Source organism: Ruegeria sp. AG1, from assembly GCF_056541705.1.
The window spans coordinates 278,280-320,980 of record NZ_JBQFYU010000007.1; the positions used below are offsets into that span (position 1 = coordinate 278,280).

39 protein-coding genes (1 of these 39 only partly in view) are annotated in these 42,701 nt (G+C 59.0%); 23 read left to right on the forward strand and 16 right to left on the reverse strand.

Annotated elements, in window-relative coordinates; all coding sequences use genetic code 11:
• From queA to ACR0B5_RS13135, 3 genes are all read left to right on the forward strand, one after another.
• Window positions 1–175, forward strand: partial view of a tRNA preQ1(34) S-adenosylmethionine ribosyltransferase-isomerase QueA gene (queA, locus tag ACR0B5_RS13125; protein ID WP_480540967.1) — the final stretch only. The gene continues 872 nt to the left of window position 1, outside the view; only the last 175 of its 1,047 coding nucleotides appear in the window; its start codon lies off the left edge, out of view; its stop codon occupies window positions 173–175.
• A 112-nt stretch (window positions 176–287) separates the two neighbouring features.
• Window positions 288–1,568, forward strand: coding sequence for an MFS transporter (locus ACR0B5_RS13130; protein ID WP_170466251.1), 1,281 nt, complete (start codon window positions 288–290; stop codon window positions 1,566–1,568).
• 100 nt (window positions 1,569–1,668) lie between these two features.
• Window positions 1,669–2,247, forward strand: coding sequence for a DUF924 family protein (locus ACR0B5_RS13135; protein ID WP_480540970.1), 579 nt, complete (start codon window positions 1,669–1,671; stop codon window positions 2,245–2,247).
• Here ACR0B5_RS13135 and ACR0B5_RS13140 read toward each other — a convergent pair.
• On the reverse strand, window positions 2,244–2,678 hold the full coding sequence (locus ACR0B5_RS13140; RefSeq protein ID WP_480540972.1) for a hypothetical protein: 435 nt from the start codon (window positions 2,676–2,678) through the stop codon (window positions 2,244–2,246). The genes ACR0B5_RS13135 and ACR0B5_RS13140 overlap by 4 nt on opposite strands.
• A gap of 216 nt (window positions 2,679–2,894) precedes the next feature.
• Between ACR0B5_RS13140 and lpdA the strand changes: the two genes are divergently transcribed.
• On the forward strand, window positions 2,895–4,289 hold the full coding sequence (gene lpdA, locus ACR0B5_RS13145; protein WP_480540974.1) for a dihydrolipoyl dehydrogenase: 1,395 nt from the start codon (window positions 2,895–2,897) through the stop codon (window positions 4,287–4,289).
• Between the two features lie 136 nt (window positions 4,290–4,425).
• Here lpdA and ACR0B5_RS13150 read toward each other — a convergent pair whose 3' ends face one another.
• Window positions 4,426–5,811 (reverse strand): dipeptidase, encoded by a 1,386-nt coding sequence (locus ACR0B5_RS13150; RefSeq protein ID WP_480540976.1) that lies wholly within the window; start codon window positions 5,809–5,811, stop codon window positions 4,426–4,428.
• 329 nt (window positions 5,812–6,140) lie between these two features.
• Between ACR0B5_RS13150 and hemA the strand changes: the two genes are divergently transcribed.
• The 3 genes from hemA to ispG all read left to right on the forward strand — a co-directional run bounded on the left by hemA (window position 6,141) and on the right by ispG (window position 9,870).
• Entirely contained in the window at window positions 6,141–7,364 is a 1,224-nt protein-coding gene (hemA, locus tag ACR0B5_RS13155) for a 5-aminolevulinate synthase (protein WP_480540978.1), read from the forward strand.
• 129 nt (window positions 7,365–7,493) lie between these two features.
• Window positions 7,494–8,690 (forward strand): helix-turn-helix domain-containing protein, encoded by a 1,197-nt coding sequence (locus tag ACR0B5_RS13160; protein ID WP_480540980.1) that lies wholly within the window; start codon window positions 7,494–7,496, stop codon window positions 8,688–8,690.
• A 70-nt stretch (window positions 8,691–8,760) separates the two neighbouring features.
• Window positions 8,761–9,870, forward strand: coding sequence for a flavodoxin-dependent (E)-4-hydroxy-3-methylbut-2-enyl-diphosphate synthase (gene ispG / locus ACR0B5_RS13165; protein ID WP_425082989.1), 1,110 nt, complete (start codon window positions 8,761–8,763; stop codon window positions 9,868–9,870).
• A 123-nt stretch (window positions 9,871–9,993) separates the two neighbouring features.
• Here ispG and ACR0B5_RS13170 read toward each other — a convergent pair whose 3' ends face one another.
• From ACR0B5_RS13170 to ACR0B5_RS13180, 3 genes are all read right to left on the reverse strand, one after another.
• Window positions 9,994–10,434 (reverse strand): DUF2846 domain-containing protein, encoded by a 441-nt coding sequence (locus ACR0B5_RS13170; RefSeq protein WP_480540982.1) that lies wholly within the window; start codon window positions 10,432–10,434, stop codon window positions 9,994–9,996.
• Window positions 10,435–10,754: 320 nt separating this feature from the next.
• On the reverse strand, window positions 10,755–11,513 hold the full coding sequence (locus ACR0B5_RS13175; RefSeq protein WP_170373987.1) for a DsbA family protein: 759 nt from the start codon (window positions 11,511–11,513) through the stop codon (window positions 10,755–10,757).
• Complete coding sequence (locus ACR0B5_RS13180; protein WP_480540984.1) at window positions 11,510–12,892, reverse strand: M48 family metalloprotease; 1,383 nt, start codon at window positions 12,890–12,892, stop codon at window positions 11,510–11,512. Before ACR0B5_RS13180 ends, ACR0B5_RS13175 begins: the two co-directional genes overlap by 4 nt.
• Between ACR0B5_RS13180 and ACR0B5_RS13185 the strand changes: the two genes are divergently transcribed.
• The 6 genes from ACR0B5_RS13185 (at window position 12,891) to ACR0B5_RS13210 (ending at window position 21,546) form a co-directional block, all read left to right on the forward strand.
• Entirely contained in the window at window positions 12,891–14,051 is a 1,161-nt protein-coding gene (locus tag ACR0B5_RS13185; protein ID WP_480540986.1) for a pyridoxal phosphate-dependent aminotransferase, read from the forward strand. The genes ACR0B5_RS13180 and ACR0B5_RS13185 overlap by 2 nt on opposite strands.
• A gap of 66 nt (window positions 14,052–14,117) precedes the next feature.
• Window positions 14,118–15,338, forward strand: a complete 1,221-nt coding sequence (locus ACR0B5_RS13190) for an N-acetylmuramoyl-L-alanine amidase (RefSeq protein WP_480540988.1) — start codon at window positions 14,118–14,120, stop codon at window positions 15,336–15,338.
• A 94-nt stretch (window positions 15,339–15,432) separates the two neighbouring features.
• Window positions 15,433–17,922: a penicillin-binding protein 1A gene (locus ACR0B5_RS13195; protein WP_480540990.1), complete on the forward strand. Its 2,490-nt coding sequence runs from the start codon at window positions 15,433–15,435 to the stop codon at window positions 17,920–17,922.
• A 111-nt stretch (window positions 17,923–18,033) separates the two neighbouring features.
• On the forward strand, window positions 18,034–19,158 hold the full coding sequence (gene prfB / locus ACR0B5_RS13200; RefSeq protein ID WP_170373982.1) for a peptide chain release factor 2: 1,125 nt from the start codon (window positions 18,034–18,036) through the stop codon (window positions 19,156–19,158).
• 190 nt (window positions 19,159–19,348) lie between these two features.
• A complete protein-coding gene (locus ACR0B5_RS13205; protein ID WP_480540992.1) occupies window positions 19,349–20,749 on the forward strand; it encodes an amidase in 1,401 nt (466 codons plus the stop codon).
• Window positions 20,750–20,772: 23 nt separating this feature from the next.
• Window positions 20,773–21,546 carry a DUF2189 domain-containing protein gene (locus tag ACR0B5_RS13210; RefSeq protein WP_480540994.1) on the forward strand — a complete coding sequence of 258 codons (774 nt, stop codon included), beginning with the start codon at window positions 20,773–20,775 and terminating at the stop codon, window positions 21,544–21,546.
• Here ACR0B5_RS13210 and ACR0B5_RS13215 read toward each other — a convergent pair.
• The 3 genes from ACR0B5_RS13215 to ACR0B5_RS13225 form a co-directional block, all read right to left on the reverse strand.
• The gene (locus ACR0B5_RS13215; RefSeq protein WP_480540996.1) at window positions 21,543–22,244 is read right to left on the reverse strand and encodes a helix-turn-helix domain-containing protein; all 702 of its coding nucleotides are present in this window, start codon (window positions 22,242–22,244) and stop codon (window positions 21,543–21,545) included. The genes ACR0B5_RS13210 and ACR0B5_RS13215 overlap by 4 nt on opposite strands.
• 280 nt (window positions 22,245–22,524) lie before the next feature.
• Entirely contained in the window at window positions 22,525–23,085 is a 561-nt protein-coding gene (ilvN, locus tag ACR0B5_RS13220) for an acetolactate synthase small subunit (RefSeq protein WP_170373979.1), read from the reverse strand.
• A 66-nt stretch (window positions 23,086–23,151) separates the two neighbouring features.
• Entirely contained in the window at window positions 23,152–24,903 is a 1,752-nt protein-coding gene (locus ACR0B5_RS13225; RefSeq protein WP_480540998.1) for an acetolactate synthase 3 large subunit, read from the reverse strand.
• 425 nt (window positions 24,904–25,328) lie between these two features.
• Between ACR0B5_RS13225 and ACR0B5_RS13230 the strand changes: the two genes are divergently transcribed.
• Together ACR0B5_RS13230 and ACR0B5_RS13235 are read left to right on the forward strand one after the other, a co-directional pair.
• Entirely contained in the window at window positions 25,329–26,174 is an 846-nt protein-coding gene (locus ACR0B5_RS13230) for a HalD/BesD family halogenase (RefSeq protein WP_480541000.1), read from the forward strand.
• A 46-nt stretch (window positions 26,175–26,220) separates the two neighbouring features.
• The gene (locus ACR0B5_RS13235) at window positions 26,221–26,604 is read left to right on the forward strand and encodes a bleomycin resistance protein (protein WP_480541002.1); all 384 of its coding nucleotides are present in this window, start codon (window positions 26,221–26,223) and stop codon (window positions 26,602–26,604) included.
• A gap of 79 nt (window positions 26,605–26,683) precedes the next feature.
• On the opposite strand, the gene ACR0B5_RS13240 is transcribed toward ACR0B5_RS13235, so the two are convergent.
• Together ACR0B5_RS13240 and ACR0B5_RS13245 are read right to left on the reverse strand one after the other, a co-directional pair.
• Window positions 26,684–27,322, reverse strand: coding sequence for a response regulator transcription factor (locus ACR0B5_RS13240; protein WP_480541004.1), 639 nt, complete (start codon window positions 27,320–27,322; stop codon window positions 26,684–26,686).
• Entirely contained in the window at window positions 27,319–28,752 is a 1,434-nt protein-coding gene (locus ACR0B5_RS13245) for a cache domain-containing protein (protein ID WP_170466340.1), read from the reverse strand. The genes ACR0B5_RS13240 and ACR0B5_RS13245 overlap by 4 nt, the downstream gene beginning before the upstream one ends.
• A 248-nt stretch (window positions 28,753–29,000) precedes the next feature.
• Here ACR0B5_RS13245 and ACR0B5_RS13250 point away from each other — a divergent pair, with 248 nt between their 5' ends.
• The 3 genes from ACR0B5_RS13250 (at window position 29,001) to ACR0B5_RS13260 (ending at window position 33,502) form a co-directional block, all read left to right on the forward strand.
• On the forward strand, window positions 29,001–30,083 hold the full coding sequence (locus tag ACR0B5_RS13250; RefSeq protein ID WP_170373973.1) for a TRAP transporter substrate-binding protein: 1,083 nt from the start codon (window positions 29,001–29,003) through the stop codon (window positions 30,081–30,083).
• Between the two features lie 120 nt (window positions 30,084–30,203).
• Window positions 30,204–31,130 carry a TRAP transporter small permease subunit gene (locus ACR0B5_RS13255; protein ID WP_480541006.1) on the forward strand — a complete coding sequence of 309 codons (927 nt, stop codon included), beginning with the start codon at window positions 30,204–30,206 and terminating at the stop codon, window positions 31,128–31,130.
• Window positions 31,131–31,147: 17 nt separating this feature from the next.
• Window positions 31,148–33,502, forward strand: coding sequence for a TRAP transporter large permease (locus tag ACR0B5_RS13260; RefSeq protein ID WP_480541008.1), 2,355 nt, complete (start codon window positions 31,148–31,150; stop codon window positions 33,500–33,502).
• A gap of 124 nt (window positions 33,503–33,626) precedes the next feature.
• On the opposite strand, the gene ACR0B5_RS13265 is transcribed toward ACR0B5_RS13260, so the two are convergent.
• The 4 genes from ACR0B5_RS13265 to ACR0B5_RS13280 form a co-directional block, all read right to left on the reverse strand.
• Window positions 33,627–34,016 (reverse strand): VOC family protein, encoded by a 390-nt coding sequence (locus ACR0B5_RS13265; RefSeq protein ID WP_480541010.1) that lies wholly within the window; start codon window positions 34,014–34,016, stop codon window positions 33,627–33,629.
• A 7-nt stretch (window positions 34,017–34,023) separates the two neighbouring features.
• Window positions 34,024–34,848, reverse strand: a complete 825-nt coding sequence (locus ACR0B5_RS13270) for an arginyltransferase (protein WP_170373969.1) — start codon at window positions 34,846–34,848, stop codon at window positions 34,024–34,026.
• Window positions 34,849–34,923: 75 nt separating this feature from the next.
• Window positions 34,924–35,355: an RDD family protein gene (locus ACR0B5_RS13275; protein WP_170489069.1), complete on the reverse strand. Its 432-nt coding sequence runs from the start codon at window positions 35,353–35,355 to the stop codon at window positions 34,924–34,926.
• A gap of 66 nt (window positions 35,356–35,421) precedes the next feature.
• Window positions 35,422–35,844, reverse strand: coding sequence for a DUF2852 domain-containing protein (locus ACR0B5_RS13280; protein WP_480523354.1), 423 nt, complete (start codon window positions 35,842–35,844; stop codon window positions 35,422–35,424).
• 143 nt (window positions 35,845–35,987) lie between these two features.
• Here ACR0B5_RS13280 and ACR0B5_RS13285 point away from each other — a divergent pair, with 143 nt between their 5' ends.
• From ACR0B5_RS13285 to ACR0B5_RS13305, 5 genes are read left to right on the forward strand one after another with little or no spacing between them, the layout of a single operon-like run.
• Window positions 35,988–36,374 (forward strand): DUF4440 domain-containing protein, encoded by a 387-nt coding sequence (locus ACR0B5_RS13285; RefSeq protein WP_480523356.1) that lies wholly within the window; start codon window positions 35,988–35,990, stop codon window positions 36,372–36,374.
• Between the two features lie 49 nt (window positions 36,375–36,423).
• Window positions 36,424–39,219, forward strand: coding sequence for a [protein-PII] uridylyltransferase family protein (locus tag ACR0B5_RS13290; RefSeq protein ID WP_480541012.1), 2,796 nt, complete (start codon window positions 36,424–36,426; stop codon window positions 39,217–39,219).
• Complete coding sequence (locus ACR0B5_RS13295) at window positions 39,203–39,475, forward strand: hypothetical protein (RefSeq protein ID WP_480541014.1); 273 nt, start codon at window positions 39,203–39,205, stop codon at window positions 39,473–39,475. Before ACR0B5_RS13290 ends, ACR0B5_RS13295 begins: the two co-directional genes overlap by 17 nt.
• A 39-nt stretch (window positions 39,476–39,514) precedes the next feature.
• Window positions 39,515–40,717 (forward strand): RSP_2647 family RNA methyltransferase, encoded by a 1,203-nt coding sequence (locus ACR0B5_RS13300; protein WP_480541016.1) that lies wholly within the window; start codon window positions 39,515–39,517, stop codon window positions 40,715–40,717.
• Window positions 40,714–41,256: an RSP_2648 family PIN domain-containing protein gene (locus tag ACR0B5_RS13305; protein WP_480541018.1), complete on the forward strand. Its 543-nt coding sequence runs from the start codon at window positions 40,714–40,716 to the stop codon at window positions 41,254–41,256. The genes ACR0B5_RS13300 and ACR0B5_RS13305 overlap by 4 nt, the downstream gene beginning before the upstream one ends.
• 70 nt (window positions 41,257–41,326) lie before the next feature.
• Here the strand turns inward: ACR0B5_RS13305 and ACR0B5_RS13310 are convergent, their stop codons facing one another.
• Both ACR0B5_RS13310 and ACR0B5_RS13315 read right to left on the reverse strand, forming a co-directional pair.
• Window positions 41,327–42,013 (reverse strand): M48 family metallopeptidase, encoded by a 687-nt coding sequence (locus tag ACR0B5_RS13310; protein ID WP_170482987.1) that lies wholly within the window; start codon window positions 42,011–42,013, stop codon window positions 41,327–41,329.
• Between the two features lie 85 nt (window positions 42,014–42,098).
• A partial coding sequence (locus tag ACR0B5_RS13315; protein ID WP_480541020.1) for a hypothetical protein occupies window positions 42,099–42,701 on the reverse strand: 603 nt, incomplete at its 5' end.

Here is a 42,701-nt window from a genome sequence, read left to right on the forward strand (position 1 = left end):
TCAGTTCCACGTGACGGACGCACTGATGACCAATTTCCACCTGCCCAAGTCGACCCTGCTGATGCTGGTTTCGGCTCTGATGGGGCAGGAGCGTATGCGGTCCGTCTATGCCCATGCGATTGAACAGAAATATCGCTTCTTCTCATATGGGGATTCATCCCTTCTGATCCCCTAAAACCCTCAGCCGCGACACTGTCAGACAGGGAATGTCGTAGACAGGCGCGATCTGCATTTGTTTTGATCACATAACGACTCGCAATTCAGCTTGGCACATCCCGGAGGCCCAAATGATTCAGGTTCTGTCCACCGCTTGGGCGCTTCTTCTCGGCATGGGTCTGCTGATGGTCGGCAACGGCCTGCAAGGCACGATTCTGGGTGTTCGCGGTGAAATCGAAGGTTTCTCGACCCTCGAGATGTCCTTTGTGATGTCGGCCTATTTCATGGGGTTTCTAGGCGGATCGCGCCTCGCGCCCGAGATGATCCGTAGGGTCGGCCATGTGCGTGTCTTCGCAGCCCTGGCCTCGTTCATTTCCGCGGTCATGATCATGTATCCGATGCTGACCGACCCGATCGCGTGGTTCCTGGGGCGTGCCGTGATCGGCTTCTGTTTCTCGGGCGTGTACGTGACCGCTGAAAGCTGGCTCAACAACGCGGCCAGTAATGAGAACCGGGGGCAGGCACTGTCGCTCTATATGATTGTGCAGATGCTGGGGATCATTTCGGCTCAGGGGTTGGTTCTGCTGGGCGATCCGGCAGGGTATGAGACTTTTGTGATCGCGTCGATCCTCGTTTCCGTCTCGTTCGCGCCGATCCTTTTATCGATTTCTCCAACCCCTGCATTCGACACCACCAAACCCATGACCCTGCGCGAGTTGATGGGCAAATCCCCCTTGGGCTGTGTCGGTATGTTCCTGTTGGGTGGCGTGTTTTCGGCACAGTTCGGTATGGCGGCGGTCTATGGCGCGCGCGCCGGGCTGAGCCTGATCGAGATTTCGACCTTCGTGGCCGCCTTCTACATCGGCGCTATCGTGCTGCAATACCCGCTGGGATGGTTCTCGGACCGAATGGATCGGCGTTTCCTGATCCTACTGGCGGCAGCCATAGGCGGTGCCAGTGCCGTAGCTGGCATGCTTTTCGGGGTGAATTTCCCGATCCTTCTGGTTACCGCTTTCTTTATTGGTGGTATGTCAAACCCGCTCTATTCCCTGCTAATCGCCCATACGAACGATTTTCTGGATCGTGAGGACATGGCCGCTGCATCTGGTGGTTTGCTTTTCATCAACGGTTTGGGCGCGATTGCTGGCCCGCTGATTACAGGTTGGTTGATGGGGGACGGGATCTTTGGACCTCCGGGCTTTTTCCTGTTCATCGCGGCGTTGCTGTTCGCGATGGCTGGCTACGCAATGTATCGCATGACGCAGCGCGCGGCGATCCCAGTCGACGAGACCGGCACCATGTCGCCCCTGTACCCGTCCGCATCCCCTGTTGCGCTTGAGGTGGCCCAGGAAGTGGCTATCGAAGCCGCCGAGGCCGAGGAGGACGCACAAGATGTTTCCGCTAACGCCTAAATATGTCCGAAATGTAGTAATATTTTACTGTCACAAATCTGTAAAACAGCCTTAAATGACCTTACGTCCCTGGGGAGGGCAACACACGGAGTTAAGGGCAATGGTTGGTCCTGAAGACGTATTGAGTTTTTGGTTGGATGAGGTCGGCCCCAAGGGGTGGTACATGCAGGACGACACGCTGGATCAGCAGATCCGCGACCGTTTCCTGACCACTTGGGAAGCCGCGACAGAGGGCAAGTTTTCGCTCTGGCTCACATATCCCAGCGGGTCGCTGGCCTATATCATCTTAACAGACCAATTCCCGCGCAACATGTTCCGCGGCGAGGCACGGGCTTTTTCGTCGGATCGGGCGGCTCTGGCCGCTGCGAAATGCGCGGTGGACAAGGGCTGGGATCTGAAAATCGACGAACCCGCGCGGCAGTTCTTTTATCTGCCGATGATGCATTCCGAGAACCTGTGTGATCAGGAGCGCTGTGTGCGTTTGATTTGCCAGAACCTCAGCAGCGAGGATTCCAGCAACCTGCTGCACGCGCGCGCGCATCGTGAAGTAATCCGGAAATTCGGACGATTCCCCTATCGGAATGAGGCCCTTTCACGCACACCAACCGTGCATGAGACCGCCTATGTCGACATGGGCGGCTATGGCTCTACCGTGCGTGAGTTGCAAGCAGCTGGTTAACTTTCGGGCCCGCATCCACGGATAGCAATGATCCGGTCGGCTGCCACGTCGGCCGAGGTCTCAATTGCATGGTCAATTAATTGGTCAGGTGATTCCGCCAACTCTGCAAACCGGGTCTGAACGGTCTGCAGCTTGGTTTCTATCGTTTCCAGCTTGTCTAGCGTATTGGACATTCGCAGAGAAACGACGGTGTTACTCACCAGACCGTCCTCTTGAATGCGGGCCAAATCGCTGCGCAGTCCGGAAAGTTGTTCGCGAATACCCTGCGCCTCGTCCCGCAACGGGGCGACAACTTGCAGCTTTTCCGACAGCCCCGAGGTGACGTCCTCCACCGTCGAAGCCAGTTTCCAACCCAAAAACAGGCAAAGCGCGATAAGGATCAGCGTCGCATTCAGAAGTGCAAGGAGAAGGTCTTTGAGGGTCTTGGCCATGATAAGTCTTTCGAATGCTTTGTGAATATATGGCGGGCGGAGGCCCTGGCTGTTCTTTTCTAGCCTTTGAAAAAGCTTGGGTATAGGCTGAAAACTGCACGTATCGACCATAACATACCGACGTCGCTTTTGTCGCGGTATGTCTATATTGATGCGCTGTGAAAAATAGTTTAATGCTAAACTAAATTTCAAACCGACCTTGGCCGAGAGGGACACATGGCTGAAAAATCTTTTGATCTGATCGTAATCGGTGCTGGTCCGGGCGGCTATGTGGCCGCAATCCGCGCGGCACAGCTGGGCCTCAAGACCGTCGTGGTCGAGCGAGAGCATCTGGGCGGCATCTGCCTGAATTGGGGCTGCATTCCCACCAAGGCTATGCTGCGGTCTTCGGAGGTCTTCCACCTGATGGAGCGCGCAAAGGACTTTGGTCTGACGGCGGACAAGTTCGGTTACGATCTGGACGCGGTGGTCAAACGCTCACGTGGGGTTGCTGGCCAGTTGTCGGGTGGGATCGGCCACTTGCTCAAGAAGAACAAAGTCAGTGTCGTGATGGGCGAGGCGACGATTACCGCAAAGGGTAAAGTTTCGGTGAAAACCGAGAAGGGCACCGAAGAGCTGACCGCCAAAAACATCGTCCTCGCCACCGGCGCACGTGCGCGTGAGCTTCCAGGGCTGGAAGCGGATGGCGATCTGGTCTGGACCTATAAACACGCACTGCAGCCACCGCGGATGCCGAAGAAACTGCTCGTCATCGGCTCGGGCGCCATCGGGATCGAATTCGCCAGCTTCTACAACACGCTGGGCGCGGATACGACCGTGGTCGAAGTGATGGACCGCGTGCTGCCCGTCGAAGACGCGGAAATCAGCGCCTTCGCCAAAAAGGCCTTCACCAAACAAGGCATGACCATCATGGAAAAAGCGATGGTCAAGCAACTTGATCGCGGCAAGGGCAAGGTCACCGCGCATATCGAGGTCAAAGGTAAGGTCGAGAAGCACGAGTTCGACACGGTAATCTCGGCCGTTGGCATTGTCGGCAATGTCGAGAATCTGGGACTGGAAGCACTCGGCGTGAAAATCGACCGTACTCATGTTGTGACGGATGAGTTCTGCCGCACCGGCGTTGATGGTCTCTATGCGATTGGCGATATCGCCGGCGCGCCCTGGTTGGCTCACAAAGCCAGCCACGAAGGCGTCATGGTGGCCGACCTGATCGCAGGCAAACACGCGCATCCGATCAAACCCGAAAGCATTGCAGGTTGCACCTATTGTCACCCACAGGTGGCCTCGGTTGGCTATACCGAAGCCAAGGCTAAAGAGCTTGGCTACGACATCAAGGTGGGCCGCTTCCCGTTCATAGGGAACGGTAAGGCGATTGCGCTTGGAGAGCCTGAGGGCATGATCAAGACGATCTTCGACGCCAAGACCGGTGAGCTGCTGGGCGCGCATATGATCGGCGCGGAAGTGACCGAGATGATTCAGGGCTACGTTGTAGGTCGTCAGTTGGAGACGACGGAAGAAGACCTGATGAACACCGTCTTCCCGCATCCGACACTGTCAGAAATGATGCATGAAAGCGTTCTGGATGCGTATGATCGCGTGATCCATATGTAAGGGGTTAGTGGGCGCTGCCCCCGCCGCGGCAAGCCGCGACTCCCCCGGGATATTTATAGCCAGATGAAGCATGGGATCCGTCCTTCATCTGGCCGAAAATATCCCGGAGCGCGAGGCAGAGCCTCGCAATAGACTCCTATGAATTCAAAGCATCCAGAATGCGGGCCCAGGAGCGGATGCCCTTGTGGAAGCTTTTGACATCGTATTTCTCGTTCGGAGAGTGGATGGCATCGTCGTCATTGGCGTAGCCGACCAGCATCGAATCCAGTCCCAGAACGGTGTCGAAATACCCAACGACCGGGATCGAGCCGCCCATTCCGGTGAACACGGCCTCGCGGCCCCATTCGTTAGACAGCGCAGCGCGGGCCGCTTCGAATTCAGGGCGATCCAGATTCATGACCGAGGCTGGGGACCCTTCGAGGTCATTGTCCCAGACAACTTTGGCATCCGGGGACAGGTGCTCTTCTACATGTTTGCGGATTTTGTCGCGCAAGGTGTCGGGGTCCATGTCGCCGACAAGGCGGCAGGTGATTTTGCAGTGAGCTTCCGAAGGGATCACCGTTTTTGATCCGGCGCCGTTGTAGCCTCCCCAAAGCCCGTTGACCTCAAGCGTGGGGCGTGCCCATTGCTGTTCCAGCGTGGAATAGCCTTTTTCGCCATGCGGTTGGCTATATCCCACCGAGTTCAAGTATTCGGCTTCGTCGAAGCCGCAGTTCTCCCACTGGCGCAGCTGATCTGCCGGGACCTCGTGAACACCTTCGTAGAAACCTTCGACAGCGACCCGTCCGGTCTCGTCGTCATAGAAAGAGGCTACGATCTTGGACAATTCGCGCAGCGGGTTCAGACCGGGGCCGCCGTAGTGGCCGGAATGCAGGTCGATGCGGGGGCCGACGATGGTGAACTCATCCTTCAGCATGCCGCGCAATTGCGAGGCAATCGAAGGCACTCCGCGTGACACCATTGAGGTGTCGCAAACCAGGGCCAGATCGGCCTGCAATTCGTCTTTGTTTGCTTCGAGGAACGGCACCAGCGACGGCGAGCCTGATTCCTCTTCGCCTTCGAAGAAAAAGGTGATGTGGCAGGGCAGAGTGCCGTGGATAGCTTTCCAGGCACGGCAGGCCTCGACAAAGGTCATAAGCTGGCCCTTGTCGTCGGATGATCCGCGGCCACGGATGACGGGTCCATTTTCAGTGTCTTCAATCGCGGGGTCGAACGGATCGCGGTTCCACAGGTTCAGAGGGTCGACGGGTTGCACATCGTAGTGCCCATAGAACAGCACATGCGGGCCTTCGTTACCCTCACCTACATGACCCACGACCATCGGGTGACCGGGTGTTTCGCGCTTTTCTGCTGCAATCCCAATGCTCTGCAGGTCTGAGACCAGCCAGTCGGCAGCCTTGTCGACATCCGCTTTGTAGGCAGGATCGGTTGAGATCGATTGGATGCGCAACAGCTCCATCAGGCGTTCGATCGAGGTTTGCAGATCAGAGTCGATCCGGCTCAGCACGGCGTCTAGCGACATAACAGGGCTCCTGCTTGGGAATGATTTGCGCGAACCCTATCAGTGTTGGCGCTGCCGTCCAGAGCAGAGTGCGCAGCACGAGCCCCGTAGTGAGTGGCCGAAGTTAAGCTTCTATACCTGCGTCGTTTCCCCGCGTCTTTTAGACGTAAGTTTACTTGCTGCGCGGCTGTGAAGCTTATATTTGATGCAAATCAAAGTTGGGTTCTGACGAACGGCTTTAGACTGGCCGAACGTGCGAACACAAAGCTGCTTTAGGGGCAATGTCCTGTAAGGTGGCGGAATACAGGCTTTGGGTGAGGGGTTTACCCGAGGCGATCAAGGAGGGTCCGTTGGACTATACTGCTCAGCTCGATTCAGCGATTGCCAGGCTGCATGACGAAGGACGTTACCGGACCTTTATCGATATCGAACGCCGCAACGGGCACTTCCCGCATGCCGTTCGGACCCGTCCCGATGGAACGCAACAGAACATTACTGTGTGGTGCGGCAATGACTACCTTGGCATGGGCCAGCACCCAGTTGTCCTGAACGCAATGCATGAAGCCGTCGATGCGGCCGGTGCCGGCTCGGGCGGGACGCGCAACATCTCGGGCACGACTGTTTATCACAAGCGTCTTGAGGCTGAGTTGGCCGATCTGCACGGCAAAGAGTCCGCCCTGCTGTTCACCAGCGCCTATATCGCCAATGACGCGACGCTTTCGACCTTGCCGAAACTGTTCCCCGGTCTGATCATATATTCGGACGCGCTGAACCATGCCTCGATGATCGAAGGCGTGCGGCGCAATGGCGGCGCCAAGCGCATCTTCCGCCACAATGACGTCGCCCACCTGCGCGAACTGCTTGAGGCAGACGACCCCAACGCCCCCAAGCTGATCGCCTTTGAGTCGGTCTACTCCATGGACGGTGACTTTGGCCCGATCGAAGAGATTTGCGATTTGGCCGATGAATTCGGTGCTTTGACCTATATCGACGAGGTCCATGCTGTTGGCATGTACGGCCCGCGCGGCGGTGGTGTGACCGAGCGTGACCGTCTGGCGCATCGCATTGACATCATCAATGGCACTCTGGCCAAAGCCTATGGCGTGATGGGGGGCTATATCGCCGCCAGCGAAAAGATGTGCGACGCCGTGCGTTCCTACGCGCCGGGGTTCATCTTTACCACCTCTCTGCCGCCAGCTGTTTCGGCTGGTGCGGCGGCCTCGGTCGCGCATCTGAAAGTGACACCGGAACTGCGCGAGCAGCATCAGACACAGGCCAAAATCCTGAAGCTACGCCTGAAAGGCTTGGGCCTGCCGCTGATCGACCATGGCAGCCATATCGTACCTGTTATTGTCGGAAACCCGGTCCATACCAAAATCCTGAGCGACCGGTTGCTGGACGATCACGGTATCTATGTGCAACCGATCAATTTCCCGACGGTTCCACGTGGTACAGAGCGCCTGCGCTTCACCCCATCTCCGGTCCATGGACCAGGTGAGATGAACCGTCTGGTTCAGGCGATGGACGAACTTTGGTCACATTGTGCGCTAAATCGCGCCGAACTTGCCGGTTAACCTCACGCTAAAGTGTGCAACGTGTTTGCCGCGTGTTAAGCTTACGCTAACAAAATAAGTGGACGAATCGTTATGGGGACGATTCGCCATTAGCGTGAAACACGCGACGGGCAAAATGGGGCGGCAGGAATGATTGGGCGCAGATCACAGCGCGATTCCGAAGAAGGTTTAGAAGTCAGACCAAAGGGGTTTGACGACTACGAAGTACGGCTTGGTGATCAGATGCGCGGCGAGCGCGCCACCATGGGCAAATCCCTTCTGGATGTTCAGCGCGAGCTGCGGATCAAAGCCAACTACATCGCTGCCATAGAAAACGCCGATCCTGACGCGTTTGATACACCCGGCTTCATCGCCGGATATGTGCGTTCTTACGCCCGGTATCTGGGCATGAACCCGGATGAGACCTTCGCCGCCTTCTGCAAGGAAAGCGGCTTTGAGGTCGCGCATGGCATGTCCGCCGAGGCATCGGTCGTGCGCAAACCGACCGGAGATCTTCCGGCCCGTGGCCCGATGGGGCGGGATCCGTTTGTGTCTCCGAACACGCCTTATATCCCCGGCAAAGAATCCTTCGTCAGTCAGGTTGAACCGCGCGCGATTGGCTCGTCCCTAGTGTTGCTGGCCGTCATCGGCGGTATTGGCTATGGCGGCTGGGCCGTGCTGAACAAGATCCAGCAGGTGCAGGTCAGCCCGGTTGAGCAAGCACCTGTTGTTCTGTCGGACCTCGACCCCCTTGATGCGGCGCGTAGCACTGAAACCGTCGAGACCGCTTCGACCGAAGCACTGGATCGCCTCTATCGCCCGCAAGCGCTGGATGTTCCGGTGATGGTCGCGCGGGATGCTCCGATTTCCACGCTTGACCCACGGACCGTCGGCACTTTCCGTCCGCCGGAACTGCCCGAGGTTCAGGTGGCCGAACTGCACACAGTTGAACGCCCGGCCTTGCCGCAGGTGGTCGAGCAGCTGGATACGACGTTGAAGATTGTCGCCGTGAACCCTGCGTGGATGCGCGTCACGGCCGCCGATGGCAGCGTGATCTTCGAAGGTACGCTCGGCACGGTAGAACAGGGCAGCGTGTTCGAAGTGCCGCTGACCGAAGAACCTCCTCTGTTGCGGGCCGGGGCGTCGGGTTCGGTGTTCTTTTCGATGAATGGTGAGCATTTCGGTCCGGTTGGTGCACCGGGTACCGTTGCGAAAGGCGTCGTCCTGTCCAAGGACGCAGTAGCTGAGACCTATGCCGTCGCCGATCTCGAGGCTGAACAGAACAGTGCCCTCAAGCAATTGGTTGCCGAGCTTCAGACGCAAGTAACCGACGAGCCTGCCGAATAGTCTTGCCATTGCTCTAGTCCGGTTGCCGAACTATCTATGAGGCAACCTAAGCAGATGCGGACCACTCTTCATGTCGCTCAACCACGTACGTCCCTGGCGCGATATCTACCGCCGTAAATCCCGCCAGATCATGGTCGGCAACGTGCCGGTCGGCGGCGATGCTCCAATTGCTGTTCAGACCATGACCAACACCCTGACCACTGATGTGGCGGCAACGGTCGCGCAGGTTCAGGCCGCGGCTGAGGCCGGAGCTGATATCGTGCGGGTTTCCGTTCCGGATGAGGACTCGGCCAAGGCGCTGAAAGAGATCGTGCGCGAAAGCCCGGTGCCCATCGTGGCTGACATTCATTTTCACTATCGTCGTGGAATCGAAGCGGCAGAGGCCGGCGCGGCCTGTCTGCGGATCAATCCGGGCAATATCGGCAACGAACAACGCGTGAAAGAGGTCATCAAGGCCGCAAGGGACCACAATTGCTCGATTCGGATCGGTGTGAATGCAGGCTCGTTAGAGCGGCACCTGCTTGAGAAATACGGCGAACCCTGTCCCGAGGCGATGGTTGAGAGCGGGTTGGAACATATCCGCATTCTGCAGGACAATGATTTCCACGAATTCAAGATCAGCGTGAAGGCCAGCGACGTCTTCCTATCGGCGGCGGCCTACCAAGGCATTGCCGAGGCCACCGATGCCCCGATACACCTTGGGATCACCGAGGCCGGAGGGTTGGTCAGCGGCACCATCAAATCCGCCATCGGTCTAGGCAACCTGCTGTGGATGGGGATCGGAGATACGATCCGCGTCAGCCTGTCTGCCGACCCGGTCGAAGAGGTCAAGGTTGGCTTTGAAATCCTGAAATCCCTGGGCCTACGCCATCGCGGCGTCAACATCATCTCATGCCCGTCCTGCGCGCGTCAGGGATTTGACGTGATCAAAACCGTCGAGGCGCTGGAGCACCGCCTGGAACACATCAAGACGCCGATGTCTCTGTCGATCATCGGTTGCGTAGTCAACGGACCGGGAGAGGCGCTGATGACCGATGTCGGCTTCACTGGCGGCGGAGCAGGGTCGGGCATGGTCTATCTGGCGGGCAAGGCCAGCCACAAGATGTCGAACGATCAGATGATCGATCATATCGTGGAAGAGGTCGAGAAAAAGGCCTCTGAACTGGATGCGGCGGAGTAGCGTCACCAGAATACAAACGTAACGCGCTGAGTTCGATTGGACCGCTCTGCGGACAAAGCAAATGATACAGAGCGTTACCCCGGAAAACCTGACAATGCGGGCAAACGCCTTGGGCTAAGCGATCTACATTCTTGCAATTTCGCGTCTTGCTTGCTCCTCACCAACGATTGCCACGCTTGCGCGTCCAGCGGGCCAGCCCCAAAGGGTTTCACCCTTAATGAACACGGTTTGCCCTGCAGCCACGTTTGTGTTGATTTGAGAAGTGCCTGATACGGAAGGCGCCGTGGCCACGATTGTGTATTGCCCAGGGGATACGTTCTGCGTGATCACCGATCCATTCGCTAGGTTTCCAACAGAATTCCCGTTCAATGTGAGTGGCAGCCTGAGCGCACTACCTGCCGCACTACTCGGTCGGAAAAAGACGATCAGACCTTGACCCGCTTGCGGTTGCGGAATGGTTCGTCCGGGCGCGCCTGCGGCAGTATTCGTGGACGGCGGTGTAGTTCCGCAAGCCGAGACTAGCAAAACCGAGGCAAGCGTCGTTAGTACGTTTCTGCGTAGCATTGTGTTCCCCTTCACACGCCCAATTTAACAAACTGTTCAGCATTTCGAAGCTGTTGAGACTATTAATTCACGAGTCTGTTCGAAACGTCCAGCGAAATACATCTTTAATTTTGAATGTATGAAGGCTTAGGGAAAAATGCTCCAGCTGCCGAAGCAGATGTACTGTTGGACACGAACGGGACACACCGTTCTGACGCCAAGTGACGTTTTTTGTGCTTTGGGCTCAAAGCCGACTTTTGCGGCAGTAATGCTTTGAGATCTTTTGTGTTTCCCGGGACATCGCGCCCGTGCGTATGGGGCGGCAGGGCCGCCCCAAAGACTTACCCTTGTTCAGCTCGCACGCCGTCTGCGATCTGCTGCATCTGATCCGCTGGTAGGAAGCCGCGCAGCATTTCGGTGCCTAGAACGAAAGAGGGCGTGCCGGTGATCTGCATGCGTTGTGCCAGCTCTCGGGTGCGGGTGATCTCTTCGGTGACCTGGTTGCTGTCCATCGCGGCGATGATGGCGTCGCTATCCAGCCCAAGCCCGTCTGAGATACGGCGCAAGGTCACTTCGCTGGGTTCTCCGCTGAATTCCATAAGGGCGTCGTGGACCTGTTTATAGGCGTCATCCCCGGCGACATGTTTGGTCGCCACGGCAAAACGCGAGGACAGAACCGAGGCATCGCCCAGAATCGGGAACTCTTTGATCACAAGACGGATATTGCCGTCTTCGGCCAACAGGCTGGCCACCTCGGGCACGGCGCGGCGGCAATAGCCGCAACGGTAGTCCATGAACTCGACCAGGGTGATGTCGCCATCCGGATTGCCACCCACCCAGCTATAGCCGTCATTGAACAGCTCATCCGCGTTCGAGGCGACCAGATCGCGGTCGGCCTGCTCCTGGGTCGCTGCGTTGCGCTCCTCCAGAATGGTGATCGCTTCGATGATCACTTCGGGGTTTTCCAGCAGATACTCGCGCACCTGCGCTCCGAACTCGGCCTTTTCGGCGTCGCTGAGCGCGTTGAGGTCCAGCGCCTGCGCCGAAGTCGATATCAGGGAAAGCCCCAAAAGGGCGGGGGCTGCATGTTTCAGGATCATTTGCGTTTCCTTTTCGCTTTCTCTGCGCGTTTCGAGGCAATCAACACATCTTGTGCCCTTTGCCAACCCGGTGAGCCTTCGGGAAGTTGCCCGATGGCCCGTCTTGCGTGAATGCCTGCATCAGCCAATCGGCCCTGCAAGGCGTATCGTTCTGCGGTGACGGTCGAGGCCATCCCGTTATTGCCCACTTTGGAATAGGCCACTCCCAAATCTCGCATCAGCCGCGCGTTGCGATAGTCGCGGGCGCGGGCTTTCTCCAGCGCCTCCAACGCCGTGTTGGTCTGGCCTTGTAGCAGCAGCGCTCGTCCGTACCCGGCAAGGATCAACGCATCGTGAGGTGCCATTTCAACCGCTTGGGCATAAGCATTAACAGCCTCGGATAATTGCCTGTTTTCCAGAAGGATTTGCCCTTTCAGTTCATAGTAGAAGGGATCCTCGGGCCGAATTTTCAAGGCTTCATCTATCGCTGCACGCGCGCGGGCCAGATCGCGGTTCTGGTGATGGGCCGACGCCTCGCGCATCATTCTGATATCGTACGCCGTTTCCTCTTTCGCGCGGCGCATTGTCCAACTCGGAGAGCGCAGAAAGGCCGAGAGCTTGCCCTTCACCCGTGCAAACCAATAGTCGGCGGTTTCATTGGGTTGGGTCTGATCGCCGAACTCGTCCAGAAACGCCTCAGCCGCGCGCAAGCGGTCCCGGCTGGAGGGGTGCGAGCGCATATAGGGGTCTTGATTGGCCGTGCTCAGCAACTCCTGACCTGCGAATTTGCGGTGGATCGCGACCATCCCCTTGGGTGAGATGCCAGCCCACCGCAGATAGCTGGCCGCGCTGCGATCGGCCGAGGCTTCCTCGGCCCGTGTGTGCCCCAGAAAGCCGCGAAGGGCCGCGCCTTGCGTGCCGGCTGCAATCCCGGCAGCGGCTTCCCCTCCGCCCGCAGCGGCTGCGATCAGAGCAAGCGCCGTGCCTAGGCTGGCCTTGCGCTGCGCGTCCTGCAGGTTTTGATGACGGCGTGCCAGATGACCGTTGGCGATATGGGCGGCCTCGTGGGCGATGACGGCTTGCAGCATCTCGGGGCTGTCGACCGACAGGATCAGGCCGTAATTCAGGTAGATCGCGTTGTAGTCGATCACGAAGGCGTTGAAGGTGTTGTCGTTGACCACCAGAATACGCACCTGATTGGTACTTAGCCCGGCGGCACGCAGCACTGGAAAGGCCAGTTCGCGCAGGCCGAACTCGATATCGGGATCGCGGATCAGGCTTTGGGCGTGGCTCTGCGCTGCCGCCGTCAGCCAAAGGACGGCCGCAAGTATCAGGGCCGGGATTGACGCCAGCCGGGATACGCGTTCAAAAGCCATGGCTGCAACATGGGAGATGGGCATGAGAAACTCAACCCGGTCCGGGGTCGATCCGTTTATTGTGATGGACGTGATGGAGGCCGCGCGCAAAGCCGAAGAGGCCGGACGCCACATCATTCATATGGAGGTCGGCCAGCCCGGAACCGGCGCCCCGAAAGGCGCGACCGAAGCCCTCGCCAAGGCAATGGAGCAAGGCCCGTTGGGTTATACCGTCGCGCTTGGCCTGCCCGCTCTGCGCCAGCGGATCGCGCAGATGTATGGCGAGTGGTACAATGTCGATCTGAACCCCGAACGGGTGGTGGTGACACCGGGGTCTTCCGGCGGGTTCTTGCTGGCCTTTACTGCGCTGTTCGACAGCGGGGATCGCGTGGGGATCGGCGCGCCGGGCTATCCGTCCTACCGTCAGATCCTCAAGGCGCTTGGGCTGGTGCCCATCGACCTGCCGACCTTGCCCGAGAATCGGCTGCAACCGGTGCCTTCGGATTTTGCCGGACTTGATCTTCAGGGCCTGATGGTCGCGTCCCCCGCCAACCCGACCGGCACTATGTTGGATCATGCCTCAATGGGCGCGTTGATCGACGCCGCGCAGGGGCAGGGTGCCTCTTTCATCAGCGACGAGATCTACCACGGGCTGGAATATGAGGCCAAAGCCGTCACTGCGCTGGAGCTGACGGATGAGTGCTATGTGATCAACTCGTTCTCGAAATATTTCTCGATGACCGGTTGGCGCGTCGGTTGGATGGTCGTTCCCGAGGATCAGGTCCGAGTGGTTGAGCGGATCGCCCAGAACATGTTCATTTGCGCGCCCCATGCCAGCCAAGTCGCCGCCTTGGCCGCGATGGATTGCGATGAGGAGCTGCAGGCCAATCTCGATGTTTACCGCCGCAACCGCGAGCTGATGCTCGTAGGGCTGCCAAAAGCCGGTTTCACGAATATCGCGCCACCTGACGGGGCATTCTACGTCTATGCCGATGTCTCTGACCTGACAGATGACAGCCGCGCCTTTGCAGCCGAGATTCTGGAAAAGGCCGGTGTCGCCGTCACGCCCGGTTTGGACTTCGATCCTGAGCGCGGACATACGACCCTGCGATTCTCCTACGCAAGGGCCACTGCCGATATTCAGGACGGGTTAGAGCGTCTGCGCAGCTTCATGGCCGAACGCGGCGCGTTGCAGCCGGTGTAAAGCGTTCACAAGAGGGGGCGGATGCGCTAGGGTCACGCTCAAACGATCTCGGGAAAACTTGAGGCCATGAGCAGGATTTTCTATTGCATCGCGCTGATCTGGGCGCTGTCCGGTGCCGCATTGGCGCAGGACTTCACTGCGTTGGCGCGCGTGCAGCCGGACCAAAGCCGCATCATCGATTCCGGTCGCACGGCGGTTCAGGTCGACCTTGGCGTCAGTCAGGGGGTGCCTTACCGCATTTTCACGCTGCGCGATCCCTACCGCATGGTTCTCGACTTTCAGGAGGTCGACTGGACCGGCCTCAACGCCGAAGAATTTCTGCAAACCGACCGGATCAGTGGCGTGAAGTTCGGGGCGTATGTCCCCGGATGGTCCCGCATGGTGCTGGAACTGGGGGCGCCTATGGCGGTGGATACGGCCGAGTTGCGGTTGGATGAGGCCTCGGGCGCGGCGCTGTTGACCCTTCAATTGGTCGGTACCGATTTTGACTCGTTCAACGCGTCCGCTGGCGTGCCGCAGAACCACGGCTGGGATCTTCCAGAACCCGCCGTCACCACGTCCGAGGTCCCGCGCAATGTGGCGCAGGTCATGCGGGTGATGCTGGACCCCGGCCATGGCGGTATCGACCCGGGCGCTGAATTCGGTGGCATTGACGAGAAAACCATGATGCTGACCTTCGCGCGTGAACTACGTGAATTACTATTAAGGTCAGGTGGTTACGAGGTGGTGCTGACGCGGGTCGAGGATCAGTTCGTCTCGCTGGAACGTCGTATCGCTCTGGCGCACAGGGCGAGCGCAGATGTGTTTATCTCGCTGCATGCCGATTCCCTCTCCGACGGGCAGGCCCACGGCGCGGCGGTCTATACCTTGTCCGAGGATGCCTCGGACGTGGCCAGCGTCAAACTGGCCGAACGTCATGATCGGGGCGATCTTTTGTCCGGGGTCGACCTGAACGGCGCCGATGATCAGGTCACCGATGTGTTGCTGGACATGGCGCGGCAGGAGACCAAACCCCGCACCACATCACTTGCTGGCGCGATTGCCAATGGCATGGCGCAACAGGGCGGGCCGATGAATCGTAAACCGCTGCGCACCGCATCGTTTTCGGTGCTGAAGGCGGCAGACATACCGTCCGTTCTGGTCGAACTTGGGTTTCTTTCCAGCCCCAGAGACTTGAAAAACATCAAAGATCCCGAATGGCGCGCCAAAATGGCGCTGGGGATTTATCAGGGGCTCGAGGACTGGCGGCAGCAAGATGTGATCAGACGGTCCCTGATTGGACAGTGACCTGACGACGCAAAACGGCTAGAATGCGCTTGTGGTTTTGACCCTCGGGCTTGGCATCCCTATATAGGCGACAGCGCGAAAAAAAGGCAGTGACGTGATCCGGTTCATTCTATCGATTTTCGGGGCAGTTTTCAGCCTCGTGACTTTGGGTATCTTCATGGTTGCGCTGGTGATCGGCGCGGTCTTCTGGATGTATGGCCGCGACCTGCCCAGCCACGAGTCGCTGGCACAGTACAAGCCGCCCACGATCAGCCGGATCTATTCCGGCGAGGGTCAGTTGATCGACGAATTCGCCCAGGAACGTCGTCTGTTCACCCCGTCCGAGGAAATCCCCGACCTGGTGAAACAGGCCTTCATTTCTGCGGAAGACAAGAATTTCTACACCCATCAGGGCTATGACCCGCGCGGCATCATCGCTGCTGGTGTCGAAGCTGTACGCACCAAAGGTGAAACTGTTCGCGGTGCCTCGACCATCACGCAGCAGGTGATGAAGAACTTCCTGCTGTCGGGCGACCGTCGGGCCGAGCGCAAGATCAAGGAAATCATCCTCGCCACCCGGCTTGAGGATACGCTCGACAAGGAACAGATCCTCGAGCTTTACATGAACGAGATCTTTCTGGGTCAGAACTCCTATGGTGTGACCGCTGCGGCGCAGACCTATTTCAACAAGACCCTGCAGGAACTGGCCCCGCATGAGGCCGCGATGCTGGCCGCGATGCCCAAGGCGCCGTCGGACTACCACCCGGTCCGCCAAAAGGAACGCCTGCTGGCTCGCCGCAACTATGTTCTGCGCGAGATGAACCAGAACGGTTACATTGATCAGGCGACCTATGAAGCCGAGGTCGAGATGCCTCTGCGTTCAGTCCAGAACGGGGATTTTGAAAGCTTCCGCACCGCACTGCCGCCACGTGACTATTTCACCGACGAAATCCGCCGCCAGCTGAGCGAGGATTTTGGTGAGGGTGAGTTCTTTACGGGTGGTTTCACCGTGCGCGCTTCGGTTGACGAGGAAATGCAGGTCGAGGCCGCGCGTGCGCTGCGTGAGGCATTACAGAAATACGACCTGTCACGTGGCAGATGGCGTGGCACGGGCGAGGTGATCGCCGAAGAACAGCTGGCGGATGAGGGTCAATGGCGCGATGCGCTGGCGCAGATGGAGATCCCCCGTGACGTCGTTTTGCCGACCCAATGGTACCCGGCTGTTGTGCTGGATGTGGCCGAGCAACAATTGACCGTCGGTATTGAGGATGGCCCCGCCGACGGTACCATCCCACGCTCTGACATCAAATGGATGCAGGGCAACTTCTTCGATAATTTCAAACGCGGCGATGTGATCCTAGTCATGGCCGGGGAAGAGGGCCAATGGTCCGCCCGTCAGGTGCCCGAAGTGCAGGGCGGCTTTGTCGCGATGGATGTGAACTCGGGCCGCGTTCTGGCGATGCAGGGCGGGTTCTCGTATCAGGACACTGTGTTCAACCGCGCCACGCAGGCGCAGCGTCAGCCGGGCTCCTCGTTCAAGCCGTTCGTTTACGCGGCCGCGCTCGACAGTGGCTACAGCCCTGCGACGATCGTTGTTGACGCTCCGATTGAGGTGAATACCCCTCAGGGCCTGTGGCGCCCCAAAAACTCGTCGAACAAATTCTACGGCCCGACGCCACTGCGCACCGGGATCGAACAGTCGCGGAACCTGATGACCATCCGTCTGGCGCAAGAAGTCACGATGCCCGTCGTCGCGGGCTATGCGGAACGGTTTGGTGTCTATGACCGAATGGGTGCGTTTCTGGCCAACTCGCTCGGGTCCGAAGAAACCACGCTGTATAAAATGGTTGCAGCTTACGCGATGTTCGCCAATGGCGGTGAGCGGGTCGAGCCTACTCTGGTCGACCGGATTCAGGACCGCTTTGGCAAGACGATCTATCGCCATGACGATCGGCAGTGCCTCGATTGCAACTCGACCTGGTTGGAGCCAAACGAGTCGCCGACCATTGAAACAAATCGCTCTCAGGTCATGGATGCGATCACCGCCTATCAGCTGACCTCGATGATGAAGGGCGTTGTGGATCGCGGGACGGCGTCGCGCTATGTCAACCTGCCGGTACCGACCGCAGGTAAGACCGGAACGACCAACGAATCCAAGGATGCGTGGTTCATCGGCTTCACCTCGAACATCGTGGCCGGTTGTTATATCGGCTATGATCGCCCGCGTCCGATGGGCCGGGGGGCTTATGGTGGCACCATGTGCGGGCCGGTTTTCCAGAGCTTCATGGAAAAAGCCGTTGAGAAATACGGCGGTGGTCCATTCGAGGTGCCCGAAGGTGGTCACTTCATCAAGATCGACCGTTTCAGCGGTGCGCGCCTGCCTGCGGATGCATCCGGCGAATACGTCGTGGCCGAGTTCTTCCGGGATGGGGTGGATGGGTTCATTGATCGGATTTACGACGGCGGCTTTGCCATCGGATCGGACCTTCCTCTGTTCGAAGAGGCGCAACGCGCAGGCGTTCAGGTCCAGACCTCGACCGGTAGCACCGTCACTGTTGGCCCCAAAGCCTCGCAAGGGGATTTGAGCACCGGCGGCCTTTACTGATCGCTTTGTAAATCTCTAGCGGCCAGACGTGTAATCCCGTCTGGCCCGTCTTGTGGTGGCCTTCCGCTCTTGCTATCACGCAGTCCTGTTTGACCAAGTTGGGGCAAGACCATGCGCGCCGAAACCCAGAATATCGTGGCGGAAATCGAAAAGTCGCTAGAGCTGCTGGCGCAGCGTATGGACTATGAAACCGCGCCCCATCGGCTTGAGGAATTCAATGCGCGGGTTGAGGATCCGAACTTGTGGGACAGCCCCGAGAACGCGCAGAAACTGATGCGCGAACGGCAGATGCTGGTCGACGCGATCGAGACCTACGAGTCCATCAAAACCGATCTCAGCGACAATATCGAGCTTATCGAGCTGGGCGAGATGGAAGAGGATGAAGAGGTCGTTCAGGACGCCGAAGCCTCGATCAAGTCTCTGAAGGACAAAGCCGCCAAGAAAGAGCTGGAGGCTCTGCTCGATGGCGAGGCTGACAGCAACGATACTTTCCTCGAGATCAACTCGGGCGCGGGCGGGACCGAGAGCTGTGACTGGGCCTCGATGCTGGCGCGGATGTATGTGCGTTGGGCGGAAAAGAAGGGCTATACGGTCGAGCTGCAATCAGAGACCGCGGGCGAGGAAGCCGGGATCAAGTCGGCGGCCTATAAGATCTCCGGCCACAATGCCTATGGCTGGCTGAAATCGGAAAGTGGTGTGCATCGTCTGGTACGAATCTCGCCATATGACTCGGCGGCCAAGCGGCATACCTCGTTCAGCTCGGTCTGGGTTTACCCCGTGGTCGATGACAATATCGAGATCGAAGTGAACCCGGCCGATATTCGGATTGATACCTATCGGTCCTCGGGTGCGGGCGGTCAGCACGTGAACACCACGGACTCGGCTGTGCGGATCACGCACATCCCGACCGGGATCGTTGTGACCTCATCCGAGAAGTCGCAGCACCAGAACCGCGATATCGCCATGAAGGCGCTGAAATCGCGTCTCTACCAGCAAGAGCTGGATCGTCGGAACGCCGATATCAACGCGGCGCATGAAGCCAAGGGAGATGCGGGCTGGGGCAACCAGATCCGGTCTTACGTCTTGCAGCCTTATCAGATGGTGAAGGATCTGCGGACCAATCATGAGACCTCGGACACCAAAGGTGTGTTGGACGGTGATCTGGATGGGTTCATGGCGGCGACTTTGGCGTTGAACGTGGCGGGCAAAAGCCGGTCCGAGGCGCAGGGCGACTAAGTCTGGGCAGGGGGCGCTGCCCCCGCCGCGGCAAGCCGCGACTCCCCCGAGATGTTTTTAGCCAGATGAAGGGGATCCGGGTGGTGCTTGGCCATTCGGGAAAAGATGTATTTAAACAATGGGTTTTATTGGTCGGGGTGCGCGGCTAGGCTGGATTTGAACCAAACAGATCGAGGCGATTGAAACCCGGATGGATGTCACTCAGCTTTCCGCAAAGGCGCTGGTCGATCAGCTGTCATCTGGTGCTGTTTCGGCGGTCGAAGTAATGGCTGCGACGCTGGAGCGGATCGAGGCCGTGAATGGTAAGGTCAACGCGATTGTGGCGTTGCGCGATGCGGATGATCTGATGGCCGAGGCGGCGGCACTGGATGCGGGTCCCAATCGGGGGCCACTGCACGGGTTGCCGATTGCGGTGAAGGATCTGGTTAATGTCGCCGGGATCGTATCGTCGCAGGGATCGCCGCTGTTTCGCGATTTTGTGCCCGAACAGGACGATCTTATTGCAGCGCGGATGCGCGCGGCGGGGGCCATCTTGATTGGCAAGACCAACACGCCCGAGTTTGGGCTTGGCTCGCACACGTTCAACCCGGTCTATGGCGCGACCCGGAACCCCTATAATGGGGCGCGCACATGTGGAGGGTCATCCGGTGGCGCGGCGGTTGCGTTGGCGACCGGGATGGTCGCGTTGGCCGACGGCTCTGACATGATGGGAAGCCTGCGCAACCCGGCCGCGTGGAACAACGTTTACGGATTTCGCCCCAGCTGGGGGCGGGTGCCATCGGAACCCGTTGGAGATGGGTTTTTACATCAGTTATCGACCCTGGGTCCGATGGCGCGCAGCCCTGAGGATTTGGGGCTATTGCTCGACGTGATCTCGGGCGCTGATCCCCGGTCACCTTTGGTCTCGGATGCCGGGCACGTGAGTCCCGTTCAAGCCGCTGATCTGCGCGGGGCGCGGATTGGGTGGTTGGGAGATTGGGGCGGCGCATTTCCGTTTGAGGACGGCATTCTGGACCTTTGCCACGATGCCCTACGCGTTTTCGAAGACCAAGGCGCAGTGGTCGAAGATGTGTCTCCGCCCTTCGATGCGGAAAAGATGTGGGACAGTTGGGTTACTCTGCGGTCCTGGGCGGTGGCGGCGGGATTGCAGCCGTTGCAGGGCAAATTAGACGCCTTGAAGGATAGCGCGCAGTGGGAGTTGGAGCGTGGCCTGACGCTATCCGCGATGCAGGTGCATGAGGCCAGCGTTACCCGGTCGGAGTGGTTCCGGCGGGCGGCTGAGCTGTTTCAGGACTATGATGCTTTGGTTCTGCCGGCCGCACAGGTCTGGCCCTTCGATATCGAGACGCCGTATCCGCGTGAGATCATGGGGCGGGCGATGGATACCTATCATCGCTGGATGCAGGTGACAGTGCCGGTCAGCCTGATTGGTTTGCCCTGTCTGGCTGCGCCTGCGGGGTTCGGAGCGGAAGGCCTGCCAATGGGCTTTCAGCTATTTGGGCCCAAAGGGTCGGATGCGCGGCTGCTGTCCTTGGGTGCGGCGTATCACGAGGCGACGACATGGCCGCAGAAAAGGCCCGCGATGAGATAGGGCCAGACGGGGAGGAGAAACAGATGGAAAGACCTTTCGGAGCGCCTCAGATGCGCCCTGTTGACAGTGGGATGCTGAAACAGGCGATGCGGCGGGCGTGGGTTGACCTCCGCAAGGCGCCGCTGTTCGGCTTGATATTTGCGGGGTTTTATGTGCTGGCGGGCTGGGCGATCGCCTGGGTGACGCTCCAGTCGGGAACAAGCTATTGGCTGGTCCTCGCCGCGATCGGGTTCCCTCTGATCGGACCGTTTGCGGCGGTCGGGCTGTATGAGGTGTCGCGTCGCCTGGAGGCCGGGGAGGATCTTGATTTTAAAGCGATATTCGGGGTCGTGATGCAACAGAGCCGCCGTCAGTTGCCCTCAATCTGCGCGATCATCGTGGTGATGTTTCTGTTTTGGTTCTTTCTGGGCCATATGATCTTTGCCCTGTTCATGGGACTGTCGACGTTGACGAACGTATCCTCTTCGCTCGAAGTGTATCTGACGGTAAACGGGTTGATGATGCTGGCGGTAGGGTCGGCCGTCGGGGCGGTCTTTGCCACGATCCTCTACATGATCACCGTGCTGTCCATCCCGATGCTGCTGGACCGCGAGCTGGATTTCGTGACGGCAATGATCGAGAGCTTCTCCTACGTGAGGGACAACTTTCCGGTCATGATCGGGTGGGGCATTTTCATCGCCGTGCTGACGTTTGTCGCGATGGTGCCATGGTTCTTGGGGTTGCTGCTGGTGCTGCCGCTTTTAGGCCATGCAAGCTGGCACCTGTATCGCCTGATCTGCGAGGATGATCCGAGCTAGCGCTGTTCGTCGGGCCTGTGGGCCCTTATCAGCTTGCGCGCAGCACCAAGCGCATCTGTTGCATCCTGCCCCAGCCGGGTCAGGGTCACAGGGCGCGCGTCGTCTTTGTCCGGGCGCGTGTAGCTTGTGCCTTGCCAGAGGGTATCTTTCTTGCTGACCACATAGACCCGGCTGTTCTGGCCGTTACGACCGGAAATCAGCATGTAGACATAGTCGCCGGAACAGCTCGCTATACCGCGCACCTCTCGTGCCATGGATGGGCTGCCGGGCATGGCGGTGCGCGGTGTGAAGCCGCGGATCAACGTGCATTGTGGCAGCCGTTTGGCGTGCAAAACGATGGACGTCCGGGTGTCCGTCGCCGCATAAAACCCTGGCGGAAAGGTGCAGTCGTGGGTGGCCTGGGCGCCCGAGCCGAGGAATTGCGTCAGCGTGGCGTTCACATGATGCGTATTGGCATCCGGGATGTCGTCAAGCGGGGTGAGAACGATACGGGCATCTACATCAAAGAAGCGACACATCCGGTCCAGAACATCCGCGCGCGGAAAGCTCTCGCCCGCAAGATATCTGTTGAATTGAGTTCGGTTGATGCCCAGTTCGCGGCACAATGCTGAAATCGAAGGGTAGTCTCGTGCCAAGCGTCTTAGGTTTGCACCGAACATGGCGCGAAGTTCGTCCGGGCTGCGCGTATCCTCTGGCATCGGTTCCCCCTGCATCGGCGGTTTCAGTCGTGAAAACAGCGGTGCAGATCGGCAGACCGGATGTGTGACCGAAATCGTAAAGATGACCCCAAAGCAACGTTTCCCCACGCCGCGTTGCATCTGAGATGCTAATCCGACGTTGGGTAAAGGCAATAGGTATTTGTCTGTTCGGGGTGATCTTTACGGTTAATTTGCAGGCTTTTTTGTGCCAAGTATCAAGTAGATACTTTTCGTGAAAAGCGAAAGGTCCCGGGGATGCCCTGCCGGGACCCTGTAGTTGTCAGTCGCCGCGCAATAGGGCGGCCACGCCAGTTCTCGCGATTTCGACCAGCCCCAGCGGGCGCATGAGGTCAGCAAAAGCATCGATCTTGTCGGGAGCGCCCGTGATCTCGAAAATGAACGAGTTTAACGTGCTGTCGACCACATTGGCGCGGAAGATATCGGCCAAACGCAGCGCCTCGACCCGCTTGTCGCCTTCGCCAACAACCTTGATAATCGCCAGTTCCCGCTCGACCGAAGGGCCTTCGACCGTCAGGTCATGGACCTCGTGAACCGGCACGATACGGCCCAGCTGTGTTTTGATCTGTTCGATCACCTGCGGGGTGCCAGTGGTTACGATGGTGATGCGGCTGAGGTGTCCAGTGTGGTCGACCTCGGCCACCGTCAGGCTTTCGATGTTGTAGCCACGGCCCGAGAACAGGCCGATCACGCGGGCCAGAACGCCCGGCTCGTTCTCGACCAGCACCGCGATCGTATGGCGTTCCTGCACGTCCGAAAAAGTCGGGCGTAGGTTATAGGCCGAATGGCGGGTAGAGCCTTTTTTGATATGTAGGGCAGACATTTATGTCCCTTTCATCACCTTGCGAAAACCGGGCGTCGGGCGCCCGGTCAATTCCGACGAATGTTGTTAAACCAGAACCGAACCTTTGGAATCGATCACGCCCTGCGTTTCGGCCTCGCCCAGCAGCATCTCGTTATGGGCTTTGCCCGACGGGATCATTGGGAAGCAGTTCTCGTGCTTTTCTACAAGGCAGTCAAAGATCACCGGACCGTCGTAGTTGATCATCTCCATGATCGCGTCGTCCAGATCGGCTGGGTCGGAACACAGGATACCCTTGGCCCCGAAGGCCTCGGCGAGTTTGACGAAATCGGGTAGGGCCTCGGACCACGAATGCGAGTAGCGCTCACCATGCAGCAGCTCCTGCCATTGGCGAACCATGCCGAGGCGTTCGTTGTTCAGGATGAACTGTTTCACAGGCAGGCGATACTGAACTGCGGTGCCCATTTCCTGCATGTTCATCAGCCATGAGGCCTCACCCGCGACGTTTATCACCAGCGCGTCGGGATGCGCCATCTGCACACCGATCGAAGCCGGGGTGCCATAGCCCATCGTGCCCAGACCGCCTGATGTCATCCAGCGGTTGGGGTCCTCGAACCCAAGGTACTGCGCGGCCCACATTTGGTGCTGACCAACCTCGGTCGTGATGTAGCGATCGTGGTTTTTCGTCAGCTCTTCAAGGCGTTGCAGCGCGTATTGCGGTTTGATCGTCTTCTCGCTGTTGGTGTAGGCGAGGCAGTTGACCTTGCGCCATTCGGCAATCTGCCCCTGCCACTTGGCGACCGAGGCCGCATCGGTCTTGCGACCGCGCGATTTCCAGACCTTCAGGATATCTTCCAGCACATGGGCGACGTCGCCGACGATCGGGATGTCGACGCGTATCACCTTGTTGATCGACGAAGGATCGATGTCGATATGCGCCTTTTTCGAGTTCGGCGAGAACGCGTCGATACGGCCGGTAATCCGGTCGTCGAACCGCGCGCCGATGTTGATCATCAGGTCACAGTCATGCATCGCCAGGTTGGCCTCGTAGAGACCATGCATCCCCAGCATGCCCAACCAGTTCTCACCCGAGGCCGGATAGGCGCCAAGGCCCATCAGGGTCGAAGTGATCGGAAAACCAGTCGCATCCACCAGCTCACGCAGCAATTGACTGGCTGCGGGGCCCGAGTTGATGACGCCGCCGCCGGTGTAGAAAACGGGTTTTTTGGCGGTCTCTATCGCAGCGACCAGTTCGGTGATCTCTTCCAGATCGCCCTTCAGAACAGGCTGATAGCGAGAGGTCGACGTCTTGGGGCCAGTATAGTCTCCGGATGCAAACTGCACGTCCTTTGGAATGTCGATCAGCACCGGACCCGGACGGCCCGAGGTGGCGACATGGAACGCCTCATGCATGGTTTCAGCCAGAGAATCCGTGTCCTTCACCAGCCAGTTATGCTTGGTGCAGGGGCGGGTGATGCCAACGGTGTCGGCCTCTTGGAATGCGTCCGAGCCGATCATGAAGGTCGGCACCTGACCGGTCAGAACAACAATCGGGATCGAGTCGAGCAGCGCATCTGTCAAACCGGTGACCGCGTTGGTCGCGCCGGGGCCGGATGTCACCAGCGCAACGCCGGGTTTGCCAGTCGACCGGGCATAGCCTTCGGCCGCGTGGACCGCGCCTTGCTCATGCCGCACCAGGACGTGGCGAATGTCGTTTTGCAGAAAGATCTCGTCATAGATCGGTAGGACGGCGCCACCGGGGTATCCGAATACTGTGTCCACGCCCTGATCCTTGAGGGCCTGAACCACCATCTTTGCGCCGGTCATCTCACGTGTCATCTGCTTTGCTCCGTTCGCGACATGTGTCTTGCGTTTGCCAAAAAAAAGCCCCCGAGTTTTTCGGAGGCGCATGGGTTCGATTGTGGTTTTCCGTTACCGGCCCATACGCGTGTTTCCTACGATTACGACTAGCGTGTTCATCGCCAGAGGCTCCTTATCAGCTTGCAGGGGACATTATGTTCGGCACGACGGAGCGTCAACAGTCAATCGTATGAATTTCATGACCGGATTGATGAATTTTGCGACATTTTGTTGCGCAAAATGACGCATGTCGGGAATTTCCGGTAAAGCAGAAGGGGTCACGTGGTGTTTTGACGGATTTCTGACTTGTCTAAATCCGCCAACGCGATGTCTGAAATGAACCAGAAGCGCGCCATGTGCTGCGGCAGGCTAATTGCTAAGAGGGGCAAATAAGGAGGTCGGCCTTGCTGCAGGAACTCGTGGATTTGGGGCGCTATCCGATTGATCGTCCGGACTCGACCGCGTACCGCCAACTGATCGGTGATCTGCGCCGAGAGCTTGAGCATGACGGCTGCGCGGTTCTGCCCGGCTTTGTGCATGAGGCCGGGTTGGACCAGCTACTTGCCGAGGCGGATGCCGTCGCACCCAAGGCTCATCGGTCCTTCAACCGTACGAATGTCTATTTCACCAAGGACGACCCAAGCTATGGGATCGGGCATCCGGTGCGCCGGTTCTATGACCGGTCAAATGCGTTTGTGCCCGCGGACAATTTCCCCGGATCAGGACCTTTGAGGCGCATCTACGAGTTCAACGGCTTTCTGCCCTTCATTCGCGATGCGCTGGATGAGCCAGAGGATCGGTTCTTTCGCTATGATGATCCGCTGGCGGATGTCATCATCAATGTCGTGGAGGAGGGGCAGGGGTTTCCCTGGCATTTCGACACCAACAATTACACCGTGACTCTGGCCATTCAGAACGCCGAGACAGGCGGCGCGTTTGAATATGCCCCGGATCTGCGCAGTTCTGAGGATGAGAATTTTTCGGCGGTAAGAAGAGTTCTGGATGGCGATATGCAGGCCGTTCACCGGATCGACCTGCAGCCCGGTGATCTGCAAATATTTAAGGGTCGCTATGCTCTGCACCGAGTTGCGCCGGTTGAAGGCGCGCGCAAACGCTATGTTGGCATCTTCTCGTTTGTGGACACCGAAGGCATGTGCGGCGGGGTTGAGAGGACACGTCAGCTCTATGGTCGGGTTCTGCCGCATCACTACGCGCGCGAGGGCCGCCGGGCCGATGAATTGTTGGACTGAGTTGCCGGCACAGGTAGGCTAGGGTCCATTCAGGGAGGGCTTTGGCATGGCGCGTGTATTGCAACTCACTCCGTTTGTTTTGTGTTCGTCGTTGCAGAACCAGATTGATTTCTATTGCAACCGTTTGGGATTCAGCTGCGGGTTTCGGCAGGACAATTATGCGTTTCTCTCACGCGGTCCGGGGGCCATTCGGCTCCTGGAATGCCCGCCGCGAGACGATGGAAAGCTGCTGGGGGAAGAGCAGTCTTTCTATATCGACGTCGAGGGGATTGACGCGCTGTATGATAGCCTCAAACCGGGTCTGGAAGATCTGCCCGACGGACGTGTGCGCCCCCCGTTTGATCAGCCATATCAGCAACGCGAGTTTCACGTCATAGACGAGGATGGGACATTGATCTTTTTCGGCGAGGATATCAGGCCGCGCGGGTAGCCCTCCCGCCCATCGTCAACGCGCCTGCGGCGCGCCTCCTCTGGTTGGGCCGGGCAGCGCGTACCGCGCTGCGGGTGGCTCAGAAGCCGACGCCGGTGCCCTGCAATACGCCATGTTCCAGCGCATAACGGGTCAAGCCTGCTGTAGAGGAGATGCCCAGTTTGCGTTTGATGTTCTTGCGGTGCGTCTCGACAGTCCGGACCGAGATATCGAGTGCCAGGGCGACTTCTTTGTTGGATTTGCCCTGCGCCAGTTCCAGAAGGATGGTCTGTTCGCGCCCGGTAAGGGCTTCGCGGGTGCTGTCGCCTTTGGGTTTCAAGGACCCGCTGGCGCCGGTGCATAGATATTGCTCGCCCTTCATCACGGCATCGATCGCCTGTTTGATCTCATCCGTGGGGACGTCTTTCAGCACATAGCCTTTGGCCCCGTGGCTGAGAGCGGTCGAGATATATTCGGGGCTGTCATGCATCGACAGGATTAAAATGCGAGTCTCGGGCAGGCGTTCGAGTATCAGTTCGGTCGCGCTCAGGCCGCCGAGGCCTGGCATGTTGAGGTCCATCAGGATCACGTCGGGGGTCAACTCGGCCGCATGATCAACGGCGGCCTGACCGCTGCCCAGAGTACCGACGACCTCAATCTCGTCATAGCTTTCGAGGATCGACTGGATGCCCTCGGCCACCATGGGGTGATCGTCGACAATAAGGACTCGGATGGTCATGTCCCGGCCTTTCGGTTCGGTGTTGCGTCTTCCTGCGGCGGCAGCAGGTGGCTGAGGGGCAGGCTGACTTCGATCACCGTGCCCCCGTGCGGACCGCGTGATGACAGAATACGCAGCGTGCCGTCAAGCTGTTCGATCCGTTCCTGCATGTTACGCAGCCCAATGCCGGTGCCGCTCTGATCCGGTTCAGATCGCAGCCCGCGCCCGTCATCAGTGATCCGCATAGTCGCGCCTTTCTTGTGCCCGCGCAGGTCGATTGTAACATGCGAGGCGTCTGCGTGGCGCTCAATATTGGTCAAAGCTTCTTGAGCGATGCGGTAGAGGGCGATCTTGCTGTCCTGATCCAGCCGATTGCGGAAGACAACGGTCGAAAACTCGGTTTCGATTCCTGTGCGTTCGCGGAAGTCATCGGTCAGCGCCTTGAGGGCGGGGCCGAGGCCCAGATCATCTAGAACACCAGGTCGCAAGTCGCGGCTGATGCGGCGCACTTCGGTGATCGCCGTACCAAGGTGATCTATGCCCTTGTCCAATGGGGCCTGCGCGCCCGCGTCATCGCCTCGGGACAAGCGCCTTCGCGCATTGTCTAGCGCATAGCGCACGCCGACAAGGATCTGGCTGATCCCGTCATGCAGCTCGCGCGCGACGCGGCCGCGTTCTTCTTCCTGAGCGTCGAAGACCCGCTGGGTTAGCTCTTTCAGCTTGGCATCCGCCAGCCGCCGTTCGCGTATGTTCAGCAACATGCCTGACGCGAAGACGATCAGAACCGAGGCCACAACGATGGCACCGATATACATGAAGGTGCGCTGGACCCGGTCTTCGACCTCGGCGCGGGCATTGGCGACGGTGGCCAATATGTCGTCGATGAAGACACCGGTACCCACGGCCCAACGCCAATCCTGCAGGCCCACGACATAGGCGATCATCTGCGCCTCTTCCCCGGTCGAGGGCTTTTCCCACATGAAACTGTGCCAGCCTGCACCTTGGCGCGCCAGACGGATAAACTCATCCACGACCGGAGTACCGTCGCTGTCGGTCAGACCGTCCCAATTGCGGTTGATGAACTGGGTCTGGCGGGGGCTGACCAGGTTCGTGCCGTCGTAATCATAGACAAAGAAGAACCCGTCCTGCCCGTAGATCATCGCCGACAGAATCTGAGTTACCAGCGTTTTAGCGACATCATCGTCAGGTTCAGCGCGCCCGTAGATATAGGCAAATCCGTTGCGCGCCTGGGTGACATAGTTCTTCAGTTCTTCCTTCTTGGCCTCGATCAGGCGCAGCTCCAGCGCCTGTATTTCGCGCTCGGATGTTGCACGGGCCTGATAGGCGACCAGAAAGGCAATGGCCGCGACGGCAACGACCAAAGGGATGGCCGCAACCAAAGACAGTTTCTGCGCATAAGTCAGCGAAACCAGATGTCGGAGTCTTTGCATGGTCGAATCGATACGCAAGCGGCGGCGAAAATGCAAAAAGAATGAGCGTTTCTGGGGGTAAATGCCCTCGGGAACGTGGGATGGCTGGCTTTTTTGCCGATTTTATCTGCGAAAAACGGGCAGAAATTCGGGTTTCTACGCAGTAGTAGGTATTCCCTTTCATAACTCTGCCTCTAGGCTCCGATCCATTGAAAGCGACAGGCCCGGAACCCTCCGGGCGAGGACTTATGAAGGGGAGGAACACTCATATGGATCGTCGTTCATTTCTGAAGAAATCTGCTCTGGGCGGCTCGGCTGCTGCGGCTACCGCACTGGCGGCACCGGCTTATGCGCAGGGTCAGCGGACTCTGACCATGGTGACCTCGTGGGGTCGTGGTCTGGCCGGCGTGTTCGACAGCGCGCAGCGCTGCGCCGACAGCATCAACGCGATGTCCGATGGCAGCCTGAATGTTGAAATCAAAGCAGCAGGCGAGCTGGTTGGCGCGTTCGAAGTCTTCGACGCCGTTTCGTCCGGTCAGGCCGACATGTACCACGCTGCTGACTACTACTTTGTGGGTCAGCACCCGGGCTATGCCTTCTTCACGGCTGTTCCGTTCGGCATGACCGCGCAGGAACTGGTGAACTGGTACTACCACGACGGCGGTATGGAGCTGCATGACGAGCTGGGCTCGATCTTTGGCCTGAAATCCTTCCTGGCGGGTAACACCGGCGCGCAGGCAGGTGGCTGGTACTCGAAAGAGATCAACGGCCCCGAGGATTTCCAGGGTCTGAAGTTCCGCATGCCGGGTCTGGGTGGCCAGGCGCTGGGTAAACTGGGTGCATCGGTTCAGAACATTCCGGGTTCCGAAGTGTATCAGGCGCTCTCCTCGGGTGCGATTGACGGTACCGAGTGGATCGGCCCCTGGGCGGACGAAAAAGCGGGCTTCCAGGAAATCACCAAGACCTACTACACTGCGGGCTTCCACGAGCCGGGCGCTGGTCTGTCGCTGGCGACCAACCGCGACGTGTTCGACGAACTGACACCGGCCCAGCAGAAGATCATCGAGATCGCAGCGGCCGAAGCGCACCAGTGGAACCTAGCGCAATTCCTGGCGAACAACGGTGCAGCCCTGCAGCGTCTGCAGTCGGGTGGCGTGAAGGTCATGGAATTCCCAGACAGCGTTTGGGATGCGTTCGGTCAGGCTTCGCAAGAGGTTCTGGACGAGAACATGGGCGACGAGCTGTTCAAGAAGATCCACGACAGCGCAATGGCCTCGATGGCATCGTCCTCGGGCTGGCTGAACCTGTCGTCGGGTGCCTATACCGCTCAGCGCGACCGCGTTCGCGGCTAATCCCAAGTGAACTGACCAAACGGTTTCCCCGCAATCGCGGGGGAGCCTTTCTTGTTGCATATGCGCGGACCCATCATGCCGCTATAATTTGCAGTGCAACTGATGTGACCCGGGGACAACATGCAGGACGATAACGGTATCTCGTTTTTCGGCGCCCTGTGGAATGGACTGATCTGGTTCATTCAGAACATTGCCGAAGCCTTCTATAATTTTGGATATGCGATCACGCATCCGCAGCTGTGGCTGGATTGGTCCGACAACGAATCCATCATGCGCTTTGTCTACTACGGAGGCTCGGTCGAGTTCTTCTTCGTGGTTTTCACGCTGTTTCTGGTGCTGACGGCCATCGGCCTCTACTACCGAAACGTGATGTGGGGCATGGTGCGCGGGCTCGAGGCCTTCGCCAACACGACCGGGCGGTTCTTTGCCTGGGCGGGTTTGCTGATGGTGATCCAGCAGATCGTTATCGTGTTTATGCAGCGTGTCTTTGCCCGGCCTGATATGTCTTTTGGTCTGGGTATCCCCTTCAATCAGGACATCAGCTGGTTTGCCGAAGAGCTGAAGCTCTATAACGCGATGGTCGTCTGCCTGTGCTGCACCTACACCTTCGTGCAAGGCGGGCATGTGCGGGTTGACCTGATCTATGCCGGTATCAGCCACCGCGCCAAGCGGGTGGTCGATATGTGCGGGGCGGTGTTGTTCATGATGCCGATGGCCGTGCTGACCTGGATGTATGGCTGGTACTTCATGTGGCGGCACCTGATCGTACCGAAACCCTCGGCCAGTGACACACTGGACAGGCTGGTGGCCAAGTCGCGCGCCCTGCGCTGGAACGTGGAAACCATCGGCTTCAGCCCGAACGGTTTCAACGCGTATTTCCTGTTCAAAATCCTGCTCGTGATCTTTGCGGGCATGGTGTTCTTGCACGCGGTTGCCTTCCTATGGCGGTCGTATCTGGAATACGTGGAAGGGCCGGAAAGCGCCGGAAAATACCTCGACAAGGATAGCCTTGGTGAGGGCGAAGAAGCCTACGAAGGCGCACATTAAGGACGGAGACCAAGACAATGCTATTCGGACTTGATGGCGTCGAGATAGGCCTCATTATCGTATTCTTTTGCCTTTTCGGAGGCATTCTCTCAGGCTTCCCGGTGGCCTTTGCCATCGGTGGGGCGGGTGTGATCTCCTTCGGGATCATCGCCGCGCTGGACAGCGCTGGATTGCTGATCCATCAGGCGATTGACACTGGCTCACAAGCTTACCGAGACCTGGTGAATTCCGGGGTCAAACCCGATACGGTCTCGGTCTTCCGATACCCGGACTTACCAAGGATAGGCGAGCCGGTTTTCCCCTCGGGTTGGGAAACCGCGCTGGACCGGAACGTTTCCTTCATCGTCAACCGCATGAACGAACGGGTTCTGGCCGGTCAGTCGATTGAGACCCTTCTGGCGGTGCTGATGTTCGTTCTGATGGGCATCACGCTGGAGCGTTCCAAGATCGCCAACGACCTGCTGACAACGATGGCGCGCGTCTTTGGACCGCTGCCTGGTGGTCTGGCCGTGTCGATTGTTGTTGTGGGTGCGTTTCTGGCCGCCTCGACCGGGATCGTTGGTGCGACCGTGGTTACCATGGGCTTGCTGGCGCTGCCGACGATGTTGCGAAACAACTACTCGCCCGAGTTGGCGACAGGTGTGATCGCGGCCTCGGGGACGCTGGGGCAAATCATCCCTCCCTCGATCGTGATTGTTCTTCTGGGTACGTTGGCGGGTGACCTGTATTCGACGGCACAGGAAGAGCGTGCGGTCGAGGCGGGCTGTACCGATGCGTTGACCTTTTTGGGGGAGCCTGCGGTGGTCTCGGTTGGAACCTTGTTCCAAGCGGCTTTGTTGCCGGGGATCATGCTGGCGCTGCTCTACGCGCTTTATGCCTTCGGTTATGCGCTGCTGAACCCGGACAAGGCTCCGGCTGTTGAGCTGTCGGGTGGCTCTGGTGAGACGATCACCCGTTCTGAGGGTCTGACCTGGCTGCTGGGTGCGCCGGTTGCGATCATCGTCGGTGCGGTGCTTTTGGGCAGTGCAGGTGTGATCGGCAGCCAGAACATCTCGGTCTCGGCCTTCTCGGATGTGGGGCAGGGAGCGTCTTTGCGCACGAATGTCTCGGCTGAGTGTCAGGCCTCGATGATCGAGCTGCATGGCCAATCCGCCTGGGATCAGGCCGTGGCCGAGCAAGAGGCAATCGACGCCGCCGGTGGCGTCGCCAGCGCCGAGCGCCTGAGCGAGGAAGAACTCGCCGCCGCACGTGACGCCAAGATCGCCAATGCGGCTCCTATCGGAACCGGTGTTTCGATTGTGGTGGTGCTGCTGACGCTGACCTTGGTTCTGGGTCGTGGCATCGCGCCTTCGCGGTCGCCGCAACCTCTGATCGTTGGGGCGATTGGCCTGTTGTTGATGCTGTTGGTGGATATTCTCTTCATCCAGCCGACGACCTCATCCGGGGCGACTTTCGTGCTGCTGGCGATCCCCTTCGCCATCGCGATCTACGGCTGTAAAGAGGCCGCCGCCCGCTGCGCCACCAACGATCTGATCCGAGTGGTGTTCCCGCCGCTGGTTCTGATCATCGCGGTGCTGGGTTCGATCCTTGGCGGTGTCACTAATCCGACACCCGCTGCGGCACTGGGTGCCGGTGGTGCGATCATGCTGGCTGCTTACCGCAAGCTGCAGGATCAGGGCCGGTCCGGTAGTGTGATTATCTGGTCGACCTTTGCAGTCATCATCTGTCTGCTGATGGGCGTGAACTTCGATTTGCGGATCAATCAGGGCAATGTCCCGGTTGAGACCTGGATCGCCTTTATCATGGCCTATGCGACTTACCTCTACGCTCTGTTCGGTCTGTTGTTCGGCTGCTGGGTCCTGTTCTCAAGCGGAGTTCTGACGCCGGTGGTGCGCGAGACGGCGAAGGTGACCTCGATGGTGTTTACCATCCTGATCGGGTCGCAGCTGCTGAACCTTGTGGTAATCTCGTTCGGGGGTGAGCACTACATCCAGCAGTTCCTACGCAGCTTTGACAACGAGTTCACGGTCTTCCTGATCGTGATGCTGGTCCTGTTCATTCTGGGCTTCGTGCTGGATTTCCTCGAGATCATCTACATCGTGATCCCGATTGTTGGGCCTGTGATCTATGGCGGGTCGTTCGATCCGAAATGGGTGACCATCATGGTGGCGGTGAACCTGCAGACATCGTTCCTGACGCCACCCTTCGGGTTCGCCTTGTTCTACCTGCGAGGGGTCGCCCCGAAAGAGGTGACGACAGGCCATATTTATCGTGGCGTTGTACCTTTCGTGATCATTCAGGTCGTTGGTATTGCGATCCTATGGTTCTTCCCGACCATTGTGACCATCGTGCCGGATCTGATCCCGAACTGATCACTGAGTGTAGTCCAAATGAAAAAGGGGGCCTGCAGGGCCCTCTTTTGCTTTCTTGCTTGAGTTTTGATGCGAAGCGCTTTCTCGGACTTTGCATGAGTTATCCTCGGCCGGATGAACGGGATCAGGCGAACTGGATGAGGTCCCAACGATTTCCGAAAGGGTCCTGCCATACCGCGACTGTGCCGTAGGGTTCAACGCGGGGCTCTTCTTGGAAATGGACACCCTTTGCCCGCATTGCTGCGTGATCGCGTTGGAAGTCATCGGTTTCCAGAAAGAACCCAACACGACCTCCGGTTTGGTTGCCGATAGCAGCCTCTTGTTCGGCCCCGTCGGCTTTGGCGAGCAATAGTGAGGCCTCGCCCGAACCCGGCGGCGTGACGAGGACCCAGCGTTTCCCGCCTCCCAAATCAATGTCTTTGGAAAGGGTGAAGTCCAGCGTTGCAGTGTAGAAATTGATCGCAGCATCGTAGTCAGGCACCACGAGGGTGACAGCATGCAGGCTCTGTTTCATGAAAGGATTAGCCTTTAGTGGGGTGGCGGTCAGGCAGTTGGATGTTTGCCACTTGCTCGGCTATAGGGGCCGAGGCGAGAGGGTGGTGCGATGCATCTGCGAAAGCCTCGGGGTTGGAAATTTTCTCCCAGCGCCCCTGAACATAGGCCTCTAGCCCCGAAAACTTGGCTTTGTAGCCCATTTTCGGACTGCCGGGGACCCAATAGCCCAAGTAGATATAGGGCAGGCCAGCCTCACGCGCGATCTCGATATGGTCGAGGATCATGTAGGTGCCCAAGGAGTTCTGCGGCTGGTTTGGATCGTAGAAGGAATAAACCATGCTGAGGCCGTCATCCAGAACATCGGTCAGACTGACGGCGATCAGGTTTCCGGTTTCAGGATCGGCATATTCCACAACGCGGCTGCGGATCGGGGTTTCCTCGATCATCGCGGCGAACTCGAAAACGTCCATATCGGCCATGCCGCCATCAGCGTGGCGGGTATCGAGGTAGCGACGGAACAGCTCGTACTGATCGTCGGTGGCCCAAGGCGAGGTTGCGCGGCGCTCTAGATATCCATTGCGTTTGGCCGCGCGTTTCTGGCTTTTGGTCGGGCGGAAGGCCGAGACGTCGATCCGGGCGGAAAGGCAGGCGGCGCAATCGGTGCAGGATGGTCGATAGAGAACGTTCTGCGACCGGCGAAACCCTTGTTGGGACAGCGAATTGTTCAACTGATCCGCGCCTGCGCCTTGCAGAGCGGTGAAGAGTTTGCGCTCCATCCTGCCCTCAAGGTAAGGGCAGGGCTGGGGGGCCGTCACATAGAATTGTGGCGCAATTGGCAGCGTGTGTCGCATGAAGGTCCCATGTAGCCTCGCACCGGATGATAGCAACGGATTTTCAAGCCGCCAAGTGATTCAAGTGTGTTGCGTTCAGGCCCGCTGGTTGATCATGACTGTGCCAAGGAAGGCATCCGTCAGGCCCTGGCACCGCGCGCTGGTCAGCATCATGATGACAGACACGATCTGAACCACGAAGAACGCCATGCTGAGGAAGTATCCGGCCGTGTGGGCCACCGCTTTGCCCATATCCATCCGTTCGCCGAATGCGTCGCGCAGCTCGATCCCCATGAACCGCATGCCAAGCGTGGCAGACCCGTTCGAGATCGTGATGACCCGGTAGACAAAGCTGATCACGGCATAGATCAGCGGCAGGAAGAACAGCCCGGCCCCAAGTGTCAGGAAGACGGGGACGATGCACAGAAGTGAGATAAAGGCGATGTCGAACAACCATGCGACAAAGCGCTTGGTTGCGACGGACTGGTAGAACTCGGGTTGAGTATCGGGATCGGGCAGGTGGTTCATGGTCAGGTTTCCGAAAGGGAGGGTCGTGCTACCCTGTCCCGAATGGTCGGGACAGGGCAAGTCAATTCAGGCCGGTTCGCCTTTGCCATCGTCTTCGTGGTTTTCACGGGCGCGTTCATCCATGAACTGGTCGAACTCGGCTTTATCCTTGGCTTCGCGCAGGCGGCGCAGGAAGGCTTCGAAATCCTGCTGTTCACGCTCCAGACGGGCTAGGGTGTCGGCCTTGTAGGCGTCGAAGGCGCTGTTGCCTGATGGCTTCATTGCGCTCATGTGACTGTGCCAGGATTTGCGGCGGGTGCAGGACTTGCTGAACATGCGTTTGCTCCAGATCATATAGGCCAGAAGGGCGAGGCCCACGGGCCAGAAGAAGATGAACCCAAGAACCATGGCGGCGATCCAGGCGCCTTTGCCTTTGTCGTCCATCCAAGCCTCGGCACGATAGAGCCACCCCGGATTTGCGGGTGCGGCGGGTTCGGACAATGCGGTCATGTAGTCTCTCCTGGGGTTGATGTAAATTCCTTTCACATGATCTAGATGGGTAGCGCTTGCGGCGTTGCAAGGGGTATATGTGAAAAAGATTTACATTTTCAGATTTGGTTGACGACGCAGGCCTCGGGCAGCAGGGTGCGGGCATGATGACTGAGAACATAAATGCGCCAACGCTTGTAGAGATCTTGGAGCTGGAAAAGCAGGTATGGTCTGCTTTGGTGACAGGCGATGCCCATGCTGACAGGGCGCTTCTGAGTGCTGATTTCCTGGGTGTCTACCCCTCGGGTTTTGCAAATCGGGACGACCATGTCGGGCAGTTCGCTGAAGCTCCGACAATGGCGGAATTCAAGTTGAGCGAAGAACGCTTGCGGATTTTGACCCCGGATATCGTATTGCTGTCCTATCGGGCTGATTATGTGCGACCAGGCGCGGAGGAGTGGGAGGCGATGCTCATATCTTCCCTTTGGGAGCGTCGGGCAGGCGCTTGGATCAACAGTTTCAGTCAGGACACTCCGGTCGAACAGGAATAATGCGTCTGCCGCATTGACCTTGCCGCCCAGCGGTGCGCAGGGTCCGGGTATGACTGAGAGTTTGACCATCAACCGTCTGCCGCGCGCGTTCGACCAATCCTTGGGCGACGAAACCCGCGCTTTGCTTGCCGACCTGACGACTGAGCAAGGCGATCTGATCGCCGGAACCGCCGGGTCCAGCCCGTATCTGAAGGGGCTGATCGAGCAAGAGAAAGTGTGGCTGCCGCAGGCCATGCACCAGCCAGACAACGCCTTGGCAGAGGTGATGGAGGCCGCGCGTACCCTCGCGCCTGATCAGCTCAAGCCGGGGTTAAGGCTGGCCAAGCGGCGGATGGCTGTTCTGACCGCTTTGGCGGATATCGCGGGTGCTTGGCCATTGGAAAAGGTAACGGCAGCGCTGACTGATTTTGGCGCACTGGCGGCGGATGTGGCTGCAAAGGCCGAGATTGCTGCCTTGATCCGCCGCAAGAAGCTGCCTGGAAAGACCGAGGATGATGTCGAAACCGCTGCCGGGATGGTCATTCTCGCGATGGGCAAGATGGGCGCGCATGAGCTGAACTACAGCTCGGACATCGACCTGATCGTTCTGTTTGATGAAACGCGCTTTGACCCGGATGATTTCTACGAAGCCCGTCACGGAATGGTGCGAGCCACGCGCAATTTCTGCGCCACGCTCAGCGACAAAACCGCCGACGGGTATGTATTCCGTACCGATCTGCGCCTGCGACCGGACCCCGCAGTGACCCCGGTCTGCATGGCGACGGAGGCGGCAGAGCGCTACTATGAAAGCCTCGGCCGCACATGGGAGCGGGCCGCCTATATCAAAGCGCGCGCCTGCGCGGGGGATCTTGCGGCCGGAGAGCGGTTTCTGGACACCCTGAAACCCTTTGTCTGGCGCAGGCATCTGGACTTTGCCGCCATTCAGGACGCCCATGACATGCGCCTGCGTATCCGCGAGAACAAAGGAACGGGCGGCAGCCTCTCGATCCCCGGTCATGACATGAAACTGGGGCAGGGCGGCATCCGAGAGATCGAGTTTTTCACCCAGACCCGGCAGTTGATTGCAGGGGGGCGCGACCCCGATCTGCGCGTGCGCGGCACGGTGCCTGGGCTGGCGGCTCTGGCGCAGAAGGGCTGGGTGCCGGAAGAGGTTGCGGAAAAGCTGACCGATCACTATCGCGCGCATCGAGAGGTCGAACATCGCATTCAGATGATCCATGACGCTCAGACCCACAAGGTCCCTCAATCTGAAGACGGGATCGAACGGGTCGCCTGTCTGATGGGTCTCAGTAGTAGCGATCTGACCAAGGACCTGATGCGCCGCCTGACCGAAGTGCATGAGCTGACCGAAGGCTTCTTTGCACCGGGCGCAGGGCCTACGCCGACGCCCGCGCCTGAGGTGACGTTCGACCAAAATATCCTCGCCCGCTGGGCCACATATCCGGCCCTGAGGTCTCAGCGCGGGCGACGTATCTTCGACCGGTTGAAGCCCGAGCTCCTCTCGCGCCTTGCCAAAACCGCGCAACCCGATGAGGCCCTGTTGGCGCTGGATGGGTTTCTGGCGGGCCTGCCAGCGGGTGTTCAGCTGTTCTCGCTCTTTGAGGCTAACCCACATCTGATCGACCTGTTGATCGACATCGTCGGCACCTCGCATGCGCTGGCGTCTCATCTGTCGCGCAACGCCTCGGTGTTTGACGCGGTGATCGGAGGCAGTTTCTTCAGCGATTGGCCCGGTTTGGAGGTTTTGCAGGCCGAGTTGGTGGAAGCACTGGCGCAGGAAACCGACTACGAAACGCAACTCGATCTGGCGCGGCGCTGGTGCAAGGAATGGCATTTCCGCATTGGCGTTCACCACCTGCGCGGCCTGATCGACGGGGCGCGGGCCGGCCGGCAATATGCCGAGCTGGCGCAAGCCGTGATCGCCGCGATCCTACCTTATGTGACAGACGTCTTCGCACGCAAACACGGCCCGGCACCGGGGCGCGGAGCGGCCATTCTGGGCATGGGGTCGCTGGGGGCAGGGCGGATCAACTCGCAATCCGATTTGGATATGATCGTGATCTACGATCCGCTCGATCAGGACATGTCCGACGGTCCCCGCCCGCTGGCCACGCGCACCTATTACGCTCGGTTCACGCAGGCACTGATCACGGCGCTTTCGGCTCCAATGTCTCAGGGACGACTGTATGAGGTCGACATGCGCCTGCGCCCCTCTGGCAATCAGGGGCCGGTGGCCACCAGTTGGGCAAGTTTCAAGCATTACCAGCAGGAAGAGGCCTGGGTGTGGGAACATCTCGCCCTGACACGCGCCCATGTCGTCGCCGGAGACGCGGGCCTGGCTCAGGACATAGAAACCTTCCGAACCGAGCTGCTGTCGCGCCCAAGGGAAGCAGACAAAGTTCTGCGCGAAGTGGCCGAAATGCGGACACGTCTGGCGGCGGCCAAGGCCCCCGCGGGCGTTTGGGACGCCAAAAATGGCCCGGGTCGGATGATGGATATCGAGCTGATGGCCGAGACAGGCGCGCTGATGGCCGGCCTCGCAAACCGGGATGTGATGTCCGGCCTCGACGGGGCGGTCGCTGCCGGTTTGTTGGATGTCGCGCAGGCGCAAACATTGAAGGACAGCTACGATTTATGCTGGTCAGTACAATGCGCGGCGCGGCTGCTTTCGGGCAAGGTGATTGAAGCGGACAAAATCGGCGAGGGCGGAGCGGCCTTCCTATGCCGTGCCACCGGGTTCGAACAGGTCGAAGCGCTGCAATCCGCATTGCAGGACAGCTACTCCACCGCCGCCGAAATCATCGGCTGCGTAATCAAAGAGGATGAAGATGGCGCGCAGCACTGATCCAAACGACCCCAAGGGCCTGATCCGCGAGGCGTATAACATCGAAGGCATCACCATGCCCGAATGCCGCAGCATCTTTCTGGACTGGGCGCTCAGCCTGCCCGATGGCGTGGACCAGAAACAAGCTCTGGCCCAGCTGCACGCGGCCTATTCCGCTCAGGAGGCCGATCATCCCATGACGCAGGTGATGACCGAAGGGCTGCAAGCCGCCCAAGCGCCCAAGCGGCGCGGCGGCTGGCGCTCTCGCCCGCGCTAGGGGGTTTTCCTTCGGGCTGTTCGCGACTATGAGGCGGTCATGACCCAAGCCGAAGACCGTCCCCGTATCCGACTGAAACCCAAAGCCAATGCGCGCGGGCTGCGCCATGGGTTCCCATGGGTCTATGCCAATGACATCGTCACCGATCGGCGCACGCGCAAAATCCCCGCCGGGGCGCTGGCCGTGCTTGAGGATGACAAACGCGTGCCGATCGCTTTGGTCGCGGTCAACCCCGAGTCGAAGATCATGTGTCGCGTTCTGGATCGCGATAATAAGGCCGATCTGAACGCGGACTGGTTCGAGACCCGCCTGCGCCGCGCGCTTGAGATGCGCGAACGCCTGTTCGACGCGCCATACTACCGTCTGATCCACGCCGAGGCCGATGGCTTTCCTGGTGTGATCATCGACCGTTTTGGTGATGCCTGCGTGATACAGCCCAACGCCGCCTGGGCCGAAGCGCATCTGGAGGCGCTAACCGACGCGCTGGTCAAGGTGACTGGCGTGACGACGGTTCTGAAAAACGCCTCTGGCCGGACTCGCGGATTGGAGGGGTTGGACGACGTCAACAAAACCCTGCGCGGAACCGCGCCTTACGCGCCTCTGCCCGTTCCCATGAACGGCGCGACCTATATGGCCGACCTGACCGGCGGTCAGAAAACCGGCCTGTTCTACGATCAACGTCCCAACCACGCTTTTGCGGCGCGTTTGGTGCATCCCGAAGCTCAGGTGCTGGACGTGTTCAGCCACGTGGGCGGCTTCGGCCTCTCCATGCTGGCTGGAGGGGCGGCACAGGCACTATCCGTCGATGGCTCTGCCGCCGCTTTGGACCTAGCCACCAAAGGGGCCCAAGCAAGCGGATGTGCTGACCGGTTCCAGACCCGCCAAGGCGACGCTTTCGATGTGCTGACGCAACTTGGCGAAGATGGCGCGCAGTTCGATGTCGTCATCTGCGACCCGCCCGCCTTCGCGCCTTCGAAACAAGCCCTCGACGCCGGCTTGCGCGCTTATGAACGCATCGCCCGTCTCGCCGCCCCACTGGTCAAACCCGGCGGCTATATGGGCCTCTGCTCCTGCTCTCATGCGGCGGATTTGGGCCGCTTCCGCGACGCTTCGTCCCGCGGGATAGGACGGGCAGGGCGGCAGGCGCAACTGATCCACACCGGCTTTGCCGGACCCGATCATCCTCAACTGCCACAACTAGCCGAAAGCGGTTACCTCAAAGCCGTATTCTACCGGCTGTGAAGGCGGTTCTGGATACCTGCGTCATCTACCCGACGGTGATGCGAGAGATGCTATTGGGCGCCGCAGAACTGGGCCATTTTACCCCCATCTGGTCCGCGCGCATCCTCGAAGAATGGGCCCGGGCAGCCCGCAAACTGGGCCCCGAAGGCGAAGCACAGGCCCGCGCCGAGATCGCTCTGGCCCAAGCGCACTGGCCCAAAGCCGAACGCAAGGTCGCATCAGGTATCGAACAGCGTCTCTGGCTGCCCGACAAGGCCGATATCCACGTTCTGGCAACGGCCATTGAGGCCTCGGCGGATGTCATCGTCACCGTCAACGCCAAGGACTTCCCCAGAAACATCCTGTCCGAAGAAGGACTTGAGCGCCGCGACCCAGACAGCCTACTCCACAGCTTCTGGCAAACCGACCCCACAGGCATGGCCGAGACCGCCAACGCGGTTCTGTCCGAAGCCAACCGCCTGTCCGGCGATCAATGGAGCCTACGCGCGCTCATGAAAAAGGCCCGCCTGCCGCGCCTTGGCAAAGCCCTGACCACCTAGGCGGGATCCCTCTTCATCTGGCTAGAAATACCTCGGAGAGCGCGAGAGGCTGGCCTCTCGCTGCGCATCCTCAGCCACGCGCCCAACGCTGCTCCAAAGCCTCCAACGCGGCAATGCGCTCATCCGTTTTCGGATGACTCATCAGCCACGCAGGTACCATCCCTGCGCGTTGCTGCGTCAGGTCTTCCAACTTGTGGAACAGAGATTTCTGCGGCGCGATCCCAATCCCGGCCTTCGTCAGCAAGGCAGCAGCATATTCATCCGCCTCATACTCATCCTGTCGGGACAAACGCGACGCCAACAGGGAGGTCAGCGCATTCGCAATCATGGCCCCGATGAAAGGAATGAACCGGTTCAACACCATGATCAACGCGGTCCGCATTGCGTTCTGGCCTGAGAAATCAATCATCCGCCGCTTCGCATGCCCTAAGGCCACATGGCCCAGCTCATGGGCAATCACGCTGGCCATTTCTTCGGCCGAGACCTCACCGTTGCGAAACTTGCGATAAAACCCGCGCGTGATGAATATCCGCCCGTCCGGAGCTGCCAACCCGTTCACCGGGTCAATCTCGTAGATATAGACCGGCACCCGCGCGATATTCAAAGCAGCGGCCAGCCTGTCCGTCATTCGTTTGAGGGCAGGATCAGCCAGTTCGGTCGACTTCTGATCCAACTCACGATGGGTGCGCCAGATGGAAATCCGGTACATCACAAGGCCATAGGCAATCGCCAGAAGGATCGGAGTTAAGCGAAGCATGAAACAGATATGGGCGGCTCACCCAGTCTAGGCAAGCCGCAATTGCAGTTAAGTCCTAGGTCAAAACATGCCCCGAATGCTGAACCTACCTACCCGGCAGAGGAAGCTGCAAGTTCGAATGGAATTCAGAGAGAGACTGTTTCGTTAACGTGGCACCTTTTGAAGCCTCGAAAAAGGCATGTTCTGCCTCTTTCTGAGCGACCAATGCATCAACTCTCAAGTCTCTTACATCTGCGCGCAGGTCGTCACGTGCCTCTTCATAGGTTTCGGCGTCACGCAGTTCATCCTCAAGCGCGTTCAGGTCGTCTTGGTAGTTGGGGTCTGAAGGATCAAGCGCGGCAATGTCGTCGGCAATGTCGTCGCTGCTGCGGCCGTCATAGCTTTCGTTCAGTTCCCTCAGCTCGCGCCGCGCGTCATAGAGATCTCCGCGCAGGTCATAGTAGGCTTCCGCAGCGGCCTGATAGGTCGCGATCTTGCCGACATTGCTGTTGGGAGACGCGTTGCGAAACGCCGGAGCCGCCGCTTTCGATGCGTTCAGGTTGCGCAACTTGTCCGAGCCATACGGGTCAGTAATCGAAGCCACAAGCGGATCGCGGTAATAGCGATACCGATCCTTCTTTTGATGCGAATAGGTGTCATAAACATCCCGCCGATCATCCCACTGTTCATAGGTCGCATCGTCTTTGGT

What these genes read in the sequence shown, in the direction of transcription:
- ACR0B5_RS13130 (WP_170466251.1), top strand. Translation starts at nt 288, where the DNA reads ATGATTCAGGTTCTGTCCACCGCTTGGGCGCTTCTTCTCGGCATGGGT.
- ACR0B5_RS13135 (WP_480540970.1), top strand. Translation starts at nt 1,669, where the DNA reads ATGGTTGGTCCTGAAGACGTATTGAGTTTTTGGTTGGATGAGGTCGGC.
- ACR0B5_RS13140 (WP_480540972.1), bottom strand. Translation starts at nt 2,678, where the DNA reads ATGGCCAAGACCCTCAAAGACCTTCTCCTTGCACTTCTGAATGCGACG.
- lpdA (WP_480540974.1), top strand. Translation starts at nt 2,895, where the DNA reads ATGGCTGAAAAATCTTTTGATCTGATCGTAATCGGTGCTGGTCCGGGC.
- ACR0B5_RS13150 (WP_480540976.1), bottom strand. Translation starts at nt 5,811, where the DNA reads ATGTCGCTAGACGCCGTGCTGAGCCGGATCGACTCTGATCTGCAAACC.
- ACR0B5_RS13160 (WP_480540980.1), top strand. Translation starts at nt 7,494, where the DNA reads ATGATTGGGCGCAGATCACAGCGCGATTCCGAAGAAGGTTTAGAAGTC.
- ispG (WP_425082989.1), top strand. Translation starts at nt 8,761, where the DNA reads ATGTCGCTCAACCACGTACGTCCCTGGCGCGATATCTACCGCCGTAAA.
- ACR0B5_RS13170 (WP_480540982.1), bottom strand. Translation starts at nt 10,434, where the DNA reads ATGCTACGCAGAAACGTACTAACGACGCTTGCCTCGGTTTTGCTAGTC.
- ACR0B5_RS13175 (WP_170373987.1), bottom strand. Translation starts at nt 11,513, where the DNA reads ATGATCCTGAAACATGCAGCCCCCGCCCTTTTGGGGCTTTCCCTGATA.
- ACR0B5_RS13185 (WP_480540986.1), top strand. Translation starts at nt 12,891, where the DNA reads ATGAGAAACTCAACCCGGTCCGGGGTCGATCCGTTTATTGTGATGGAC.
- ACR0B5_RS13180 (WP_480540984.1), bottom strand. Translation starts at nt 12,892, where the DNA reads ATGCCCATCTCCCATGTTGCAGCCATGGCTTTTGAACGCGTATCCCGG.
- ACR0B5_RS13190 (WP_480540988.1), top strand. Translation starts at nt 14,118, where the DNA reads ATGAGCAGGATTTTCTATTGCATCGCGCTGATCTGGGCGCTGTCCGGT.
- prfB (WP_170373982.1), top strand. Translation starts at nt 18,034, where the DNA reads ATGCGCGCCGAAACCCAGAATATCGTGGCGGAAATCGAAAAGTCGCTA.
- ACR0B5_RS13205 (WP_480540992.1), top strand. Translation starts at nt 19,349, where the DNA reads ATGGATGTCACTCAGCTTTCCGCAAAGGCGCTGGTCGATCAGCTGTCA.
- ACR0B5_RS13210 (WP_480540994.1), top strand. Translation starts at nt 20,773, where the DNA reads ATGGAAAGACCTTTCGGAGCGCCTCAGATGCGCCCTGTTGACAGTGGG.
- ACR0B5_RS13215 (WP_480540996.1), bottom strand. Translation starts at nt 22,244, where the DNA reads ATGCCAGAGGATACGCGCAGCCCGGACGAACTTCGCGCCATGTTCGGT.
- ilvN (WP_170373979.1), bottom strand. Translation starts at nt 23,085, where the DNA reads ATGTCTGCCCTACATATCAAAAAAGGCTCTACCCGCCATTCGGCCTAT.
- ACR0B5_RS13225 (WP_480540998.1), bottom strand. Translation starts at nt 24,903, where the DNA reads ATGACACGTGAGATGACCGGCGCAAAGATGGTGGTTCAGGCCCTCAAG.
- ACR0B5_RS13235 (WP_480541002.1), top strand. Translation starts at nt 26,221, where the DNA reads ATGGCGCGTGTATTGCAACTCACTCCGTTTGTTTTGTGTTCGTCGTTG.
- ACR0B5_RS13240 (WP_480541004.1), bottom strand. Translation starts at nt 27,322, where the DNA reads ATGACCATCCGAGTCCTTATTGTCGACGATCACCCCATGGTGGCCGAG.
- ACR0B5_RS13245 (WP_170466340.1), bottom strand. Translation starts at nt 28,752, where the DNA reads ATGCAAAGACTCCGACATCTGGTTTCGCTGACTTATGCGCAGAAACTG.
- ACR0B5_RS13250 (WP_170373973.1), top strand. Translation starts at nt 29,001, where the DNA reads ATGGATCGTCGTTCATTTCTGAAGAAATCTGCTCTGGGCGGCTCGGCT.
- ACR0B5_RS13255 (WP_480541006.1), top strand. Translation starts at nt 30,204, where the DNA reads ATGCAGGACGATAACGGTATCTCGTTTTTCGGCGCCCTGTGGAATGGA.
- ACR0B5_RS13260 (WP_480541008.1), top strand. Translation starts at nt 31,148, where the DNA reads ATGCTATTCGGACTTGATGGCGTCGAGATAGGCCTCATTATCGTATTC.
- ACR0B5_RS13265 (WP_480541010.1), bottom strand. Translation starts at nt 34,016, where the DNA reads ATGAAACAGAGCCTGCATGCTGTCACCCTCGTGGTGCCTGACTACGAT.
- ACR0B5_RS13270 (WP_170373969.1), bottom strand. Translation starts at nt 34,848, where the DNA reads ATGCGACACACGCTGCCAATTGCGCCACAATTCTATGTGACGGCCCCC.
- ACR0B5_RS13275 (WP_170489069.1), bottom strand. Translation starts at nt 35,355, where the DNA reads ATGAACCACCTGCCCGATCCCGATACTCAACCCGAGTTCTACCAGTCC.
- ACR0B5_RS13280 (WP_480523354.1), bottom strand. Translation starts at nt 35,844, where the DNA reads ATGACCGCATTGTCCGAACCCGCCGCACCCGCAAATCCGGGGTGGCTC.
- ACR0B5_RS13285 (WP_480523356.1), top strand. Translation starts at nt 35,988, where the DNA reads ATGATGACTGAGAACATAAATGCGCCAACGCTTGTAGAGATCTTGGAG.
- ACR0B5_RS13290 (WP_480541012.1), top strand. Translation starts at nt 36,424, where the DNA reads ATGACTGAGAGTTTGACCATCAACCGTCTGCCGCGCGCGTTCGACCAA.
- ACR0B5_RS13295 (WP_480541014.1), top strand. Translation starts at nt 39,203, where the DNA reads ATGGCGCGCAGCACTGATCCAAACGACCCCAAGGGCCTGATCCGCGAG.
- ACR0B5_RS13300 (WP_480541016.1), top strand. Translation starts at nt 39,515, where the DNA reads ATGACCCAAGCCGAAGACCGTCCCCGTATCCGACTGAAACCCAAAGCC.
- ACR0B5_RS13310 (WP_170482987.1), bottom strand. Translation starts at nt 42,013, where the DNA reads ATGCTTCGCTTAACTCCGATCCTTCTGGCGATTGCCTATGGCCTTGTG.